This window comes from Mammaliicoccus sp. N-M50 (assembly GCF_022386995.1).
Taxonomy (GTDB): Bacteria; Bacillota; Bacilli; order Staphylococcales; family Staphylococcaceae; genus Mammaliicoccus; species Mammaliicoccus sciuri_A.
The window spans coordinates 173,014-224,103 of record NZ_JAJNJA010000006.1; the positions used below are offsets into that span (position 1 = coordinate 173,014).

Sequence of the window (51,090 nt, forward strand, 5' to 3'; positions counted from 1 at the left end):
TATATCTTATCCGTTTCAGAAGATAAAATAACAAAGAAATCTTTAGGTATAGAAGTACCTGTAACAACGTTATGCCCATGTTCTAAAGAAATTAGTGAATACTCAGCTCATAATCAGCGTGGTATTATCACAGTCCTAATTGATTTAGATCCAGAAGTAAGCCTACCAGATAACTACAAAGATATTGTATTAGACGGTATGGAGGCTAACGCAAGTTCAATGTTATACCCAATCTTGAAACGAACAGACGAAAAAGCCGTTACAGAAAGAGCATATGAGAATCCAAGATTTGTAGAAGATTTAATTAGATTAGTAGCAGCTGATTTAGTAGAATTAGATTGGATTCAAGGATTCGAAATCGAATGCCGAAACGAAGAATCTATACATCAACACGATGCATTCGCAAGATTAAAATATACTAAGTAATTTAAATAGAGAACGGACCGACGTAGAACAGTCGGTCCGTTTTTTTGAGTTGTGGATGTGGGAGGACTATTGGTTGATCTTCATGAAAGCAGTACAGTCATATTTATCTAATGACAGTAACTCATTCTTTTCATAAAAATTGATAGTCTTTTCTGATGTATCCGTCATTAATACAACTTGTCTGACATGATTAAATCGTTCTTTAATCATATTTAAAAGTTTGCTACCTATTCCGTTACCTTGATAATCAGGATCTATAAGAATATCTTGTACATATGCAATTGAATGGTCATCACTAATAACTCTAGTCAATCCCAGTAATTGATCATTATCCCATACAGTTACAAAGTAACATGCATTTTTTAATAGCACAGTCATATCTTCATTATTCTTTACATATACATCCCAGCCGACACTTAAATATAACTTTTGTAAATCCTCATTGCTAGGTATTCTCTTTATTGAATATTCCATAGTAATACCTCCTATTAATGCTTGATCATCAAGTTATCAAAATCACTTATTATTGCATTAAGGTAATTATACATTATTATGGTGGATTGTGATGTTATATGCGGTGGTACTCTCATTTTCGGGTCGATAAATTTTTTTATCGGCCTGTAAATCCTGTTTTCGGGTCGATAATTTTATTTATCGGCCTGCAAATCCTGTTTTCGGGTCGATAAATTTTTTTATCGGCCTGTAAATCCCGTTTTCGGGTCGATAATTATTTTTATCGGCCTGCAAATCTCGTTTTCGGGTCGATAATTTTATTTATCGGCCTGCAAATCCTGTTTTCGGGTCGATAAATTTATTTATCGGCCTGCAAATCCTGTTTTCGGGTCGATATTTTATTTTATCGGCCTGTAAATCCTGTTTTCGGGTCGATAATTTTTTTATCGGCCTGCAAATCCCATTTCTGGACCGTTAATTTTCCGTACCGGCCCGTATTTCTCGTTTCTGGACCGGTAAATTTTCGTATCGGTCCATATTTCTCTTTTCTGGACCGATAATTTTCCGTATCGGTCCATATTTTCCGTTTCTGGACCGATAATTTTCCGTATCGGTCCATATTTCTCACTCGCATCCCGACATTTCCATCTTTCTCTATAAAGAAAAGAGCAACAGCCTAAGCTGTTGCTCTCCTCTTATTATGAATTTACTTCTTCTGTTTCAATCCATGGGTTATTTTGTATTAATTTTGTGATTTGTTCTGTAAATAATTTAACGCGTAATTTAATATCATCTACATCTACATAATATGTGCCGTCTTCTGTTTTACCATAGTCTGCATCTTGTGTTGAGATTTGAACTGGCACTGCGATACCTAATAAGTTTCTCATAATAATACGTAAATGTGATAATGGTTCTGTACTGCGCATACCACCACTGTTACATATTAAGCCAACAGGTTTCATTTTAAATTGATCCATCGTTAAATGATCTAATGCATTTTTCAGTATACCTGAATATGAACCGTGATAATTTGGCGTACCGATAATAATTGCATCGGCTTCTTCAGCTTTCTCACGTAATTCATTTACATTATCTTTAACGCGTTCGTCATTTAAATGCTTGCCTGATACATCTAAAAACGGTATTGGTTTATCATATAAATCAAACAATGTTACTTCTGCACCTTGTTCTTCTAAATTACCTCGAACAAATTGTGCTAGTGCATGTGTATGTGAATATTGTTTTGCGCTACCTACAATAAGTAATACTTTCAATGTTGTCACCTCAAAATTTTAATGATTATCATTACCGACCATTATAACATACAAAAAAAGTATGAATTCAAATTTATAGAAAAATCATTCTTTTGGACGATGTTTTAGCGGTCATAATCTTTGAGTGCATGTATAATCGCTTTACCTACACCACTATGTTCATTAGTGTCTGTAACATAATCTGCTATCTCTTTAACTTCGGGTGCACCATTTTCCATGGCAACTGCATAGCCTGCTTTTTCTAACATAGAAACGTCATTTAAATTATCGCCAATTGCCATTACGTCTGACATTGGGATGTTTAATTGATTTGCGATTTCTTCTAAAGCGATACCTTTTTGAGCATCTGAATGCGTAATTTCGATATTCCCTCTTGATGATGAAGATACAGCTAAACTTTTTGATTCTGAAATTTCAGCTTTGGCTCTATCAATTTTAGATAAGTCACTCGCGAATGCTAATATTTTCAAAATGATTTCGCCTGGTCTATTTTCGATTTCATCGTAGCTATCAACAGTTTTTAAAGTACCGTTGTCAATTCTACTTTGAATGTTGGCACGAATTTTCTTAACATCTGCTTTTTGACCTGCTTTTTCAGCGATATCAACGTAGATTTCTAAATCTTTTTCTGGGTCTTCTGTATATATACCGAAGTTTGTATATACTTGATAATAAATATCTTCTTTATTTAAGACGCCTGTGATTTTGTTGATTAATGGACGTGTTAATTTAGATGTATGAACGATGTTGAATTCTTCATCTCTTACTTCTGCACCATTTAAACAAATATATGGTAATGTTAAATCTGTTTTTTCAATTGGACTGTTTGCTTCATAAAATGCTCTACCCGTAGCTATAACGACAGTTATCCCTTTAGATTGTGCATACTTTATTGCTTCATAATTTTCATTAGAAACTTCATGTGCAGCGTTTAATAAAGTACCATCCATATCTGTTGCGATTAACTTAATCATGAAAGTAACCTCTTTTCTTTATATTCAACATAAATTTTAACAAATAACCGTAATAATCTCTATGAATCTGTATTATTCTGCTTGATTTGTTTTTTTAAAATCCTTTTTTCCTTAAAAAATGTTCGTAACATATCTCCACATTCTTGTTCGAGTACTCCTCTTTCAACTGTTGCTCGATGATTGAATCGTGTATCTTCTATTAGATTCATTAAGCTACCACTACAACCACCTTTTAAATCTGTCGCGCCGTATACGACATGAGGAATTCTACTCATAACAATAGCGCCTGAACACATCACACAAGGCTCTAACGTAGCATATAAAGTTGTCTCTTCAAGACGCCATGAATTAAGGTGCTTGGCCGCTTCTTGTATCGCTATCATCTCAGCGTGCGCTACAGGACTTTGATCATGTTCTCTTAAATTATGCCCTCTGCCAATTACTTCATCTTTATAAACAATTATTGCGCCAATCGGTACTTCATCCATTGCCCAAGCTTTTTTTGCTTCTTCAATTGCAAGTTTCATATATTTTTCATGCACGTCACATTTCACTCCGTTTAATTTGTGATAGAATAGGTATGTCTATTTTAACATCTGGAGAGATATATATGAAAAAAACCTTTATCGCAATTGAAGGACCAATCGGCGTCGGGAAAAGCTCTTTAACGAAAAAGCTTGCTGAAGCGCTCCATTACACTGAAGAATTTGAAATTGTTGATGAGAATCCATATTTAAGTGATTTTTATGACGATATTTCTAAATGGAGCTTTCAAACCGAAATGTTCTTCTTGTGTCATCGTTACAAACAGTTAACCGATTTAGAAAATATTAATGGTATTGTGAGCGACTATCATATCTTTAAAAATAAGATTTTCGCTAAAAACACATTAAATGAAACTGAATTTGATAAATTTAGTAGAATTTATGATATCTTAACTGAAGATATTCGCATGCCTGACCAAATTATCTTTCTCGATGCATCCCTCGAAGTACTTCAACAACGAATTGCCCATCGAAATAGATCGTACGAAACTCAAATTGAAAATGATTATTTAGCTCAACTTAAACGTGACTATAATCAATTTTATGAAGAAGTAAAAAACGAAATTGATGCTATTCAAATCGATACTTCTCAATTAGATTTCGTGAATAACACCGCAGATTATCAACAAGTCTTAAACTTATTACAACCTTTGATTGGAGAGATTATACATGACAAATAAAGTCATACCAAATGATGCTATCATCACTATTGCTGGTACTGTTGGTGTTGGAAAATCATCTTTAACACAAGCACTTAGCGAACGACTAAATTTCAAGACTTCTTTTGAGAAAGTCGATAACAACCCTTATTTAGAAAAATTTTATCACGACTTTGAACGTTGGAGCTTCCATCTACAAATTTACTTTTTAGCAGAACGCTTTAAAGAACAAAAGAGAATGTTCGAATATGGTGGCGGATTTATCCAAGACCGTTCAATATATGAAGACGTTGATATATTTGCTAAAATGCACGAAGAACAAGGCACAATGACTGAAGAAGATTATGCGACGTATAGAGAATTATTTGAAGCAATCGTTATGACACCTTACTTCCCTAAACCAGACGCATTAATCTATTTAGAATGTGACTATAATGATGTCATCCAACGTATCCAAAGACGTGGACGTCAAATGGAAATCGAAACAGATGAAGCATATTGGAAAAAATTATTCTCACGTTATGATAATTGGATTAACAACTTTACAGAATGTCCAGTTGTACGTGTAAATATTAACGACTATGACTTATATGAAGATCCAGATTCCATTAACCATATTATAGATAAAATCGCGCATGTCATTGAGACACATCGTTCAATCGATACACGCGTGAAATAATAAAATGGCCATAAACATGCTGTTATAAGCATATTTATGGCCATTTATTTTATTTACTCCATTCCGCTTCTTGTGCGTAAAATTCATTAATATCTTGATAAATAAAGTCTGCATCTGATAAATCTTCTTTATTACCCGTACCGCTCAGAACGCCAATAACTTTCTTGAAGTGTGCATTCTTACCCATTTGTATGTCTGTTGGTGTATCGCCTATAATCACAATTTCGTCTGGTGATACGTTCCATTTTTCATAAAAGTCTTCTACCATTTTTGGATTTGGCTTTTGATAACCGTTAATAGATGCTGTTATTTTTTCATCTATTAAATGACCTACACCTGCATCTTGAATAAATCTATTTGTCCCGTCGATATCATCACTTGTAATAATTGCGATTTGGTATGATTTCTCTTTAAATGCGGTTAATGTTTCTACCATTCCTTCTATAACGATTGTTTCTGGCTCGTACTCTGCGATTAAATCTTTGCTCAGTTGTACTGTCCAGTCTTCAATTTCTTTTGGATCAGCATTTTCTGCAAATTGTGTAAACACACGTACGATATCAGCTAATGTTCCTGATGCTAATATACCACTTGATAGAAATTGTCCATCTACATATCCTAACGCTTCTTGTAATGCTTGTTTTTGCTCTATATGATATTTCTCAACAAAGCGATCGATCATCACAAGTGATATTTCAGACCATGTTTCATCAAACTTAAGCAATGTCCCGTCTTTATCAAATAATAACCATTTAATCATCACTTTACTCCTTTAAAAAAGAGCCTGCTACAGATACTGTCTCAGACTCTCTTCTTATTATTGAATTTATTTACACAATTTCAATGTGGCTTTCTTGTCCTACAACAACTCTCCAACCATGTTTATCTTCTTTCTTACCTGTTTGGATTGCTGTATATTCATCAAATAACGTTTGAGTAACCGGACCGATTTCATTATTATTAATTGTAATTTCAGCTTCTTCGTATTTTAGGAATCCTACTGGAGAAATAACTGCTGCAGTTCCTGTCCCGAAAATTTCTGTTAAACGACCATCATGATGAGCATTTATAATATCATCAATAGATAATCGTTTCTCTTCAGTTTCATAACCTAACTCTCGAGCAAGTTCGAGAACTGTTTTACGTGTAATACCTGGTAAAATACTACCATTCAACTCAGGTGTTACAACTTTGCCATCGATGACGAAGAATATATTCATACTTCCGACTTCTTCGATGTATTTTTGTTCAACGCCGTCTAACCATAATACTTGATCAAATCCGAGTTCATTAGCACGTGTTTGCGCGATTAAACTTGCTGCGTAGTTACCACCACATTTAGCAAATCCAACGCCACCTCTTACAGCACGTACATATTCATCTTCAACATATATACTTGTTGGTTTCATTTGATCATCACCGTAATAAGCGCCTACTGGAGAAAGTATTACTAAAAATTCGTAGTCCGTAGAAGAACGCACACCTAAGTATGGTTCAGTTGCATATACAAATGGTCTAACATATAAAGATTGACCTTCTCCACTTGGAATCCAATCGCGCTCTAAATCAATAAGTTGAATTAAACCGTTTAACACTTTTTCTTCATCGATTTGAGGCATTTCAAGTCTTTTTAAAGATAAATTAATTCGCTTGAAATTTTGGTCAGGTCTGAATAACGTAACTTCATCACCATCTTTATATGCTTTCATACCTTCGAACACTGTTTGTCCATAATGAAGCCCTTGCGCACTTGGTGACAACGTAATCGGCCCATATGGAATTATTTTAGGCTCTGACCAGCCTTCACCCTGTTTATATGACATAGATAGCATATAATCAGTAAAGATTTCGCCAAAGACCAAATTTGAAAAATCCGGTTTCTCTTTAAGCTGTTCACGCTTTTCTACGTAAAATGTTTCTGTCATAATGATTCCTCCTAGGCTAATTAATAATTAATGTTATCAAGTATATCAGTCATAGAGGCGTTATTCAATGAATTTTTGGAAAATTTAAAAAATATACACAATAAAATTACTGTTTAGCTAAATTATCTTTTTCTTCAATAGCTTTAAGCATTAATGAAGTCATTTTTTCTAAATCATAAGTTGGTGAGAAGTCCCACTCTTCTTTCGCGCAAGTTGAATCAATAGAATTTGGCCAGCTATCAGCAATTGCTTGTCTTTCTGGATCCACATCATAACCTAATTCGAAATCAGGCATATGTTTTTGGATAGCAGCTTTAATTGTCTCAGGATCAACGCTCATTGCGCTCACATTGTATGCATTACGGTTAATTAATCGTGAACTATCCGCTTCCATCAATTTAATGATTGCATCAATAGCATCATCCATGAACATCATATCCATAAATGTACCTTTATCTATATAGCTGTCATATCTTCCTTCTCTGATAGCTTTGAAATAAATTTCCACTGCATAGTCAGTTGTACCGCCACCTGGTTCTTTAACATAAGAGATTAACCCAGGAAATCTCATACTTCTAGTATCTACGCCAAATTTCGTGTAGTAATAGTCACATAATAATTCCCCAGCTACTTTGTTTACACCATACATTGAAGTTGGTCTTTGTATTGTAACTTGTGGAGTCATATCTTTAGGTGTATTTGGTCCAAACGCACCGATTGAACTTGGTGTGAAGAATTGCATATCGAATTCACGTGCTATTTCAAGTGCATTCACTAATCCACCCATATTTATATTCCAAGCGAATAGTGGATTCTTTTCAGCAGTTGCTGAAAGTAATGCCGCCATATGCATTAAAGTATCTGCATTGAAATTTTTAACTAATTCATGAAATCTTTCTTGATCTGTAACATCTAAAATTTCAAATGGTCCATTATTAATTTCGCTATCACTTTCTGGTTCTCTAATATCAGTCGCTAATACATTTTCATTACCATATTTATTTCTTAACTTTATAACTAATTCTGTCCCTATTTGTCCTAACGCCCCAGTGATTATTATCTTTTTCATTTTAAATCCTCCTGTATTGTTGAAATGTTCATTTGTACGCACAAGAAAGACAAAAGCGCTTTCTTCAATGATATTTTACTATATTTTTATCGTTTTGTATACTTCAGAAGTACATTAGAAAGATAAATAAAGTTACCTAATACAAAAAAACAATCGTATTGTAATACATAAGTCGAGAATAAAATGTTAGTTACGGTACGTTTCGTTACAAAAGTACTTAGTTTTATTACTAACGGCTCCCTTAATTACAAAAGTTCAGAGTTTTGTTACTAACGGCTCCCTTAATTACAAAAGTACAGAGTTTTGTTACTAACGCCTTCCTTAATTACAAAAGTACAGAGTTTTGTTACTAACGCCCTCCTTAATTACAAAAGTGCGAAGTTTTGTTACTAACGCCCTCCTTAATTACAAAAGTGCGAAGTTTTGTTACTAACAGCCTCCTTAATTACAAAAGTTCTGAGTTTTGTTACTAACGCCCTCCTTAATTACAAATGTACAGAGTTTTGTTACTAACGCCCTCCTTAATTACAAATGTACAGAGTTTTGTTACTAACTATCGCCTGAATCGCTATAAATTAAAAGCGCATGGGACGTATACATTTGTCCCATGCGCTTGATGAAATATTAATTATAGTAATCCTAATTCTTTACCGATTTTTTCATAAATATCAATTGCTTGATCTAATTGTTCTTTAGTGTGAGCAGCTGTTGGCATGTTTCTTACACGGCCTGTGCCTCTTGGAACTGTTGGGAATACGATTGCTTTCGCATACACACCTTCGTCCATTAATCTCTTACTAAATGTTTGAGCTTTTTTCTCTTCACCGATAATTACAGGTGTAATTGGTGTTTCTGAATGACCGATATCAAAGCCTTTTGCTTTTAAGCCTTCTTTTAAGTAATTAGCGTTATCCCATAATTTATCATGTAATTCTGTAGAGGCCATTAATTTTTTCACTGATTCTGTAATAGCTTTAGTATCCCCAGGTGCTAATGAAGTTGAGAATAAGAATGGTCTTGAAGCAACTTTTAACCAGTCGATTAAATCTTTAGTACCAGCTACATAACCACCTACAACACCAATTGCTTTTGATAGTGTTCCGATTTGGAAATCAATTTTGTCTTGAAGCCCGAAATGTTTAACTGTTCCTGCGCCTTTACCCATTACACCAGAACCATGCGCGTCATCAACATATGTGATTAAACCAAATTCTTCAGCAATTTCTACAATTTCAGGTAATTTTGCTACGTCTCCATCCATTGAGAATACGCCATCTGTAATGTACATAACTTTATTATATTGACCTGATTCAACCGCTTCTTTAGCTTTCGCTCTTAAATCATCCATATCTGAGTGATTAACACGAATAATTTTTGCTTTAGATAAACGACAACCATCAATAATTGAAGCATGGTTTAATTCATCAGATAAGATTGCATCATTTTTATTCATAACAGCTGAAATAGCAGCCATGTTACAGTTAAAGCCTGATTGGTATGCGATTGCACTTTCCGTACCTTTGAACTGAGCTAAAGTTTCTTCAAGTTCTCTGTGTAAGTCTAATGTACCGTTAATTGTACGTACTGCCCCCGCACCTACACCGTGAGAATCTATCGCATCTTTAGCAGCTTTCTTTAAATCTTCATCTGTTGCTAATCCAAGATAGTTATTTGAAGATAAGTTAATGTAATTTTTACCTCCAATTGTAATCTCAGCACCATTTGCACCTTCAACGACATCAATCTCGTTATATAGGCCATTGTCTTTTAATTCATTTAAATTTGTTTGTAAGAATGAATCTAATGTTTGTACCATTTAAACCTTCTCCTTTAGCACTTTTTCTCAATCATAACACATCAAAATCAAAGAATTAAGCGTTATCATCTCAAATTGAATTGTTTAAATTTTCTATAAATTTTGCTACAATTATCATATTATATTTTTAAAGAACTGAAAGAAGGTTTATGAATGGTTAATTGGAAAGAAGAAGTAGATAAAAAATTCGATCGACTTGTAGACATCAGAAGATATATGCATAAAAATCCTGAACTATCCTATCATGAGGAAAAAACTCATGATTTTATTTTATCTGAATTAAAAAAACTAGATAAATTAGAGATTAAAGCGCCAGTCGGGGAACGTGGTATTGTCGCTAAATTAACAGGGAATGAACCTGGACAAACAATCGCATTTCGCGCTGACTTTGATGCTTTACCTATTCAAGATGAAAAAGACGTACCTTATAAATCGACTGTTGATGGTGTAATGCATGCTTGTGGTCATGACGGTCATACCGCTACACTCTTAACATTCTGTGAAATACTGCATGAACATCAACATTTGCTTAAAGGGAATGTTGTTTTTATTTTTCAATATGCAGAAGAATTAAGTCCTGGTGGTGCTAGTCCAATGGTTGATGATGGCGCATTAGAAGGTGTGGATAAAGTTTATGGAAACCATTTTTGGAGTGGTCATGAAACATCTTCAATTAAGACACGTCCTAATGAAATGATGGCATCACCTGACTACTTTGAAGTGACCATTCAAGGTAAAGGTGGTCACGGTGCTAAACCTCATACATCAATCGATCCAATTGTAATCGTTGCTGAATACATTTCTAGCATCCAAAAAATCATTTCTCGAAACTTAGACCCAATAGATCGAGGTGTGATTACAGTTGGGAAAGTAGATGCGGGTACTGCATTTAATGTTATTAGTGATACAGCTACTTTAGCGGGTACTGTTAGAACATTTAAACCAGAAGTTAAAGACACAATAGAAGCTGAGCTTGAACGTGTCCTAAAAGGAATTTGTTTAGCCAATAACGCGACTTATGACTTTGAATACCGTAGAGGGTATCCTACAGTCGTCAATCACGAAGAACAATATGAAGTGGTTAAAGAAGCTGCTGAGCGCTTAGACTTAACTTATGAAGACATCCCTCCTATGATGATAGGTGAAGATTTCTCATACTACTTACTTAATCGTCCTGGTTGTTTCTTCCTAACAGGTAGTGGTAATGAAGATAAAGGCTCAACTGCCCCTCATCATCATCCTATGTTTGATTTAGACGAAGAAGCGATGAAGACGACAACGCAAATGTTTATTCAAGTACTTGAGATAGAAGGTGTTCTATAAGAATGAAAAATATTTTATTACAAAAAGTTGAAGACTATTATGATGAAATGATTGAAATCAGAAGATATTTACATATGAATCCAGAATTATCTTTTGAAGAAGTGAAGACACCTGCTTATATTGCACATTACTTAAGAGAATTAGGCATTGACGTTCGTGAAGGTGTCGGTGGACGCGGTGTTGTAGGTACATTAAATAAGGATAAAGAAGGTCCTACATTAGCGATTAGAGCTGATTTTGATGCATTACCTATCCAAGATGAAAAGGAAGTACCTTACAAATCAACTGTTGATGGTGTCATGCACGCTTGTGGTCACGATGCCCATACGGCTGTATTGTTAATGACTGCGAAAATTTTATCTGAACATAAAGATGAAATTAATGGTCGCGTTGTCTTTATTCACCAACATGCTGAAGAAGTCGATCCTGGTGGTGCTATTCAAATGATTGCTGATGGGTGTTTAACAGGCGTTGATGCGATTATCGGGCAACATGTATCTAGTCATTTAGATGTTGGTAAAATCGGCTATAAATACGGTACAACGACAGGTATTCCGGATGACTTCTGGATTACTTTGAAAGGTAGAGGTGGACATGCTGCTCATCCAGATCAATTAATTGATCCACTCGCTGCAGGTATACAATTATGTAACGATTTACAATACATTGTTTCACGTAAAACAAGTGCACTCTCTCCTGCCGTTTTATCCATTACAATGTTCAATGCTGGAGAAACGAATAATGTCATACCAGATACATGCAAAATTGGTGGAACGATTAGAACTTTCGACTCAGATACACAAAATAGTGTCATAGAAGGGTTTAAGAAAGTATTAGAAGGCATTGCGACTTCTACTGATGTTACTTACGACTTGAAATATAGTAAAGGGTATCCCCCTGTCATTAACACGGAACGTGAAACTGATCTTATATTAGAAGCGACTAAAGAAATTGATAGCGTTGAAGAACTCGTAGAATTAGAAGCAAGTTTAGGTGGAGAAGATTTTTCTTATTATCAACAGCGTGTTCCCGGTGCATTTTTCTATACAGGCACAAGAAACGAACATTTCAAAGCTGACTTCCCTCATCACCATCCAAAGTTTGATATTGATGAGCAAGGCTTAATAAACGCTGTACGCATCTTCTTACTCACAACATTTAAGTTTATGGAAAGGAATGATATTCATGACATTAACGACTGAAGTTAATCAATACATGGATGAATTAATAGAAATTAGAAGACATTTACACCAGCATCCCGAACTTTCTTTTCAAGAAGAAAATACAAAGAAATACATAGCTGATTATCTTGAAAACCTTGGAATTGAAGTTAAAAGAGATGTCGGTGGTAATGGCTTGTTAGGTTATATAAAAGGCGGACATGAAGGCCCAACGATTGCATTAAGAGCTGATTTTGATGCATTGCCAATTCAAGACGAGAAAGATGTACCTTATAAATCTAAAGTCGATGGTGTGATGCATGCTTGTGGTCATGATGCGCATACAGCAAGTTTACTCATCACTGCAAAAATACTTAAAAAGCATGAGCAAGATATTCATGGGAATGTCGTGTTAATCCATCAACACGCTGAAGAGTCACTTCCAGGTGGCGCTAAAGCGATGGTAGAAGCCGGTGCACTCGATGGTGTGGATTATGTCTTCGGAACACATACAGCAAGTCATATTGAAGCGAATAAAGTTGGATTTTGTTCTGGACCAGCATATGCTGCAGCTGATTCATTTGAAATTGATATACAAGGACTAGGCGGACATGGTGCTATGCCTCAACTAGCTAAAGATCCTATCGTTGCTGCATCTTCATTGATTGTCCAAGCACAAAGTATCGTTTCAAGAACAGTAGATCCTTTAGAATCGGCTGTCGTAACGTTCGGAACATTTAAAGGTGGTAATGCATTCAATGTAATCGCAGATAAAGTTCAATTATCAGGCACTATTAGAACATATTTACCATACGTTAAAGATCAAATTAAAGAACGTTTGAACGGTATATTAAACGGTATCGAATCAAGTTATGGTGTTAAATGTCATTTGAAATATCACGATGGCTATCCACCAGTAGTAAATCATGAGAAAGAAACAGAATGGGCTAAAAAACTTGCATCAGAAATTGATTCAGTTGAAGAAGCTTTCGATTTCCCTCCTTCTTTAGGTGGCGAAGATGTTGGTTATTTCTTACAACATGTTCCAGGAACATATTTCTTTACTGGTGTAGGTAACGAAGCACTTAAAGCGACTTATCCGCATCACCATCCAAAATTCGATTTAGATGAACAAGCACTACAAAATAGCGTCAAATTATTCTTATCTATTATTGAACATAGTGATGAATTAGAAAAATAAGCAATAAAAAAACCGAGACAACTTAATGTCTCGGCTTTTATTTTGTTTAATCAAGTTTGTTCAATATCGAATTAAGCTTCGATGATTGTAACAACGCCTGATCCAACTGTACGTCCACCTTCACGGATTGAGAAACGAGTACCGTCTTCAATAGCGATTGGTGAAATTAATTCAACGTCCATTTCAACGTTGTCGCCAGGCATAACCATTTCAGTACCTTCTGGTAAGTTAACTACACCAGTTACGTCAGTAGTACGGAAATAGAATTGTGGGCGGTAGTTTGTGAAGAATGGAGTATGACGTCCACCTTCGTCTTTAGATAATACATAAACTTCAGCTTTGAATTTAGTGTGAGGTGTGATTGAACCTGGTTTAGCTAATACTTGACCACGGTTAACGTCTTCACGAGCAACACCACGTAATAATGCACCGATGTTATCTCCAGCTTCAGCGAAGTCTAATAATTTACGGAACATTTCAACACCAGTTACAGTTGTTTTAGAAGATTCTTCAGTTAAACCGATGATTTCAACTTCTTCACCAACAGTGATTTGACCACGTTCAACACGGCCTGTAGCAACAGTACCACGACCAGTGATTGAGAATACGTCCTCAACTGGCATCATGAATGGTTTGTCAGAGTCACGTTCTGGAGTTGGAATGAATGTATCAACAGCTTCCATTAATTCCATGATTTTATCTTCGTAAGCTTCGTCGCCTTCTAATGCTTTTAATGCTGAACCAGCAATTACAGGAACGTCGTCGCCTGGGAAGTCATATTCAGATAATAAGTCACGAACTTCCATTTCAACTAATTCTAATAATTCTTCATCGTCAACCATGTCAACTTTGTTTAAGAATACTACTAATGCAGGAACACCTACGTTACGTGATAAAAGAATGTGCTCACGAGTTTGAGGCATTGGACCGTCAGCAGCAGATACTACTAAGATACCGCCGTCCATTTGAGCAGCACCAGTGATCATGTTTTTAACATAGTCAGCGTGTCCTGGGCAGTCAACGTGCGCATAGTGACGTTTTTCAGTTTCATATTCGATGTGTGAAGTATTGATTGTAATACCACGTTCTTTTTCTTCTGGAGCGTTATCGATTTGGTCGTAAGAACGAGCTTCTCCGTCACCAGAACGTTTTGCTAATACAGTTGCGATAGCAGCTGTTAAAGTAGTTTTACCATGGTCAACGTGACCGATAGTACCAATATTGGCATGTGTTTTTGAGCGATCAAATTTTTCTTTAGCCATTATGAAATCTCTCCTATTCATATTAAAAATTATTTTTTATTTAAGCCTCATGATGGTTACTCACCATCATGAGGATAACCTATAGTTAATTTATAAATCATTTTGATGAAAAAATCAATTTATTAAAGCGAATGTATTATTCACCTTTGTTTTTCTTGATAATTTCTTCAGAAATTGATTTAGGAACTTCTTCGTAGTGATCAAATACCATAGTATAAGTACCACGACCTTGAGTGTTAGAACGTAAGTTTGTAGCGTAACCGAACATTTCTGAAAGTGGAACAAATGCACGAACAACTTGAGCGTTACCGCGTGCTTCCATACCTTCAACACGTCCACGACGACTTGTTACGTCACCCATGATGTCTCCCATGTATTCTTCAGGCATAACGATTTCAACTTTCATCATTGGCTCTAAGATTACAGGGTTACATTTTTTAGCTGCTTCTTTAAGTGCTAATGACGCAGCAACTTTGAAGGCCATTTCAGATGAATCGACATCATGATATGAACCATCATATAGTTTAGCTTTAACGTCAACTAATGGATATCCAGCTAATACACCGTTTTCCATAGCATCTTTAAGACCAGCTTCAACTGATGGAATGTATTCACGAGGAACTACACCACCGACGATAGCATTTTCGAATTCGAAGCCGCCACCTTGTTCGTTAGGTGTGAATTCAATATGAACATCACCATATTGTCCACGTCCACCTGATTGACGAGAGAATTTACCTTGAACTTGTGCAGATTCTTTGAACGTTTCACGGTAAGATACCATTGGAGCACCAACAGTACATTCTACTTTGAATTCACGTTTCATACGGTCTACTAAGATATCAAGATGTAATTCACCCATACCACCGATGATAACTTGTCCAGTTTCATGGTCAGTGTGTGCATGGAATGTTGGATCTTCTTCTTGTAATTTAACTAATGCGTTAGTCATTTTATCTTGGTCAGCTTTAGATTTAGGCTCAACAGATAAGTGAATAACAGGTTCTGGGAATTCCATTGATTCTAAGATAATGTTATCTTTTTCATCACATAAAGTATCACCAGTACCAGTATCTTTAAGACCAACAGCACCTGCAATGTCACCAGAATATACAGTAGAAATCTCTTCACGAGAGTTAGCGTGCATTTGTAGGATACGACCTACACGTTCACGTTTACCTTTAGTAGAGTTTCTTACGTATGAACCAGATTCCATTGTACCTGAATAAACACGGAAGAATGTTAATTTACCTACGAATGGGTCAGTCATTACTTTAAACGCTAATGCAGCGAAAGGTGCTGAGTCATCAGGTCTAGCAATTACTTCTTCATCTTCGTTATCAGCTCTATGTCCGATAATAGGTTTAACATCTAATGGTGATGGTAAGTAGTCAATAACAGCGTCCAACATTAATTGAACACCTTTGTTTTTGAATGCTGTACCACATAATACTGGGTAGAATTCAACGTCACAAGTAGCTTGACGGATAGCCGCTTTAAGCTCATCAACTGTGATTTCTTCTCCACCTAAGTATTTTTCCATTAATTCGTCATTTGATTCAGAAACAGCTTCAATTAAAGCTTCACGAGCTTCTTCAGCTTGTTGTTTGTGAGATTCTGGGATCTCAACTTCGTCAATTTCAGTACCTAAGTCATTAGTGTATTGGAAACATTTCATTTCTACTAAGTCAATAATAGCGTTGAAATCGTCTTCCGCACCAATTGGTAACTGAATTGGATGAGCATTTGCTTGTAAGCGCTCATGTAGTGTACCAACTGAATATTCAAAGTTAGCACCCATTTTGTCCATTTTATTAATGAATACAATACGAGGTACTCCGTAAGTTGTAGCTTGACGCCAAACTGTTTCAGTTTGAGGTTCAACACCTGATTGCGCATCAAGAACAGTTACAGCACCATCAAGTACACGTAATGAACGTTCAACTTCAACTGTGAAGTCTACGTGTCCTGGTGTATCGATGATGTTTACACGGTGACCATCCCATTGTGCAGTAGTCGCAGCAGAAGTGATTGTAATACCACGCTCTTGCTCTTGTTCCATCCAGTCCATTTGTGAAGCACCTTCATGTGTTTCACCAATTTTATGGATACGGCCTGTGTAATAAAGAATACGTTCAGTAGTAGTAGTTTTACCAGCATCGATGTGAGCCATGATACCGATATTACGAGTGTTTTTCAAAGAAAAATCTCTTGCCATAGTATTCTTACTCCTTCCAAAACATTGGATATTTGGTTGTTGTTTATATAGATACTTTGATACCCTAAGTGTTTAAAAAACTATAGATGACCTATAAATAAGCCTCTTTATAATTTTAACGCTTAGGGTTCTAAGTTCTATCTTACCAACGGTAATGAGCAAACGCTTTGTTAGCTTCTGCCATTTTGTGAGTGTCTTCACGTTTCTTAACAGCACCACCAGTGTTATTGGCAGCATCTAAGATTTCATTAGCTAAACGCTCTTCCATAGTTTTTTCACCACGAAGACGCGCGTAGTTAACTAACCAACGTAAACCTAAAGTAGTACGACGTTCTGGACGTACTTCTACAGGTACTTGATAGTTTGAACCACCTACACGGCGAGCTTTAACTTCAAGTACAGGCATGATGTTGTTGATAGCTTCATCGAATACTTCCATAGCATCTTTACCTGAACGTTCTTGAACAAGTTCGAATGCAGAATAAAGAATTCTTTGAGCAGTACCACGTTTACCATCAAGCATGATTTTGTTGATTAATTTTGTTACTAATTTAGAGTTGTGAATTGGATCTGGTAAAACATCTCTTTTTGCAACTGGACCTTTACGAGGCATAATCGTAATCCTCCTTCCTCATTATAAAGTTTAATTGATTTATCGTCATTTAAAAAACTGTTATTTACAGAAATTTAATGTCAAATTATTTTTTAGCAGCTTTAGGTTTTTTAGCACCATAAAGTGAACGGCTTTGCATACGACCGTCAACACCAGAAGTGTCTAAAGCACCACGTACGATATGGTAACGCACACCAGGTAAGTCTTTTACACGTCCACCACGAATAAGTACAACACTGTGTTCTTGTAAGTTGTGACCAATACCAGGGATATACGCGTTTACTTCGATGTTGTTTGATAAACGAACACGAGCATATTTACGTAAAGCTGAGTTAGGTTTTTTAGGTGTCATTGTTCCTACACGAGTACATACACCACGTTTTTGAGGAGAGTATACAGTAGTCATTTTTTTCTTCATGCTATTGTAACCTCTGTTTAATGCTGGTGCAGTTGATTTTTGTGTTTTGCTAGTACGAGGTTTACGTACTAATTGGTTAATAGTAGGCATCTTTAATGTCCTCCTCTCTTCATTTCTTAATTCCACACATCCAGGTGGTTCATTTTAAGTCAAATAAAAATAGTAAGCACAGCTTACACATTTATTTAAGCAATGCAACAACTGTCGCATTAACTTCTATTCCATAGCGTGATCCAAGTTCTTGTCGACTAGGACTATAACTTATCGGAACGCCTGTCTCAAATGCTATCGATAACACTTTCGACAAAATATGAATATTGACATCTTGAGCAATGATTACTTGACGTACATCATGCTTCAATAATGCTTTAGTGGTCTGTTTTAAACCAATGACATAACTGTCTTGATTTAAGCTTAAGGCTTTTTCATTAGACATTTCATATCCTCCAAAGCGTCTGCTTTCATCAACCTTAACAATAATAACATTGCACAGTTATAAAGTCAATCATTTTTAAGGTGTTTTTATAATAAAATACAAGCTGTTCTAGGAACCTAGAACAGCCCATATATATTAGTCAGTTACAACTTGTTCTTCAGGTACTACTTCTTTTTCAACTTTTTCAAAGTCAACACCAGTATATCTTCTCATACCTGTTCCGGCAGGGATCAATTTACCGATGATAACATTTTCTTTAAGTCCAAGTAAGTCATCACGCTTACCTTTAATAGCAGCATCTGTAAGTACTCTTGTTGTTTCTTGGAATGAAGCAGCTGATAAGAAACTTTCAGTCTCAAGAGATGCTTTCGTAATACCAAGTAATACAGGTTTAGCAGTTGCTGGACGTTTACGCGTCGCAAATACTTCTCTGTTTGCATCAGTGAATGTATGAATATCAACTAATGCACCTGGTAATAGTTTAGTATCTCCTGCTTCAATAATTCTTACTTTACGAAGCATTTGTCTAACCATAACTTCAACGTGTTTATCTGAAATTTCAACACCTTGCATACGGTAAACTTTTTGTACTTCTTTAAGTAAGTAACTTTGAGTTGCATTTAAGCCTGCAACAGCTAGTAATCCTTTAGGTTCGATTGAACCTTCAGTCATAACTTCACCACGTTCTACGTATTGACCTTCTTCAACTTTAAGTCGAGCAGTACCTGGTGCGTTATAAGTACGGATTTCATTTTCGCCTTTAACTTTAATTTCTTGTTGACGATCTTTAACAATCGTAATTTCAGTTACTTCACCATTAATTTCAGAAATAACAGCTTGTCCTTTAGGGTTACGTGCTTCAAATAGCTCTTGAATACGAGGTAAACCTTGAGTGATATCGGCACCTGCTACACCACCTGTATGGAATGTACGCATTGTAAGCTGAGTACCTGGTTCACCGATTGATTGTGCAGCAATTGTACCAACTGCTTCACCAACTTCAACTTGTTCACCAGTTGCTAAGTTCTTACCATAACATTTTTCACATACACCGTGACGAGTGTTACATGTAAATGCAGAGCGAATATGCATTTCAGTAATACCTGCATCAACTATTTGTTTAGCAATATCAGCAGTTATTAATTCATTAACTTTAATAATTACTTCATCTGTTTCAGGATGACGTAATGTTTCTTTAGAGTAACGACCTTCAATACGTTCAATGAATGGCTCGATTAACTCTGATCCTTCTCTAATATCTGAAACAAGTAATCCACGGTCAGTTCCACAGTCTTCTTCTCTAACGATAACATCTTGTGCTACGTCAACTAGACGACGTGTTAAGTAACCTGAATCGGCAGTTTTCAGCGCTGTATCGGCAAGACCTTTACGCGCACCGTGAGTAGAGATGAAGTATTCAAGTACTGTTAAACCTTCACGGAATGAAGATTTAATAGGTAACTCGATAATTCGACCAGATGGGTTAGCCATCAAACCACGCATACCAGCTAATTGAGTGAAGTTAGATGCGTTACCACGGGCACCAGAGTCACTCATCATGAAGATTGGGTTTAAGCTGTCTAATGACATCATTAATTTAGCTTGAATATCATCTTTAGCTTTTGTCCAAATTTCAATTACAGCAGCATAACGTTCGCTTTCAGTAATTAAACCACGGCTAAACTGTTTCTGTACTTTATCTACTTTGACTTCTGCTTCTCCAATAATTTCTTGTTTATCAGGAAGTACCACAATGTCAGAAACCCCAACTGTAATACCAGCTTTAGATGAGTATTTAAATCCTAAATCTTTCATCTTATCAAGCATTACTGATGTATCTGTAATGTGGAATTTATTAAAGATTTCCGCAATGATTTGACCTAAGAATTTCTTGTTAAATGGTTTAACAAGTTCAACATCTTGTAAGTACTCGATTAATCCACCTTCTGGAATATCAGTAGGTGATACAAAGTATTTGTCAGGTGTTGATTTTTCTAAATTGAAATTCGTTGGTTCATTAATATACGGGAATGAATCCGGCATAATTTCATTGAATATCACTTTACCAACAGATGTGATAAGTAGTTTATTGTTTTGTTCTTCTGTAAATGTTGGGTTCTTTAATGATCTTGCATGAACAGCTATACGTGAGTGTAAATGAACATAACCATTTACATACGCTTTAATAACTTCATCTGTTTCACTAAAGATTTCACCAGCTCCTGTAGCGCCTTTACGTTCAAGTGTTAAGTAATAGTTACCTAATACCATATCTTGAGAAGGTGTTACGACTGGTTTACCATCTTTAGGGTTCAAGATGTTTTGAGCTGCAAGCATTAACATACGTGCTTCTGCTTGTGCTTCTTTTGATAATGGAACATGGACAGCCATTTGGTCACCATCAAAGTCAGCGTTATAAGCAGTTGTTACAAGTGGATGAAGTCTGATTGCACGACCTTCAACTAGTGTAGGTTCAAATGCTTGAATACCTAAACGGTGAAGTGTTGGTGCACGGTTTAATAGTACTGGATGTTCTTTAATAACATCTTCTAGTACATCCCAAACTTCTTCTTCCATTCTTTCTATTTTACCTTTTGCATTCTTGATGTTTGTAGCAATTTCACGTTCAACAAGTTCTTTCATAATGAAAGGTTTGAACAATTCTAACGCCATTTCTTTCGGTAAACCACATTGATACATTTTAAGGTTTGGTCCAACTACGATAACTGAACGACCTGAATAGTCAACACGTTTACCAAGTAAGTTTTGACGGAAACGACCTTGTTTACCTTTTAACATATGTGACAATGATTTTAATGGACGGTTACCTGGTCCAGTTACTGGACGACCACGACGACCATTATCAATTAAAGCATCTACAGCTTCTTGTAACATACGTTTTTCATTTTGAACGATAATACCAGGTGCACCTAAGTCTAATAAACGTTTCAAACGATTATTACGGTTGATAACACGACGGTATAAATCATTTAAATCACTTGTTGCGAAACGTCCACCATCTAATTGAACCATTGGACGAATTTCAGGTGGAATAATTGGTAATACATCTAAGATCATCCAAGATGGATCATTACCTGAGTGACGGAATGATTCAACAACTTCTAGACGTTTAATTGCTCTTGTCAATCTTTGTCCTGTTGCTGATTCTAATTCTTCACGTAATTCTTTTAATTCTTTATCTAAGTCGATATCGCTTAATAAGTCACGGATTGCTTCTGCACCCATTTTTGCTGTGAATTTACCTGGATATTTATCATAATACTCACGGAATTCACCTTCAGTTAATAATTGTTTCTTCTCTAATCCAGTTGGACCTGGATCAATTACAGTGTAAGAAGCAAAGTATATAACCTCTTCAAGTGAACGTGGTGACATATCAAGTAAAAGTCCCATACGACTTGGGATACCTTTGAAGTACCAAATGTGTGAAACTGGAGCTGCTAATTCAATGTGCCCCATTCTTTCACGACGCACTTTTGATTTAGTAACCTCTACACCACAACGGTCACAGACCATGCCTTTGTAGCGTACTCTTTTATATTTACCACAACTACATTCCCAGTCCTTAGTTGGACCAAAAATTTTCTCACAGAATAAACCATCTCTTTCAGGTTTTAACGTACGGTAGTTAATTGTTTCTGGTTTTTTCACTTCACCAAATGACCAAGAACGGATCTTTTCAGGTGAAGCAAGTCCTATTTTCATGTAATGGAAATTATTTACATCAATCAAGGAGCCTACCTCCTTCAATTTAAATTAGTTGTGCCGGTTGATTGATAATGTATAACAAATGAAAAGCGCAAATGGTTAATCAAATGCGCTTTATTAACTTTTAGTCAGTTACTTGTTGTCCTTCTATTGATGCATCTTGTGAAACACCTAAATCAACTTTCTTGTCCATCATATCTTCATCTTCTAAATCACGCATTTCGATTTCGTTATCGTGTTCGTCCATAACTTTAACGTCTAGACCTAAACTTTGTAACTCTTTCATTAATACGCGGAATGATTCAGGAACACCTGGTTTAGGGATGTTTTCTCCTTTTACGATAGATTCGTAAGTTTTAACACGACCTACTGTGTCATCAGATTTATAAGTTAAAATCTCTTGTAAAGTATATGCTGCACCGTAAGCTTCAAGTGCCCATACTTCCATCTCACCGAAACGTTGTCCACCAAATTGAGCTTTACCGCCAAGTGGTTGTTGTGTAACAAGTGAGTATGGTCCAGTAGAACGCGCATGTAATTTATCGTCTACCATGTGTGCAAGTTTAAGCATGTACATTACACCTACAGATACACGGTTATCAAACGGTTCACCAGTACGACCATCGTATAGTACAGTTTTACCATCACGAGCCATACCTGCTTCTTCAATAGTTGACCAAACATCATCATCGTTTGCACCATCAAATACTGGTGAAGCAACATGAATACCTAAATTCTTAGCTGCCATTCCAAGATGAAGTTCTAATACTTGTCCGATATTCATACGAGAAGGTACACCTAATGGGTTTAACATGATGTCAATTGGTGTTCCATCTGGTAAGTAAGGCATATCTTCTTCAGGTAAGATACGTGAGATAACACCTTTGTTACCGTGACGACCACACATTTTATCTCCGACATGTATTTTACGTTTTTGAACGATGTATACACGTACTAATTGGTTTACACCTGGAGATAATGAATCATCGCCTTCTTCTCTGTTAAATACTTTAACATCTAATACAATACCACCTGCACCATGAGGTACACGTAATGAAGTATCACGAACTTCACGAGCTTTTTCACCAAAGATTGCATGTAATAATCTTTCTTCAGCTGTTAATTCAGTTACACCTTTAGGCGTTACTTTACCAACTAGGATATCTCCGTCTTTAACTTCAGCACCAACATAAACGATACCACGATCATCTAAGTTCTTAAGCGCGTTGTCAGAAACGTTAGGAATATCACGTGTGATTTCTTCAGGTCCTAATTTAGTGTCACGAGCTTCTGATTCATATTCTTCAACGTGAATTGAAGTATAAACATCATCTTTAACAAGACGTTCACTCATGATTACAGCATCCTCATAGTTATAACCGTCCCAAGTCATGAATCCAACGACTACGTTACGTCCAAGTGCCATTTCACCAAGTTCCATTGAAGGACCATCAGCTAAAATTTCACCTTTAGAAACAATGTCTCCGCTCGCAATGATTGGACGTTGGTTGTAACAAGTACCTGAGTTACTACGTTTGAATTTAGATAATGGGTAACGATCTAATTCTGTTTCGATCTCTTTACCGTTCTCTTCAACAATACGTCTAACAAGGATTTCTTTTGCTTCTACGTGCTCAACTCTACCTTTATACTTAGCAACTACTGCTGCACCTGAATCACGTGCAGTTACGTGTTCCATACCAGTACCAACGAATGGTGCTTCTGGGTTCATTAAAGGTACCGCTTGACGTTGCATGTTCGCACCCATAAGCGCACGGTTAGAGTCATCGTTTTCTAAGAACGGAATACATGCTGTCGCTGCAGAAACAACTTGTTTAGGAGATACATCCATGTAGTCCATACGTTCTTTAGGTTTCGTAGTGTTGTCCCCACGGAAACGACAAAGTACTTCGTCATCTACGAATTTACCTGTTTCATCAAGTACAGAGTTTGCTTGCGCAACTACATAGCTGTCTTCTTCGTCAGCTGTTAAGTAGTCAATTCTGTCAGTAACTTGGTTTGTTTCGATGTTTACCTTACGATAAGGTGTTTCAATGAAACCAAATTCATTAACTCTTGCATAACTTGATAATGAGTTGATTAAACCAATGTTTGGTCCCTCAGGCGTTTCAATTGGACACATACGACCATAGTGAGAGTAGTGAACGTCACGTACTTCCATACCAGCACGCTCACGAGTTAAACCACCCGGTCCTAATGCTGATAGACGACGTTTATGCGTCAACTCTGCTAATGGGTTTGCTTGGTCCATGAATTGAGATAATTGAGAGCTACCAAAGAATTCTTTAATAGATGCAATTACTGGACGAATATTAATTAATTGTTGAGGTGTGATTGAATCAGTGTCTTGAATTGACATACGTTCACGTACAACACGTTCCATACGTGATAAACCAATTCTGAATTGGTTCTGTAGTAATTCTCCTACTGAACGTAGACGACGATTACCTAAATGGTCGATGTCATCTGTGTAACCTACACCATGTAACAAGTTGAAGAAATATGATAGTGAAGAAATAATATCTGCTGGCGTAATACATTTCACTGCTTCATCAGGGAATGCATTACCAATCACTGTTGTCGTACGTTTTTCTTCATCACCAGGAATATAAATTTTAACTGTTTGAACTTCTACTGGCTCATCTAAGACACCACTATTAAGTTCATAAACATGAATATTAGCGTTTGATTCTAAAACATCGATGATTTTATCTAAATTACGACGGTCTAAAACAGTACCTTCTTCTGCCGCAATTTCACCTGTTTCAACATCAACGATAGGTTCAGCTAAAGTTTGGTTGAATAAACGATGTTTAAGATGTAATTTTTTATTCATTTTGTAACGACCTACTGCCGCTAAATCATAACGTTTTGGGTCAAAGAAACGTGAATATAATAGACTTTTAGCGTTCTCTACTGTTGGTGGTTCTCCCGGACGTAAACGCTCATAAATTTCAAGCAATGCTTGGTCTGTTGTTTCAGTATTATCTTTGTCTAATGCATTTCTTAAATACTCATTATCACCAAGTAAATCAATGATTTCTTGATCTGATGAGAATCCTAAAGCACGGATTAATACTGTAATTGGTAATTTACGTGTTCTGTCTATTCTTACGTAAGGAACATCTTTAGCATCTGTTTCATACTCTAACCATGCACCACGGTTAGGAATTACAGTAGTTCCAAAACTCACTTTACCGTTTTTATCAACTTTTTCGTTGAAGTAAACGGATGGTGAACGTACAAGTTGAGATACAATAACACGTTCTGCACCGTTAATTACAAAAGTACCAGTGTCAGTCATTAATGGGAAATCACCCATGAATACTTCTTGATCTTTCACTTCGCCTGTTTCTTTGTTAATTAAACGGACTTTAACGCGTAATGGTGCTGCATATGTTGCATCACGGTTTTTAGATTCTTCTAAATCATACTTTGGTTCACCTAGACGGTAATCTACGAACTCTAAAGAAAGGTTACCTGTAAAATCATCAATTGGAGAAATGTCGCGGAACATTTCTAATAAACCTTCTTTTAGAAACCATTCATATGATTTCGTTTGAATCTCTATTAAGTTAGGTAGTTCTAAAATCTCGGAAATTCTCGCATAACTTCTACGAACACGATGTCTTCCATACTGGATAAGTTGACCTGTCAACAGATTCACCCCTCAAATATTGTGAATATAACTTTGCGCCTTACAAAATAAATATAATAAGACAAAAAGAAAACGGAAAGTCAATGATTCCATTTTCTATTTCGTACGACTTATTCCTAACATTCAATTAAGGGCGACGCAAAAGTACACACTTATTGAATATAATTTTTAACATTCTATTACTATATCAGAACAAAACACCAAAATCAAGCTTTTACACTTTTTAAAATGTAATAACCCTTGCTTTTTTCGATTATTTCTGCATTACCAAAAACATCTTGCATTTTTTTCTTTGCAGAAGGCATACCTTGCTTCTTCTGAATTACAACTAATAGCTGTCCACCACTCGATAATACTTCGATGCTTTGCTCAAGAATTTTATGAACAATTTCCTTCCCTGCTCTAATTGGAGGGTTTGTTAATACAAAATCAAATTCTAAATCTAATACACCATCTAAACAGTTACTTACTTTCAACTGAGCATTTTGAATGTTGTTAGATCGTTGATTATCTTTTGCCAAATCCAATGCACGTTCATTAACATCTACCATTGTCACTTCACTATGCGGAAGTACTTTCGCACACATTAAACCTATTGGACCATAACCACAACCCACATCCAATATTTTCTTTTTAGGACCAGGGGGATTTGCATTTAAGAAAGTTGTTACGAGTAAATCAGACCCAAAGTCTATTTTCCCTTTTGAGAAAACACCATGGTCTGTCTGAAGAGAGAGTTTGTTATCGCGATAAAAATAATCGAAACTTTCTCGTTCCGACTTCACGTTTGGATCGTTATCAAAATAATGACTCATTACGCCACCTCTTTATTGATTAAATGAGTAAATAAAAACCCGTTATCATGATAATAACGGGTTTTTTGATTTAATACAGAGATTATTTTAATTCTACAGATGCGCCAACTTCTTCTAATTTTTCTTTTAAAGCTTCAGCGTCTTCTTTAGATAAACCTTCTTTAACAACTTTAGGAGCGTTGTCTACGATTTCTTTAGCTTCTTTTAAGCCTAAGCCAGTTGCTTCTTTAACCGCTTTAACAACTTTAATTTTTGAATCTCCAGCTGAAGTTAATTCAACGTCGAATTCAGTTTTTTCAGCTGCTGCATCTCCACCAGCTGCGCCAGCTGCTGCTACAGGAGCTGCTGCTGTTACACCAAATTCTTCTTCGATAGCTTTTACTAAGTCATTTAATTCTAATACTGACATTTCTTTAATTGCTTCAATAATTTTTTCATTAGACATGATATATATCCTCCATTAAATAGTTTTATTTGTTGCTGAATTATTCAGCACTTTCTTCTTTTTGTTCTCCAACAGCTTTAACTGCATAAGCAAAGTTACGAACTGGAGCTTGTAATACAGATAGTAACATTGATACAAGACCGTCTTTTGATGGTAATGAACCGATAGTGTTAACTTCTTCTGCAGATACAACTTGTCCTTCGATAACACCTGCTTTGATTTCTAACGCTTCGTTTTCTTTAGCGAAGTCAGCAAGAATTTTAGCTGGTTCAACAACTTCTTCGTTTGAAAAAGCAATTGCGTTAGGACCAGTTAATGTTTCTTCTAAACCTTCGATACCAGCAGCTTCAGCAGCACGACGAACTAAAGTGTTTTTGTAAACTTTATATTCGATACCTGCTTCACGTAATTGTTTACGTAATTCAGTAACTTGCGCAACTGTTAAACCACGGTAGTCAACAATAATTGTTGAAACAGAATTTTTAAGTTGTTCAGTAATTAAATCAACTTTTTGTTGTTTAGCTTCAACGATTTTTGAATTAGACATCTCTACACCTCCATATTAATTGTCCGTGCTTTTATGATGAGGTTTCTCAACAAAAAAGCACTTTTTACCCACGGCAAAAAGTGCTTGAATTTTATACGTTCAAGTCAATTTAAGCCTCGGTAGGATCGCTTTTTAAGTTCAAAATTGAACTCCTACTGTCTTAGGTTAAATATTACACATCCAAAACTATAACGCGTTTTGGAGTTGAAGTCAATATTTTTATATTATAATTTAAAGCTTGAAGTATCAACTTTGATACCAGGACCCATTGTTGTTGTAACAGCAACAGATTTGAAATAAGTACCTTTAGATGATGCTGGTTTAGCTTTAGTTAATGTATCTTGAATTGTTTTGAAGTTATCAACTAATTGTTGCTCGTCAAATGATACTTTACCAATAGATGCATGAACAATACCAGATTTTTCAGCACGGTATTCTACTTTACCTGCTTTAATTTCTTCTACTGCTTTTTTGATATCCATTGTTACTGTACCAGTTTTAGGGTTTGGCATTAAACCTTTAGGTCCTAATACACGACCAAGTTTACCAACTTCACCCATCATGTCAGGTGTTGCAACGATTACATCAAAGTCGAACCAACCTTGGTTGATTTTGTTAATGTATTCTTCACCTACATAATCTGCTCCAGCTTCTTCTGCTTCTTTGATTTTATCGCCTTTAGCGAATACTAATACACGTTGTGTTTTACCAGTACCGTGTGGTAATACTACAGCACCACGGATTTGTTGGTCATTCTTACGTGTATCAATGCCTAAACGAAATGCAACTTCTACAGATGCATCAAAGTTAACAGTACTTGTTTCTTTTGCTAATTTAATCGCTTCTTCAACAGCGTATGTTGCAGTACGATCGATTTTAGCAACTGCTTCTTGATACTTTTTACCTTTTTTAGCCATTTTGTTTTCCTCCTTTAGTGGTTTTAGCGGAATGTTACCTCCCACGTGCATTATCATAAAGACAATGCAATAGCAGACAGCGAAATAGCCGCCTGCTTAAACTTTAAAACTCAATTATTCTACGACAATACCCATGCTGCGTGCAGTACCTTCAACGATACGCATAGCTGCTTCTTCAGATGCCGCGTTTAAGTCAGGCATTTTAGTGTTAGCAATTTCACGTACTTGGTCTTGAGTTACTGTAGCAACTTTAGTTTTGTTAGGTTCACCAGAACCTTTTTCTACTTTAGCTGCTTTTTTAAGTAATACTGCTGCAGGTGGTGTCTTAGTGATGAAAGTAAATGAACGATCTTCAAATACTGTAATTTCAACTGGAATGATTAAACCTGCTTGCTCTTGTGTACGAGCGTTGAATTCTTTACAGAATCCCATAATATTCACACCGGCTTGACCTAATGCAGGACCAACTGGTGGTGCTGGGTTTGCTTTACCTGCAGGAATTTGCAATTTAACAACTTTAACTACTTTTTTAGCCACGATGTGCACCTCCTTGATATCGTGATGTGGTCATGGGGTAATGATATTTTACCCTCCCACTCTTCATTTCGTGACGAAATGGTTGCGCATAGTCCGAGCGCGACCTTTAAATAATAACATTGAAATTATGAAATTTCAAGTGTTTTTTTACAACTTTTCAATTTGATCGAATTCAACTTCGACTGGTGTTTCTCTGCCGAACATATCAACAAGTACTGTTAATTTGTACTTCTCAACATCGATTTCTTTGATTTCACCAACTTGGTTACTAAATGGTCCACTTGTTACGCGAACTTGTTCACCTAATTCAACTTCTACGTCGACAGTTTTTTCTACCATACCCATTTGTTTAAGGATGAATTTCGCTTCCTCAGGTAATAATGGATTTGGTTTAGATCCTGCACCTGCAGAACCAACGAAGCCTGTAACACCAGGTGTATTTCTTACGACATACCATGATTCATCAGTCATAATTAACTCAACTAATACATATCCAGGGAAAGTCTTCTTGATTTGTGTCTTCGCTTTACCATCTTTAATAGATGTTTCTTCCTCTTCAGGAATCACAACTCTAAAAATTTGTTCTTGCATGTTCATTGTATCAACACGCTTTTCTAGGTTTGTTTTGACTTTATTTTCATAACCTGAATAAGTGTGCACTGCATACCATCGTTTAGCGCCTATCTCTTCTGACATTTTGCCACTCCTTACTATCTAATCAAATTAATTAATTCTGTAATTCCTAAATCTAATGCATAGAAAAAGATTAAGAAAAAGATTACTGTACACACTACTATTGTTGTATATTTAACAAGTTCTTTGCCAGTTGGCCAACTTGTTTTCTGCATTTCTGATTTTACGCCTTGAAAGAAGTTTTCTTTTTTAGCCATTGATTTTCCTCCTTTTAGATGGATTCTTTATGCAATGTATGCGTATTACAAGTTTTACAAAACTTTTTTAGCTCTAATCGTTGATCTGTATCTTTTTTAGGGACTGTATAATTTCTAGCTCCGCATTTCTCGCAATTTAAAGGGACTTTTCTCATATTATCACCTAATTCATTCTAATCCTAGATTAATATACAAAACAAATCACCTAATTGTCAAACAAAGCTGAAGTAATTTCAGCCTTGTTCAGTTTCTTTTTTAATCTGTATTGTGCGTTGTATATATGTTTCACTGGTAAATCTAGTTCATTTGATATTTCTTTTTTTGTTTTTCCTTGTGCCGTTAATTTTAGAATGTCCGTTTCTATAGGTGATAGTTTATTTGAATCCATCAAATAGGATAGTGAACACTCCGTTAACATTTCATTTTCAAAATCCTGACCATGACCATCTCTAAGACACTCTATTAAATTAATCGAATCACTTTTTGTTTCGTCAATACTTAATGAATCTTTTAATATTTGATACTTTGTACTTTTAACTTTTCTTATATAATCAATTTTAGCATTTTTAATAATGACATTCACACAATGTATAAAGGACTCCTGCTTGTCACAATCAAATGTGAGTGCTTGCTTATACAATTTATATCTTATAATTTGTGCGATGTCCTCTTTATCATTATAAGGTAGTCTCAATGTGCCTACCCGCTTCTGAATGTCACTTTCGAAAACATTTAATAATTGATTAAACGCTTCTTTGTCACCGTTTTGAATATCAGCAATCCATTTTAACAACTGATTATCAGTATTCATGTCATTCATCATGCTCATCCCTTGTTGTTGTTTTGAGCATATTTTACAGAGCGACTTCCTTATAAATCAAACTTCAAAAAATCATTTTTATCGATTATTTCTTCTCCATTTTTCAAATTGCTGTAATACTTCATCTGGCAAGTTCAATCTATTCCTAGGCGTCTTAGTTTTAATTTCTGATAGATGCTTTGTAACTACAGATTCTTGATTTGCAATTGTTGACCACATTTCTCTTGATGAGATTCTATACGCACCTGAACCAAAAATAGCATGTTGTTCACTCATATCACTTGTGACTACTGTAATATGCGTAATATGTTTTCTATATAATTCATACGTTAGTCTTTCGATATAACTATCTGCTGTTTCTTTTCCTTTCGTATAAACAACTTTCACACCGTGCTTAAATCCTACTGATTCAGTACCTTCTACACCATATGCATCAAAAACAACAATCATTTCACCATCATGCTGGGTATTATAATTGATAAGTGTGATTAACAATTTATCTCTCGCTTCTTCTAAAGAAACTTGAGCAATGGAAGACAATTCGCTTGATTGTCCTATTAAGTTATAGCCATCAATAATTAAATAGATATCTTTCATTATGATTGTCCTATTGGATGCCTTTTTCTATAAACTTCATACATAAGCAGACTTGCTGCAACAGAAGCATTTAAGCTATTAACGTGTCCAACCATTGGTAATTTAATATAAAAATCACACTTATTTTTCACTAATCGACTCATACCTTCGCCTTCACTGCCTATAACGATAACAAGTGGCATTCCAGCATCCATTTGTCTATAATCAGTCGCATTCTTTGCATCTGTACCTGCGACCCAATATCCTACTTCTTGAAGTCTTTCAATTGTTTGCGGTAAATTCGTCACGCGAATAACTGGAACATGTTGAATGGCACCTGTTGAAGCTTTTGCTACTGTTGCATTTAACTGCACAGATCTTCTCTTCGGAATAATAATGCCATCAATACCTATTGCATCAGCTGTTCTCATAATAGAACCTAAATTATGCGGATCTTCTAAACCATCTAACATCAATAAGCAAGGTACATGGTCAATATCTTTAGTTTCTGAAATGAAATCTTCTAATTCTTTATATGGATATGGTGCAATTTGAGCAGCGATACCTTGATGTGGAACATCAGTTAAATAATCAATTTTTGATTTAGGTACAGTTTGGACGACTATTTTTTCAGATTTTGCAATTTTTAAAATTTCACCAATTTGTTTCTTATTGATACCTTCTTGAATCAATATTTTATTAATCGTATGTCCTGAAGTTATCGCTTCTTTGACTGCATGCCTACCAACTATAATCGATTCATCCATTGGCTCCCACCCTTTCTTCTGTTATTTCAATCATTTTATTAACGAGTTCTTCCAAGCGTTCTGTTTCATCTATTAAGAATAAATAACCGATGACCGCTTCGATTGCTGAACTTTTTCTATACGTTTGTATATCCGTATTCTTCGCTTTCGTATAACTTTTTGCGTTACGACCTCGTTGTATAATTTCTAATTCTTCTTCTGTAAAAAATTCATTTTCCATCAAAATATTAAGTGCATAAGCTTGTCCCTTTGCAGAAACATATTGTTTAGACAATTGATGTAATCGATTAGGTTTCCCTTTTATTTTAAGGATAATATGCTTTCTGACATACGTATCTAATATCGAATCACCCATGTAAGCTAAGGATAACGGATTTAACATTTTAATTGTTAATTTATCCACGTCTAAACCTCACACCTTGAGCTGTGTCTTCAAGAATAATATTTTGTTCTTTTAGTGCGTCTCTAATTTCGTCCGCTCTTTGGAAGTTCTTAGCTTTTCTTGCTTCATTACGTTCTTCAATTAATGCTTCAATTTCTTCATCAAGCAATTCATTTTGTTTTTTACCTACTAATGGTACACCAAGAACTTCACTAAAGATTTCATACACTTCTTTGAAACGATTAATTGTTTTTGTAGAAGTTGTATTTTCAAGTAAATATTTATTAGCTAATTTATTCAAGTCATACCATGCAGTCATTGCATTAGCTGTATTGAAATCATCATCCATAGATGTTTCAAAGTCTTTTAATATTTCATTAATACGTTCGATATGTTGTTCTGTTTCATCTTCTTCTAATACAGCATGTTGTGCTCTATCAACTAATGATTGATAACTGTTTCTTATTCTTTCTAAACCTCTACTAGCTGCTTGTACAAGTTCTAAATCATAGTTAATTGGATTTCTATAATGCGCACCTACCATAAAGAATCTTAATACATCAGGGTCAATTTCTTTTATAATGTCATGAACTAAAATAAAGTTACCTAATGATTTACTCATTTTTTCATTGTTAATATTTACAAAGCCGTTGTGCATCCAATAATTCGCGAATGTCTTATCATTGTGTGCTTCTGATTGGGCAATTTCATTTTCGTGGTGAGGGAATTGTAAGTCTGTTCCTCCAGCATGGATATCAATCGTATCGCCTAAATGTACTTGTGCCATTACAGAACATTCGATGTGCCAACCCGGTCTACCTTCACCCCATGGGCTATCCCATTTAATTTCGCCTGGTTTAGCTTTTTTCCATAAAGTGAAGTCTAGCGCATCTTCTTTTTGTTCACCAGATTCTATTCTAGCGCCAACTTTTAAGTCATCTAATGATTGATGGCTCAACTTACCATAATCATCAAAACGTCTTGTACGATAATATACGTCACCACCACTTTCATATGCATAGCCTTTTTCGACTAATACAGCTATAAACGCAATAATATCGTCCATGTGATCCATTACTCTTGGGTTCGCTGTTCCACGTTTACAATTTAAAGCACCTGTATCTTCGTAGAATGCTTCAATAAAACGATCCGCAATTTCCGGAACCGTTTCACCTAATTCATTAGCAGCTTTGATTAATTTGTCATCAACATCTGTAAAATTAGATACATATTGTACATCGTAGCCACGGTATTCTAAATATCTTCTTACGACATCAAATGCTACTGTTGCTCTTGCATTACCAATATGAATGTAGTTGTAAACTGTCGGTCCACATACATACATTTTTACTTTTCCTTCTTCGATAGGAATAAATTCTTCTTTTTGTCTTGTTAACGTATTATATAACGTAATCATCAACAATCTCTCCATTCTTCGTCTTTTCAAGTTGACGTTCTAATTCTTTTAATTGTTCATATATTGGGTCTGGTAAATTTGTATGATTAAAGTTCTTACCAATTTTCAATCCATCTTGTTTCACAATTCTACCTGGAATACCAACTACTGTAGAATAATCTGGTACATCTTTGAGAACGACTGAGTTCGCGCCAATATTCACATTGTTGCCGACTTCAATATTACCTAATACTTTTGCACCAGCAGCTATCAGTACATTATCACCTATATCTGGATGTCTTTTTCCACGTTCTTTACCTGTCCCACCAAGTGTTACACCTTGGTAGATTGTTACATTATTGCCGATACGACATGTTTCACCTATTACAATACCCATGCCATGGTCGATGAATAACCTCTTGCCGATTGTAGCACCTGGATGAATTTCAACTCCTGTGAAAAATCGAGCAATTTGAGATATAGACCTTGCTATAAAGTACATTTTTTTCTTAAAGAACCAATTAGCGATCAAATAACTCCATATAGCATGTAGTCCTGAGTAAGTCATAACGACTTCAAATGAAGATCTTGCTGCAGGGTCTTGATCGAAAACCATTTGAATATCATCTTTGACTCGTTTAAACATTTAAATCCCCCCTCAGATAACAAAAAGGCGCCCCTAACAATAATTGCTAGAGGTGCCTTTTTGCACGGTTCCACTCTTTTTAGCATTAAAAAATGCTCACTCTTTTAAATATTAACATCATCATATTTGTAATAAAGGTGCATTCGCTTAAGTAATGTGGCACATTTTCAGCAACCATGTACTCTCTAATTTCACATTAACTAATCTACTTGTCCTTTAAGTCATTTATATAATAATTTCTCGTTCTAAAAAAATCAAACAAAACGTTTTAATCTGTTAAGTACTTTATCTCGACCTAATAACGCAATTGTATTCGGTAATTCAGGGCCATGAGTTTGACCTGAAACAGCAACACGTATAGGCATAAATAATTGTTTACCTTTGATGCCTGTTTCTTTTTGAACAGCTTTAATTGATTTTTTAATTTCTGCTGGTTCAAACGGCTCTAAAGTTTCAAGTTGTTTCACAAGTTCAGCCATAACAGTTGGAACTTGTTCACCATCTAAGACTTCTTGTGCTTCGTCACTGAAATCAAGATGTTCTCTGAAGAATAACTCAGATAAAGGAACAATTTCTCCTGCATAACTCATTTGTTGTTGATATAAACCTACTAAGTCTCTTGCCCAAGATAATTCAGCTTCAGATGGACTTTCAGGTAATAAACCTGCTTTAACCATATGAGGAATTGTCATTTCAAAGACTGTTTCAGAATCTTTTTCTTTCATGTATTGGTTATTAATCCATTCTAATTTTTTCTTATCAAAGAATGCTGGTGATTTAGAAAGACGTTTTTCATCGAAGATTTTAATAAATTCTTCTTTAGAGAAGATTTCTTCTTCGCCTTCAGGAGACCATCCTAATAAACCAATAAAGTTAAAGATTGCTTCAGGTAAATAACCTAAATCTTTATATTGTTCGATGAACTGTAGAATTTGACCATCACGTTTACTTAATTTTTTACGCTCTTCATTGACGATTAATGTCATATGCGCAAATTGTGGAGGCTCGAATCCAAACGCTTCATAAATCATAAGTTGCTTAGGTGTGTTTGAAATATGATCATCACCACGAATAACGTGTGAAATTTCCATGTAGTAATCATCAATCGCAACTGCAAAGTTATAAGTTGGGATACCATCTTTTTTAACGATTACCCAGTCACCGATACCATTTGAATCAAATGATACTTCACCTTTAACGATATCATCGAATTTATATTCTTTATTTTGTGGCACTCTAAAGCGAATACTTGGTTGTCTACCTTCTGCTTCAAATGCTTCTTGTTCTTCTTTTGTTAAGTGTGCGTGTTTACCACCATAACGAGGCATTTCACCTCTTGCAATTTGCTCTTCGCGTTCTGCTTCTAATTCTTCTGAAGTCATATAACATTTATATGCTTTATCTTCAGCTAATAATTTTTCAATTAATGGCTTATAAATGTCGCCACGTTCAGATTGACGATATGGACCGTATCCTCCGTCTTTATTAACAGACTCATCCCAATCTAAACCTAACCATTCAAGGTTAGAAAATTGTGATGCTTCTCCGTCTTCTAAATTTCTGGCTATATCTGTATCTTCAATACGTATAACAAAGTCCCCATTATAATGTTTCGCAAATAAATAGTTAAATAATGCGGTTCTTGCGTTACCGATGTGTAAGTAACCAGTCGGACTTGGCGCGTATCTTACTCTTACTTTGTTACTCATCGTCTCACTCCTGTTTTATTCTTTACTTGTTAATAATACCACAGCTTGTGCTTGTATGCCTTCTTCTCTTCCTAGAAATCCTAATTTTTCATTCGTTGTTGCTTTTACATTTATATCTTCAATAGACACGTCTAATACTGAAGCAATTGCACTTCGCATTTGATCTATATAAGGCCTGAATTTAGGTTGTTCCGCTACAATTGTAGCATCTACATTCCCAAGTTTATATCCTTTTTTCAAAACTTGTTCATAAGATTCTTTAAGCAATAACTTTGAATCTGCATCTTTAAAAGCTGGATCTGTATCTGGGAATAGCTTTCCTATATCTCCTAGACTTGCAGCACCTAGAATAGCATCCGTAATTGCATGGAGCAACACATCTGCATCACTGTGACCTTTCAAACCATGTGTATGTTCAATCTCAAGACCACCAATGATCAATGGTCTTGTTGGATCAAATTCATGCACATCATAACCGTAACCTATTCTAAACATCGCAAATACCTCGCTTCTCTAGTATAGAATGTGCAATGATTAAATCTTCGTGTGTTGTAATTTTGATGTTGTCGTAATCACCATTTGATATATGTACTTGATACCCTGCTCTCTCTACTAACGAAGCATCATCCGTACCTAAGTAATTTTGTGTTTCTGCTTGTTCATAAGCTTCTAAAATTATGTTTCTTTTGAACGCTTGAGGTGTTTGAACTTGCCACATTGTTGAGCGATCGTAAGTTTGTTCAACAACACCATCGATCACTTGCTTGATTGTATCCTTAGCTTGAACTGCTAAAATCACTGCATCTTTTGTTAAGGCATCTTGATATAATTGATTGATTTTTTCTTGTGTAATAAATGGTCTTGCACCATCATGAACCATCACAACTTCAGTATCAATCAATACTTTCAAGACTTCATTAATGCTATGTTGTCTTTCTTGACCACCTGGAATAACACCAGCAACTTTACTAAAGTCCTTTAAATGGTCTTCCATTAATTCAACTTCGTCTGGATGTGCAGCAATAAAAATCTGTTCACATGAATCTATTTCTTGAAACACGGCAACAGTTTGACGAATAATTGTTTCACCGTTAATTTCTAGAAATAATTTGTTGATTTCAGTTCCCATCCTTTTACCTTGTCCAGCTGCAGGAATAATTGTCGTAAACCCCAATTTATGACACCTTCTTCGCAAATATAATTCTACCAGAGGAAGTTTGTAGTAAGCTCATCACTTCAACAGGAATTGTCTTTCCTATATATTCTCGTCCTTTTTCAATGACGACCATTGTACCATCATCAAGATAACCAACTCCTTGATCATCTTCTTTACCTATTTTCGTAATTAATAAATCGAAAATATCCCCTTGGTGTAGTACTGGTTTAATCGCTTCTGATAAATCATTTACATTTAGAACTTTTATACCTTGAACTGCACATACTTTATTCAAATTATAATCTGTTGTAATGATACTTGCTTGATATCGCTTAGCTAAATTGATTAAGAGGGCATCTACATCTTTATGTGTAGACGTTGGTTCAATAATTGAAATCGAGAAATCCGTTTTCTTCAATTCATTTAATATATCTAACCCACGTTGTCCTTTATCGCGTTTAACACTGTCTTTAGCATCCGCAATGACTTGTAACTCTTCAATAACGCCTTGAGGTACGAGGATTTCTCCATCTATAAAATGACACTTCACGACATCTAATATTCTCCCGTCAATAATAGCACTTGTATCTAAAATTTTGGCGTATTTTGAAGTTGTTTGTCTTGTTAAAGAATTTGATATACTTTCTGGAAATAATCGTAAAATTTCTTCTCGTTTTTGCAAACCAATCTGAAAGCCTAGATAACATAAAAAAGCAGCAATAATAATAGGTAAAATATGTTTCAGAACTGGTGCACCGATCATTTCTAATATAAACGAAACCATAACCGCGATCATTAAGCCTATCATGACACCAACTGTGGCGAAGAATATTTCAAGAATACTCCTTTTTAATAAATATTTTTCTCCTTGATCAGCCATGTCTACAATCTTATCAATCAAAAAACCAAACAATAGGAAAATAACAACCGCACCTATAAGACCATCGATATATGGATTTGTCAGTACTTGTTCGGGTTGGATACTAAACGCATTAATCAGTTCTGGAATCACCATAATGCCTAGTGAGGAACCTATGACTAAATAACACAGTATGATTAGTCCTTTTAAAATTTTCATACGTTAACCTCCTAATGGTTAATTATGCATTAAAAGCAATTTTCAATGCTTCTCTTGTTGTTGATACGCCAATAACTTCTGTACCTTCAGGGAATTCTAAACCTTTAATATTATTTTTAGGTATGATAATACGTTTAAATCCTAGTTTAGCCGCTTCTTGTACACGTTGATCAATTCTAGCAACCCTTCTTACTTCACCTGTTAAACCGACCTCACCTACGAAACAATCATCACCTTTAGTAGGTTTATCTTGGAAACTTGAAGCTATCGCGATAACAATACTTAAATCTACAGCGGGTTCACTTAATTTTACACCACCGGCAATTTTGATATATGCGTCTTGTTGTTGTAATAAGAAATTCTCTTTCTTCTCTAATACAGCCATCAATAAGCTTAATCTATTGTGATCAATACCTGTTGCCATTCTTCGTGGATTATGAAAAGTCGTTGGCGTCACTAAAGCTTGTACCTCAACTAAAATAGGTCTCGTACCTTCCATAGTTGCAACAATAGTCGAACCCGATACATGTTTCGTTCTTTCTTCTAAGAACATTTCAGACGGATTTTTAACTTCGTTAAGACCCGTTTGCTTCATTTCAAAAATACCCATTTCATTTGTCGAACCAAAACGGTTTTTGACTGCTCTTAATATTCTGTATGCATGATGTGTATCACCTTCAAAATACAAGACTGTATCAACCATATGTTCTAACAAACGTGGACCAGCAATTTGTCCATCTTTCGTTACGTGTCCAACAATAAATGTAGCAATGTTCATTTGTTTTGCGATATGCATTAAATTTTGTGTACATTCTCTAACTTGAGAAACAGAACCTGGCGCAGAAGTGACTTCTGGGTGGAAGACAGTTTGAATGGAATCTATTACTAATACATCTGGTTTTTCTTTTTGAACCATACTATGTATAATCTCTAAATTCGTTTCAGCATAAACATTTAATTCTCCTGAATCTTCAACTAATCTTTCAGCTCTTAATTTTGTTTGTCTTACAGATTCTTCACCTGAAACATATAAGACATTTTTTTGTTGAGATAAAGCCGCACAAATTTGTAATAACAATGTGGATTTACCAATACCAGGGTCGCCACCAATGAGTACAAGCGAACCTTCTACAACACCGCCACCTAATACGCGGTTAAATTCATTGATTTTAGTCTTAATTCTAGGTGTATCTTCTTCTTTGACGTCTTTTAATTTTTCTATTTTTTGTGCGGGTACATCTGACTTGAATGTATTTTTAGGACCTTTAGTTTCTTTATGTTCTATTGATTCTTCCATTTGGTTCCATGCACCACAATTAGGGCATTTCCCCATCCATTTTGGAGATTGATATCCGCAGGCTAAACACTCAAATATTACTTTCTTTTTGGCCATTCATGTTACCTCCGTATTAATTGAATAGTTATATTTTAAACTTGACTGACATTAAAAACAAATTAATATACTTTAAAATCAATATAAAAGCCCGCAAACTATTATGATAAATAGCTTGCGGACTCATTATAATATTAAATTAACATTGTTGATTTTTAAGCTTTTGAAGTTTCTTCTGCTTCTTTATGATCTGATAAATCAAATTTAAATTCATCATCTCTGTAATCTACAATGACATCTTTACCTACTAAATCTTGTCCAGATAAGATTAATTCACTTAAATTATCTTCGACGTGTTTTTGAATAGCACGTGTTAATGGTCTTGCACCATATTCTGGATCGAATCCTTCATCAGCAATTTTTTCTTGTGCTGAATCTGAAAGCGTAATGTGAATGCCTTGTTCTGATAATCGTTTCGTTAAGTTACCAGCCATTTTATTCACAATTTCTTTAAGATGTGTTTTTTCAAGTTTGTGGAAGACGATAATATCATCTACACGGTTTAAGAATTCTGGTCTAAATTGTTGTTTTAATTCATCCATCATTGTTTTTCTGATAGTTTCGTAATCCGGTCCACTTTCTTTAGCACCGAATCCAACAAATTTAGCATTTTGTAATTCTTGTGCACCAACGTTTGATGTCATGATAATAACAGTGTTTCTAAAGTCTACTTTACGACCTTTAGAATCTGTTAAGTGTCCATCATCTAACACTTGTAACAAGATATTAAATACATCTGGATGTGCTTTTTCAATTTCGTCAAATAGGATAACTGAATATGGTTTACGTCTTACATTTTCAGTTAATTGTCCACCATCATCATGACCTACATAACCTGGAGGAGAACCTACTAAACGGCTGACAGAGTGTTTCTCCATAAACTCACTCATGTCGACTCTGATCATAGCATCTTCTTCACCGAACATTGCATCAGCTAATGTACGTGCAAGTTCAGTTTTACCAACACCTGTTGGTCCTAAGAATATAAAGCTACCAATTGGTCTCTTAGGATCTTTAAGACCAGCACGGGCACGTCTTACTGCTTTAGAAATAGATTTAACTGCATCGTTTTGACCGATTACACGTTCATGTAAGATAGTTTCTAAGTTTAGTAATCGTTCTGACTCAGTTTCGTTTAATTTCGTAATTGGAATACCTGTCCAATTTGCGACAACGACTGCGATATCTTCAGCAGTTACACAAGTGTTTTTCTCACCTTGTGCTTTTTTCCATTCGTTTTTAGTATCTTCTAATTGTTTTTCAAGTTTTGTTTGTTTATCTCTTAAATTAGCTGCATTTTCAAACTCTTGAGAATGTACGGCAGCATCTTTTTCTTTCTTAACTGTTTCTAATTCTGATTCAAGTTCTTTAAGACTTGGAGGTGTTGTATAGTTTCTAAGTCTTACTTTAGAACTTGCTTCATCGATTAAGTCGATTGCTTTATCAGGTAGGAATCTATCTGAAATGTAACGGTCACTCATATTAACGGCCGCTTCAATCGCTTCATCTGAAATATTAATACGGTGATGCGCTTCGTAACGATCTCTCAAACCTTTTAAAATTGCAATTGAATCTTCAGTATTTGGTTCATCAACTGTTACTGGTTGGAAACGACGTTCTAATGCAGCATCTTTTTCAATATATTTACGGTATTCATCTAATGTAGTTGCACCGATACATTGTAGTTCACCACGAGCTAATGCTGGTTTCAAGATGTTTGATGCATCGATAGCACCTTCTGCTCCACCTGCACCAATCAGTGTGTGTAACTCATCGATGAATAACACGATATTACCTGCTTGATGAATTTCTTCCATTACTTTTTTAAGTCTTTCTTCAAATTCACCACGATATTTAGTACCTGCTACAACAGTACCCATGTCTAATGACATAACGCGTTTACCTTTTAATGTTTCTGGCACTTCGTTTTGTACGATTGCTTGTGCCAAGCCTTCAACGATAGCCGTTTTACCGACACCTGGTTCACCGATTAATACCGGATTGTTTTTAGTTCTTCTACTTAACACTTCAATGACACGTGTAATTTCATCTGAACGACCAACTACTGGATCTAACGTACCATCTTGCGCAATGACTGTTAAGTCTCTTGCTAATCCATCTAAAGTTGGTGTTGCTTGATTTTTAGTCGTTTGTGCATTTTTTGAACCTTGCTCTGGACTGCCTAATGATTTAACGACTTGTGCTCTTGCTTTAGTGATATTTAAATCTAAATTAGCAAACACACGTGCTGCTACACCTTCGTTCTCACGAATTAATCCAAGTAATAGATGTTCTGTTCCAACAAATGTATGGTTTAACTTTCTCGCTTCATCCATTGAAAGTTCAATTACTTTCTTAGCTCTTGGTGTGTAATGAATCGCACCAACTTGTTCTTGACCTTGGCCAATTAAGTTTTCAACTTCTTTTGTTACTTTTTCTTCAGTAATACCGAAAGCATCTAGTACTTTAGCTGCTATGCCTTCAGGTTCTTTCATTAAACCTAATAATAAATGTTCCGTACCTATATTTGAATGATTCAATCTCATTGCTTCTTCTTGTGCATGCGCTAATACACGTTGCGCACGTTCTGTTAATCTACCAAATAGCATAAACTAACCTCCTATTTTATATATGTTCTCTTAAAAAGGTTGCTCTTTGTTCATCTACAGATTGTTCCGAGTCATTACCTTCAAAGAATGGTGTTTGTATTGTAACCATTAAATTATCAAAATTAAAGTTATTACTCTCGATATGTCCTAAATCTATACCCAGTTTCATTTCACTTAATCTTAATGAAGCTTCTTCAACAGATATTAATTGTGCAGATTTCAATATACCTTTCGCACGATGAACTCTGTCTTTTGTTTCCATATGATTAAAGCGATCAAGTCTTTGTCTAATTTGTTCTTCTTCACTAATGATTTGTTCAACAATTTGTGTTAAATCTTCAATGATTTCTTCTTCAGTCTTACCAAGTGTTAATTGATTAGATATTTGATACACATGACCAAGTGCACCTGTACCTTCACCATAAATACCTCGAATCGTATATCCGAATCTATTGATAGCTTGTCCAATTCGTTTCATACGTTTCATGATGCTTAAGCCAGGTAAGTGCAACATAACACTCGCTCTTAACCCTGTTCCAATGTTCGTTGGACAAGTCGTTAAAAATCCATGTTGTTCATCATAAGAAATCGTTAGATGTTTATCAAGCTCATCATCTAATTTAGATGCTGTTTCATACAACTCGTTTAGCACGAGATTATGGCCCATAACTTGTATTCTAACGTGATCTTCTTCGTTGATCATAACACTTGTTGATTCATCTTCATTTAATAATACTGCACCAAATTTCTGTTTTGTCAGTGCTGGGCTAATAAGATGTTTGAACACGAGTTTATTCTGATCTAGTTCACTTAAATCTGATAACTTAGTCAATTTCAATTCTGATAATGCTTTACTCACTTTTTCTATTACTTTGTTGCCTGTTTCGTCATCTTCTTCATATTTGAGCGGATGAACTTCGTCTTGAAGGTTACGTGCAAGTCTTATTCTAGAACTCATGACAATTGGCGTGTCTTCTGTTTCTTTCATCCAATCGCTAATATGTTCATTCATATGCTCTTCCATTTACTCGACCTCACCTTCTGCTTTCAATGCTTTTATTTCATCTCTTACAACTGCTGCATCTTCAAAGGCTTGCTCTTCAATTAAGCCTTGGAGTATTTTTTCTTTCTCTGCAATTTGTTGTTTGAGTTGTATTTTACTTCTTGAAGATACAGGTATTTTACCTGTATGCTCCCCACTGCCCGCTTGAACTCTTCTAATAATTTGCGGTACATCATCTTTAAAAGTTTCATAGCAGTCATGACAACCAAACTTACCAACTTTAGCAATATCTGTTAAAGTCATGCCACAAGTAGGACAGTGCTTTTCTTCTTGTGGTTGAACTTGTTTAAAGTTAATACCATGTTTACCTACTAAATATTGTAGAAATTGGTTCACAACAAATTCTTGGTCCAAATTTTGATCACTCATATGATCATCTTGAAAATAAAAATGTTCTGAAGCACAGTTTTTACATATCCATTGTTCTGTTTTATGTTTCTTACCTGTTGATGTTAATTGAATTGTTGCTTCTTCTTTACCACAAATTTCACAAAGCATACTGTCACTCCTTTTTAACTATAATGTATGACGGCAAGTATACGTTTCAATATATTTGCTCGAATAATATCTCTATATGGTATTTCTATTTGCAATGTATCTCTATGAAGCGTTTGAACAATCATTTTTTTCTCTCTATCTGTAATTAAGTCATTTTCATACAAACCATCCACAATTCTAAATGCATTTGCTTGTGAGATTTGATCACCTGTCAATTCAATTAGATGTCTAATGAATGCTGATTGACTATTCGTTTCAACTTTTGAAATACGAATGTAACCACCGCCGCCTCTTTTACTTTCTATAGCGTATCCGTGCTCATTTGTAAATCTTGTTTTTATAACATAGTTTAATTGGGAAGGTACACAATCAAACTTTTCAGCAATATGTGCACGTTTAATTTCAACGACATCTCCTTGAGCCTCCTCTAGCAATTGCTTTAAGTATTGCTCAATGATATCCGACATGTTGTGCATTAATTCATCACCTCTTTTGACCTTCTTTGACTATATTATATGTTCTGTTGTTTATTATTTCAATTAATTTGTTTCTTTAAAAATTTTTAAAATTTTATACCGCTTTCAAAAGAAATAAGTTATCATATAAGGTAGGTTATGATTGAGTATAAACGAAGGGAAAGGTGTGTCAATTATGCATTATATTATCGGGATTATCGGTATCTTATTATTCCTATTTCTAGCATGGTTAGTAAGCTCTGATAAAATGCGTGTTAGATGGCAGTATATAGGATTAATGATCGTAATCCAGTTTATATTTGCTTTCTTATTATTAAAAACAACAGGTGGATTAACTATCATAGGTGGTATTTCAAGTGGTTTTGGCTACATCATAGCAAAAGCTATGGAAGGGATAAACTTCGTATTTGCGGGTATTGCAAATATCGATCCTAAGACAGATAAGCCTGTTTCAGTTTATTTCCTTAACGTATTAATGCCAATTGTGTTTGTATCAGCACTTATCGGTATTTTACAATATCTTAAAATCTTACCTCTTATCATTAAATATTTAGGTTTAATTATTTCTAAAGTTAATGGTATGGGTAAATTAGAATCATATAATGCGGTCGCATCTGCAATTTTAGGTCAATCAGAAGTGTTTATTTCTATCAAAAAACAACTTCCATTAATTCCTAAACATCGTATGTATACATTAACAGCTTCAGCTATGTCTACAATATCTGCATCAATCGTTGGTGCATATTTTACGATGGTTGAACCGAGATACGTTGTAACAGCTATCGTATTAAACTTATTTGGTGGATTTATTATGGCATCCATTATTAATCCATATACAGTAGATCCAAAAGAAGACGACATCATGATTCAAGAATCAGAAGAAAAACAATCATTCTTCGAAATGTTAGGTGAATATATTTTAGATGGTTTCAAAGTTGCCGTTATCGTAGCAGCAATGTTAATCGGTTATGTTGCATTAATCGGACTATTAAATGGTGTTACATCTAACATTTTAAGTTTCGTTTCTGGCGGTTCAGTATCATGGGACTTCCAAACATTAATCGGATTTGTATTTGCACCATTTGCCTTCTTAACAGGGGTTCCTTGGGCAGATGCAGTACAATCAGGTAGTATTATGGCTACTAAAGTTCTTTCAAATGAATTTGTTGCGATGGGTATTCTACCTGATGCAGATATTTCAGAAAGAGCAAATGGTATCATTTCAGTATTCTTAGTTTCATTCGCAAACTTCGGTTCTATTGGTATCATCGCGGGTGCTGTTAAATCATTAAATGACAAACAAGGGGATAATGTCGCGCGCTTCGGTATTAAATTATTATACGGTGCAACATTAGTATCATTCTTATCAGCTACAATCGCAGGATTTTTCTTATAATAAAAAGAAGCAGTCTACAGAACAATAATCGTTCTGTAGACTGCTTTTTTGTTTGTTATACTTGCTCTGTTTGGTATTGTTTTACGATTTCTTCAATGAAATACGCCATTATTTTGTAGTCTTCAGTAAGTTCCGGATGGAATGAAATACCTAAGTATTGATTTTGTCTTACAGCTACAATTCTATCTTCGACCTTAGATAATACCTCAACACCTTCATGAGCTGATTGTATGTGAGGTGCACGTATAAATACGGCATTAACCGCTTCTTCAATACCTTTAACATCTAAATCTTGTTCAAAGCTATCTACTTGTCTACCAAATGAATTTCTCTCAACTACAACGTCCAATTTATTTAAATGACTTTCTTGGCCAACTACTTCTTTCGCTAAAAGTATTAACCCAGCACAAGTTCCATACATAGGTAATGAACTATTTCTTAGTGCTTCTGTAAAGCCGTATAAATCCATTAAACGACGCATAGTCGTTGATTCTCCACCAGGTAAGACTAAACCATCAATTTCATCTAATTGCTCTACATGCTTAATTGTAATACCTTCATGGCCAGCTTTTTCAATATGCTTTATATGTTCTCTTACAGCACCTTGTAAACCTAAGACACCTATCTTCATATTACCATCCACGCTCTTGCATACGTTCTTCTAATGATAATTGATTGATGTCTAAACCTTTCATAGCTGGTCCTAATTCTTTAGACAATTCAGCAATTAATTTATAATCTTGATAATGTGTAGTTGCTTGAACAATTGCTTTAGCAAATTTTTCTGGAGCTTCAGATTTGAAAATACCAGATCCAACGAATACACCATCAGCACCTAATTCCATCATTAACGCAGCATCAGCTGGCGTTGCAACCCCACCTGCTGCAAAGTTTACAACTGGTAAACGACCTAAATCTTTAATTTCTTTTAATACTTCATATGGTGCACCAATATTTTTAGCTTCAGTCATAATTTCGTCGTCACTCATCACAACTAATTTACGCACTTCTGCGTTCACTTGTCTCATATGACGAACTGCTTCAACTATATTACCAGTTCCTGGTTCACCTTTCGTACGTAACATTGCAGCACCTTCACCAATTCTACGTGCAGCTTCACCTAAATTACGGCAACCACAAACAAATGGCACTGTAAATTCATCTTTTTTCAAATGATATTCTTCATCAGCTGGTGTTAACACTTCTGACTCATCAATATAATCAACGCCCATTGATTCCAATACGCGTGCTTCTGTAATATGACCAATTCTACCTTTAGCCATAACAGGAATAGATACAGCATTCATAACTTCTTCTACAATACGTGGGTCAGCCATTCTTGCTACCCCACCTGCTGCTCTAATATCAGATGGTACGCGTTCTAATGCCATTACAGCAACAGCACCTGCTTCTTCAGCTAATTTAGCTTGTTCGGCATTAACCACATCCATGATTACGCCACCTTTTTGCATTTCTGCCATACCTCTTTTAACTTTATCTGAACCAGTAATTTTTGACATCGAAAAACTTCCTCCTTTTAAATCGCTTACTAGTAGGTTATACTAAATTCTGAACTGGTAAAAGAGTCAGATTTATCAAATAATTAGTGGTCAGTTTTCGAGGTGAATAAAATGGAAATGCTCATGTTCGACATCAATAGGAAGATTAATACGCCTATATACATACAACTATATGAAAATATTAAAAAAAACATTATTAACGACGTTATGAGGTATAACGAAAAATTACCTTCAAAAAGGCAATTAAGTCATTATTTATCAGTAAGTCAAACAACGATAGAACACGCTTATCAACTACTTTGCGATGAAGGTTATATCTATAGTAAAAATCGTTCTGGCTTTTATATTAATGATATCGTTAATCTACCGGTAACCTATAAATCCAAGATTCCTGAAGCTCACTATATAGAAGAACAAAAGTATCAATATAGCTTTAAACTAGGTGCAATAGACAAAACGCATTTCCCGAATGACCTTTTTAGAAAATACGCTAAAGAAGCATTTGATGAACAGCAAATAGATTTATTAGATAGTGGCCATAAACAAGGTGATTTTAATTTAAGAAAAGAAATCAGTTATTATGTCTTTCATAGTCGTGGCGTAAATTGTTCTCCAGATCAAATTGTCGTTGGGTCGTCAACAGAGCAGTTACTATCCATTATTACGGATATCATTTCAGAGTCTAAATATATGATAGAAGATCCATTATACAAACAAGTGAGAGATTTATTAAAAAGAAAACATATCCCATTTGACTTTATCCCCGTTACGCAAAATGGGATTGATATAGAGCAAATTATCAAGACGGATAGTGATGTTGTGTATATAACGCCAAGTCATCAATTTCCAACTGGTGTCATTATGGACTTAAAACGACGAACACAACTCATCAAATGGGCTTCAGAACAAGACAATCGTTTTATTATTGAAGATGACTATGATTCAGAGTTTAGATATAGTGGAAGGCCGATACCAGCTCTACAAAGTTTAGATCATTCAGATAGCGTCATATATGTTAGTACGTTCTCTAAATCTATTTCGCCCTCGTTACGTGTGGCCTATGCTGTACTTCCGAAAAATTTAATTGCTTTATATCACAAAAAGACAAACATAGAAGGTGGCACCGTACCAAGACATACACAATATATGTTAGCAAGGTTTATGAATGAAGGACATTTCGAAAGACATTTAAATCGCATGAGAAAAATATATCGAACTAAAAGAGATATCATACTCGAACAACTCAAAAAATACCCTGAAACCTTTTCGATTTCAGGGGAATTAACGGGAATGCATTTTATATTAAATGTTCATAATGGTTTATCTTTAGAGGAATGTATAAGAAAAATTGAAGCATGCAATATCGATATTAAACCCCTCTCTCATTATCGCTTTAAACAAACTGATGAGAAACCTCACTTTGTTCTCGGATTCGGTGGTATTAATATTGAAGATGCCAAAACACATATCAATAGTTTAATAGAATGTTTAACCAAATAAAAAAAGACTTCATCGCGAAGTCTTTTTTTATTTGCTATGACTTAAACTTTGTAATTTCATTAGTTCATTTCTAATACTTGTATATTCTTTTAATTCTGGTAAATCAATTTTTTCATAGTCTGCATTAAAGACCACTTTCTTACAAATATTCTCATAAGTCGCTAAATAAAGTCCTAAGTCATGGTCTGATAGCGTCGTAATCTTACCTTGTGCATAAGCTCTTTCTAACGTAAATGCTAATTGTTCAACTGTAAATATAATCGGATAAACATATTCAATCTTTTTAACTTTGTTATCCATTTCATTCAACGCAGCTTGATACATTGCCTTCGTATTCATGATCTCAGTGTGCAAATCTGTGATGACTTTTGATTTTGCAATATTATGATGATACTTATTAGAAGAAAATATTGCATGAAACAAACTTGCTTGTAGTTTTAACGTATTATTAATCGTCTTAGGTAATTTTTTAGATGCTTGATTTCTTCCTACTATCAGTACACCAATTAAACCTATTACTGAACCAATTACAACATCAACAATTCTTGGCATCACTAAATATGTATCGAAATGTTGAGTGATTGCTGCTGACATTAAAAGAACATTCGGCGTGATGAATGTGACTGCAATTGTATAATTAAATGCGACTAATAACTCAGCTGTCCCCATCAAGATGGCCATTAGTATGACAATCGTCCATGTATTAGGCTCAAATGATAAAATTAAAATTGCGACTAACATACCTGTAATTGTACCTACTGTTCTTTGCAATGCTCTTTGGATTGTAGAGAGTGATGATGAACCTAATAATACAGAACAACAAGATATTGGTATCCAATATGCTCTTTCAAACCCCATACCAAATGCAATAATAACTGAAGTAAATAATATAATTCCATATTGCATCGAAGACATTAAAACTAATGAATCTCTTGATAAATTTTCTTTAATAATTCTTGAGTACATCGGTTTTCTATAAATAATTTGTTTATCAAATTGTAAATTCTTATCGTTAAGAATAATGACTGTATCATTAATTAATTCAGCTAATGACTTTATGTAAGAGCTCTCTCCATCATATTTAATCGGTACATATTGAGCAGATTCATTTCCTGCAATTCTAAGCTGAATATAAGTAAGTGCTTCACTTATTTCTATTGGTAACTCTTTATAACCTTGAGAAGATAATTCTAAACAAGCAGACCATATAGCTTCACCGCGCCCTTTTAACTGCAACATTCTATTATAACCATGCGTTTTATTCCAAAAAGCATTAGCTGTCGTCAAAGTATTTGTTGCATGATGTATCGCATTTAAAGTATTACTACGTGCATCATCAAATTTTTTCCCACTAAAATTTTCAGTTAAATATGCTAAATTTTTATAAATATTTGATACACTTTCAGCTTCCGGTTTTTTATGATTAAACATTGCATCAACAATTACAACAATTGTACTGACAATACCACCACATAAAACAAGTAATCCTCTGTTTAGGAAATCTTCAGGCATAATTGGCATAATAGAAGCTACACTATATGTAAGTACAAAGAATAAAGAAGAAGGACCAGGTATTTGAAAAGCTTTTAAAACGAAATGACCTATCATCCCTATAAGTCCTAATACTAATGCATATAAAAATGGAATCGTTATTGTAATCGTTCCTAACATGATACAAACACTTAATACTATAGAAACTGCTATAACTTTTCTAATTCGTGAAGGATATGACCCATTAATAATGTATATATTACTAAATGATCCTAATAACGCAGTTAGTCCTAGATCGAATCTTCCAAGTAATACACTTCCAGCTAAAATGATAAAAACAATAATAGCTTGCATAAATGCTTTTTTAGTTGCAAGATTGTTCTTATTCACTTTAAACATCACATCAAAATACTTTTTCATGTTATATCTCCTCTCACAATTTTCAAGCAAAAAAAAGAGACCTAACAGGTCTCGAGTGCGGCTCATCGCATCCATTTATAAATATTTGCCCGGCAACGTCCTACTCTCGCGGAACGTAAGCCCAACTACCATCGGCGCTAAAGAGCTTAACTTCTGTGTTCGGCATGGGAACAGGTGTGAC

At 35.1% G+C, this 51,090-nt stretch carries 49 protein-coding genes, 1 rRNA gene and 1 other annotated feature (1 of these 51 only partly in view); of the genes, 8 read left to right on the forward strand and 42 right to left on the reverse strand.

Annotation, left to right across the window (positions count from 1 at the left end; translation table 11 throughout):
* On the forward strand, positions 1 to 426 hold the 3' end of the coding sequence (folE2, locus tag LQ622_RS10730; RefSeq protein WP_037589935.1) for a GTP cyclohydrolase FolE2. It extends 453 nt beyond the left edge of the window; 426 of the gene's 879 nt are visible here — the last part of the coding sequence; its start codon lies off the left edge, out of view; its stop codon occupies positions 424 to 426.
* A 66-nt stretch (positions 427 to 492) separates the two neighbouring features.
* Here folE2 and LQ622_RS10735 read toward each other — a convergent pair whose 3' ends face one another.
* The 4 genes from LQ622_RS10735 to tadA form a co-directional block, all read right to left on the reverse strand.
* On the reverse strand, positions 493 to 900 hold the full coding sequence (locus tag LQ622_RS10735; RefSeq protein WP_206166508.1) for a GNAT family N-acetyltransferase: 408 nt from the start codon (positions 898 to 900) through the stop codon (positions 493 to 495).
* Between the two features lie 677 nt (positions 901 to 1,577).
* Positions 1,578 to 2,156: an NADPH-dependent FMN reductase gene (locus tag LQ622_RS10740; protein ID WP_037589932.1), complete on the reverse strand. Its 579-nt coding sequence runs from the start codon at positions 2,154 to 2,156 to the stop codon at positions 1,578 to 1,580.
* Between the two features lie 104 nt (positions 2,157 to 2,260).
* Positions 2,261 to 3,130 carry a Cof-type HAD-IIB family hydrolase gene (locus LQ622_RS10745; protein ID WP_107576865.1) on the reverse strand — a complete coding sequence of 290 codons (870 nt, stop codon included), beginning with the start codon at positions 3,128 to 3,130 and terminating at the stop codon, positions 2,261 to 2,263.
* 59 nt (positions 3,131 to 3,189) lie between these two features.
* The gene (tadA, locus tag LQ622_RS10750; RefSeq protein ID WP_037589959.1) at positions 3,190 to 3,657 is read right to left on the reverse strand and encodes a tRNA adenosine(34) deaminase TadA; all 468 of its coding nucleotides are present in this window, start codon (positions 3,655 to 3,657) and stop codon (positions 3,190 to 3,192) included.
* A gap of 83 nt (positions 3,658 to 3,740) precedes the next feature.
* Between tadA and LQ622_RS10755 the strand changes: the two genes are divergently transcribed.
* A complete protein-coding gene (locus LQ622_RS10755; RefSeq protein WP_204255789.1) occupies positions 3,741 to 4,355 on the forward strand; it encodes a deoxynucleoside kinase in 615 nt (204 codons plus the stop codon).
* Positions 4,345 to 5,013, forward strand: coding sequence for a deoxynucleoside kinase (locus LQ622_RS10760; protein WP_239775116.1), 669 nt, complete (start codon positions 4,345 to 4,347; stop codon positions 5,011 to 5,013). The genes LQ622_RS10755 and LQ622_RS10760 overlap by 11 nt, the downstream gene beginning before the upstream one ends.
* Positions 5,014 to 5,062: 49 nt before the next feature.
* On the opposite strand, the gene LQ622_RS10765 is transcribed toward LQ622_RS10760, so the two are convergent.
* From LQ622_RS10765 to LQ622_RS10780, 4 genes are all read right to left on the reverse strand, one after another.
* Positions 5,063 to 5,773 (reverse strand): HAD family hydrolase, encoded by a 711-nt coding sequence (locus LQ622_RS10765; RefSeq protein ID WP_239763340.1) that lies wholly within the window; start codon positions 5,771 to 5,773, stop codon positions 5,063 to 5,065.
* Positions 5,774 to 5,843: 70 nt separating this feature from the next.
* On the reverse strand, positions 5,844 to 6,938 hold the full coding sequence (locus tag LQ622_RS10770; protein ID WP_025904875.1) for a branched-chain amino acid aminotransferase: 1,095 nt from the start codon (positions 6,936 to 6,938) through the stop codon (positions 5,844 to 5,846).
* A 106-nt stretch (positions 6,939 to 7,044) separates the two neighbouring features.
* Positions 7,045 to 8,007 carry an L-threonine 3-dehydrogenase gene (locus LQ622_RS10775; protein WP_239775118.1) on the reverse strand — a complete coding sequence of 321 codons (963 nt, stop codon included), beginning with the start codon at positions 8,005 to 8,007 and terminating at the stop codon, positions 7,045 to 7,047.
* Positions 8,008 to 8,635: 628 nt separating this feature from the next.
* The gene (locus LQ622_RS10780) at positions 8,636 to 9,823 is read right to left on the reverse strand and encodes a glycine C-acetyltransferase (RefSeq protein ID WP_025904873.1); all 1,188 of its coding nucleotides are present in this window, start codon (positions 9,821 to 9,823) and stop codon (positions 8,636 to 8,638) included.
* 153 nt (positions 9,824 to 9,976) lie between these two features.
* On the opposite strand from LQ622_RS10780, the gene LQ622_RS10785 reads away from it, so the two are divergent.
* From LQ622_RS10785 to LQ622_RS10795, 3 genes are read left to right on the forward strand one after another with little or no spacing between them, the layout of a single operon-like run.
* On the forward strand, positions 9,977 to 11,146 hold the full coding sequence (locus LQ622_RS10785; protein WP_239740189.1) for an amidohydrolase: 1,170 nt from the start codon (positions 9,977 to 9,979) through the stop codon (positions 11,144 to 11,146).
* A 2-nt stretch (positions 11,147 to 11,148) separates the two neighbouring features.
* Positions 11,149 to 12,348, forward strand: a complete 1,200-nt coding sequence (locus LQ622_RS10790) for an amidohydrolase (RefSeq protein ID WP_025904871.1) — start codon at positions 11,149 to 11,151, stop codon at positions 12,346 to 12,348.
* A complete protein-coding gene (locus LQ622_RS10795) occupies positions 12,332 to 13,507 on the forward strand; it encodes a M20 metallopeptidase family protein (protein ID WP_239763342.1) in 1,176 nt (391 codons plus the stop codon). Before LQ622_RS10790 ends, LQ622_RS10795 begins: the two co-directional genes overlap by 17 nt.
* Positions 13,508 to 13,578: 71 nt before the next feature.
* Here LQ622_RS10795 and tuf read toward each other — a convergent pair whose 3' ends face one another.
* The 30 genes from tuf to LQ622_RS10945 all read right to left on the reverse strand — a co-directional run bounded on the left by tuf (position 13,579) and on the right by LQ622_RS10945 (position 44,582).
* Positions 13,579 to 14,769 carry an elongation factor Tu gene (gene tuf, locus LQ622_RS10800; protein WP_037589925.1) on the reverse strand — a complete coding sequence of 397 codons (1,191 nt, stop codon included), beginning with the start codon at positions 14,767 to 14,769 and terminating at the stop codon, positions 13,579 to 13,581.
* Positions 14,770 to 14,905: 136 nt separating this feature from the next.
* Positions 14,906 to 16,987 (reverse strand): elongation factor G, encoded by a 2,082-nt coding sequence (gene fusA, locus LQ622_RS10805; RefSeq protein WP_037589924.1) that lies wholly within the window; start codon positions 16,985 to 16,987, stop codon positions 14,906 to 14,908.
* Between the two features lie 142 nt (positions 16,988 to 17,129).
* On the reverse strand, positions 17,130 to 17,600 hold the full coding sequence (rpsG, locus tag LQ622_RS10810) for a 30S ribosomal protein S7 (RefSeq protein ID WP_025904867.1): 471 nt from the start codon (positions 17,598 to 17,600) through the stop codon (positions 17,130 to 17,132).
* An 85-nt stretch (positions 17,601 to 17,685) separates the two neighbouring features.
* Positions 17,686 to 18,108 carry a 30S ribosomal protein S12 gene (gene rpsL, locus LQ622_RS10815; protein ID WP_037589923.1) on the reverse strand — a complete coding sequence of 141 codons (423 nt, stop codon included), beginning with the start codon at positions 18,106 to 18,108 and terminating at the stop codon, positions 17,686 to 17,688.
* Between the two features lie 91 nt (positions 18,109 to 18,199).
* The gene (locus LQ622_RS10820) at positions 18,200 to 18,454 is read right to left on the reverse strand and encodes a ribosomal L7Ae/L30e/S12e/Gadd45 family protein (protein ID WP_025904865.1); all 255 of its coding nucleotides are present in this window, start codon (positions 18,452 to 18,454) and stop codon (positions 18,200 to 18,202) included.
* A 135-nt stretch (positions 18,455 to 18,589) separates the two neighbouring features.
* The gene (gene rpoC, locus LQ622_RS10825) at positions 18,590 to 22,207 is read right to left on the reverse strand and encodes a DNA-directed RNA polymerase subunit beta' (protein ID WP_037589922.1); all 3,618 of its coding nucleotides are present in this window, start codon (positions 22,205 to 22,207) and stop codon (positions 18,590 to 18,592) included.
* 100 nt (positions 22,208 to 22,307) lie between these two features.
* Positions 22,308 to 25,862: a DNA-directed RNA polymerase subunit beta gene (gene rpoB, locus LQ622_RS10830; RefSeq protein WP_037589920.1), complete on the reverse strand. Its 3,555-nt coding sequence runs from the start codon at positions 25,860 to 25,862 to the stop codon at positions 22,308 to 22,310.
* Between the two features lie 206 nt (positions 25,863 to 26,068).
* Positions 26,069 to 26,677, reverse strand: coding sequence for a class I SAM-dependent methyltransferase (locus tag LQ622_RS10835; RefSeq protein WP_239749029.1), 609 nt, complete (start codon positions 26,675 to 26,677; stop codon positions 26,069 to 26,071).
* 82 nt (positions 26,678 to 26,759) lie between these two features.
* Entirely contained in the window at positions 26,760 to 27,122 is a 363-nt protein-coding gene (gene rplL / locus LQ622_RS10840; protein ID WP_153653597.1) for a 50S ribosomal protein L7/L12, read from the reverse strand.
* A gap of 40 nt (positions 27,123 to 27,162) precedes the next feature.
* Entirely contained in the window at positions 27,163 to 27,669 is a 507-nt protein-coding gene (gene rplJ, locus LQ622_RS10845; RefSeq protein ID WP_025904860.1) for a 50S ribosomal protein L10, read from the reverse strand.
* Between the two features lie 42 nt (positions 27,670 to 27,711).
* Positions 27,712 to 27,852, reverse strand: a sequence feature (ribosomal protein L10 leader region).
* 41 nt (positions 27,853 to 27,893) lie between these two features.
* On the reverse strand, positions 27,894 to 28,586 hold the full coding sequence (gene rplA / locus LQ622_RS10850; protein ID WP_037589918.1) for a 50S ribosomal protein L1: 693 nt from the start codon (positions 28,584 to 28,586) through the stop codon (positions 27,894 to 27,896).
* A gap of 114 nt (positions 28,587 to 28,700) precedes the next feature.
* Positions 28,701 to 29,123, reverse strand: coding sequence for a 50S ribosomal protein L11 (gene rplK / locus LQ622_RS10855; protein WP_025904858.1), 423 nt, complete (start codon positions 29,121 to 29,123; stop codon positions 28,701 to 28,703).
* A 147-nt stretch (positions 29,124 to 29,270) separates the two neighbouring features.
* Positions 29,271 to 29,819 carry a transcription termination/antitermination protein NusG gene (gene nusG, locus LQ622_RS10860; protein ID WP_025904857.1) on the reverse strand — a complete coding sequence of 183 codons (549 nt, stop codon included), beginning with the start codon at positions 29,817 to 29,819 and terminating at the stop codon, positions 29,271 to 29,273.
* Positions 29,820 to 29,833: 14 nt separating this feature from the next.
* Positions 29,834 to 30,013, reverse strand: a complete 180-nt coding sequence (gene secE, locus LQ622_RS10865; RefSeq protein ID WP_025904856.1) for a preprotein translocase subunit SecE — start codon at positions 30,011 to 30,013, stop codon at positions 29,834 to 29,836.
* A gap of 14 nt (positions 30,014 to 30,027) precedes the next feature.
* Positions 30,028 to 30,168 (reverse strand): 50S ribosomal protein L33, encoded by a 141-nt coding sequence (gene rpmG, locus LQ622_RS10870; protein ID WP_075577615.1) that lies wholly within the window; start codon positions 30,166 to 30,168, stop codon positions 30,028 to 30,030.
* Positions 30,169 to 30,218: 50 nt separating this feature from the next.
* A complete protein-coding gene (locus LQ622_RS10875; RefSeq protein WP_239763343.1) occupies positions 30,219 to 30,833 on the reverse strand; it encodes a LuxR C-terminal-related transcriptional regulator in 615 nt (204 codons plus the stop codon).
* A gap of 78 nt (positions 30,834 to 30,911) precedes the next feature.
* Positions 30,912 to 31,430, reverse strand: coding sequence for an NYN domain-containing protein (locus tag LQ622_RS10880; RefSeq protein WP_239775121.1), 519 nt, complete (start codon positions 31,428 to 31,430; stop codon positions 30,912 to 30,914).
* The gene (gene rlmB, locus LQ622_RS10885) at positions 31,430 to 32,176 is read right to left on the reverse strand and encodes a 23S rRNA (guanosine(2251)-2'-O)-methyltransferase RlmB (protein WP_239763350.1); all 747 of its coding nucleotides are present in this window, start codon (positions 32,174 to 32,176) and stop codon (positions 31,430 to 31,432) included. Before rlmB ends, LQ622_RS10880 begins: the two co-directional genes overlap by 1 nt.
* Positions 32,169 to 32,558: a Mini-ribonuclease 3 gene (locus LQ622_RS10890; RefSeq protein ID WP_037589958.1), complete on the reverse strand. Its 390-nt coding sequence runs from the start codon at positions 32,556 to 32,558 to the stop codon at positions 32,169 to 32,171. The genes rlmB and LQ622_RS10890 overlap by 8 nt, the downstream gene beginning before the upstream one ends.
* 13 nt (positions 32,559 to 32,571) lie before the next feature.
* Positions 32,572 to 33,975, reverse strand: a complete 1,404-nt coding sequence (cysS, locus tag LQ622_RS10895) for a cysteine--tRNA ligase (protein ID WP_037589914.1) — start codon at positions 33,973 to 33,975, stop codon at positions 32,572 to 32,574.
* Positions 33,959 to 34,600, reverse strand: a complete 642-nt coding sequence (gene cysE, locus LQ622_RS10900; protein ID WP_025904850.1) for a serine O-acetyltransferase — start codon at positions 34,598 to 34,600, stop codon at positions 33,959 to 33,961. Before cysE ends, cysS begins: the two co-directional genes overlap by 17 nt.
* Positions 34,601 to 34,854: 254 nt before the next feature.
* Positions 34,855 to 36,309, reverse strand: coding sequence for a glutamate--tRNA ligase (gltX, locus tag LQ622_RS10905; RefSeq protein ID WP_048541341.1), 1,455 nt, complete (start codon positions 36,307 to 36,309; stop codon positions 34,855 to 34,857).
* Between the two features lie 15 nt (positions 36,310 to 36,324).
* Positions 36,325 to 36,804 carry a 2-C-methyl-D-erythritol 2,4-cyclodiphosphate synthase gene (ispF, locus tag LQ622_RS10910; protein WP_103360793.1) on the reverse strand — a complete coding sequence of 160 codons (480 nt, stop codon included), beginning with the start codon at positions 36,802 to 36,804 and terminating at the stop codon, positions 36,325 to 36,327.
* Positions 36,797 to 37,483 carry a 2-C-methyl-D-erythritol 4-phosphate cytidylyltransferase gene (gene ispD, locus LQ622_RS10915; protein ID WP_239763355.1) on the reverse strand — a complete coding sequence of 229 codons (687 nt, stop codon included), beginning with the start codon at positions 37,481 to 37,483 and terminating at the stop codon, positions 36,797 to 36,799. The genes ispF and ispD overlap by 8 nt, the downstream gene beginning before the upstream one ends.
* A 1-nt stretch (position 37,484) precedes the next feature.
* Positions 37,485 to 38,543: a PIN/TRAM domain-containing protein gene (locus LQ622_RS10920; RefSeq protein ID WP_037589912.1), complete on the reverse strand. Its 1,059-nt coding sequence runs from the start codon at positions 38,541 to 38,543 to the stop codon at positions 37,485 to 37,487.
* A 22-nt stretch (positions 38,544 to 38,565) separates the two neighbouring features.
* Positions 38,566 to 39,936, reverse strand: coding sequence for a DNA repair protein RadA (gene radA, locus LQ622_RS10925; protein WP_025904845.1), 1,371 nt, complete (start codon positions 39,934 to 39,936; stop codon positions 38,566 to 38,568).
* Positions 39,937 to 40,091: 155 nt separating this feature from the next.
* Positions 40,092 to 42,545 carry an ATP-dependent Clp protease ATP-binding subunit gene (locus LQ622_RS10930; RefSeq protein ID WP_037589909.1) on the reverse strand — a complete coding sequence of 818 codons (2,454 nt, stop codon included), beginning with the start codon at positions 42,543 to 42,545 and terminating at the stop codon, positions 40,092 to 40,094.
* Between the two features lie 16 nt (positions 42,546 to 42,561).
* Entirely contained in the window at positions 42,562 to 43,569 is a 1,008-nt protein-coding gene (locus tag LQ622_RS10935) for a protein arginine kinase (protein WP_025904843.1), read from the reverse strand.
* Entirely contained in the window at positions 43,570 to 44,106 is a 537-nt protein-coding gene (locus LQ622_RS10940) for a UvrB/UvrC motif-containing protein (protein ID WP_025904842.1), read from the reverse strand. It abuts the gene before it with no gap.
* Between the two features lie 14 nt (positions 44,107 to 44,120).
* Positions 44,121 to 44,582: a CtsR family transcriptional regulator gene (locus tag LQ622_RS10945; RefSeq protein WP_025904841.1), complete on the reverse strand. Its 462-nt coding sequence runs from the start codon at positions 44,580 to 44,582 to the stop codon at positions 44,121 to 44,123.
* A gap of 175 nt (positions 44,583 to 44,757) precedes the next feature.
* Between LQ622_RS10945 and LQ622_RS10950 the strand changes: the two genes are divergently transcribed.
* On the forward strand, positions 44,758 to 45,978 hold the full coding sequence (locus LQ622_RS10950) for a NupC/NupG family nucleoside CNT transporter (RefSeq protein ID WP_037589906.1): 1,221 nt from the start codon (positions 44,758 to 44,760) through the stop codon (positions 45,976 to 45,978).
* A gap of 55 nt (positions 45,979 to 46,033) precedes the next feature.
* On the opposite strand, the gene pdxT is transcribed toward LQ622_RS10950, so the two are convergent.
* Entirely contained in the window at positions 46,034 to 46,609 is a 576-nt protein-coding gene (gene pdxT / locus LQ622_RS10955; RefSeq protein WP_037589905.1) for a pyridoxal 5'-phosphate synthase glutaminase subunit PdxT, read from the reverse strand.
* Position 46,610: 1 nt separating this feature from the next.
* The gene (gene pdxS, locus LQ622_RS10960) at positions 46,611 to 47,498 is read right to left on the reverse strand and encodes a pyridoxal 5'-phosphate synthase lyase subunit PdxS (protein ID WP_025904838.1); all 888 of its coding nucleotides are present in this window, start codon (positions 47,496 to 47,498) and stop codon (positions 46,611 to 46,613) included.
* Positions 47,499 to 47,609: 111 nt separating this feature from the next.
* Here pdxS and pdxR point away from each other — a divergent pair, with 111 nt between their 5' ends.
* Positions 47,610 to 48,998, forward strand: coding sequence for a MocR-like pyridoxine biosynthesis transcription factor PdxR (gene pdxR / locus LQ622_RS10965; RefSeq protein ID WP_204188306.1), 1,389 nt, complete (start codon positions 47,610 to 47,612; stop codon positions 48,996 to 48,998).
* Positions 48,999 to 49,025: 27 nt separating this feature from the next.
* On the opposite strand, the gene LQ622_RS10970 is transcribed toward pdxR, so the two are convergent.
* A complete protein-coding gene (locus LQ622_RS10970; protein ID WP_239740184.1) occupies positions 49,026 to 50,909 on the reverse strand; it encodes an FUSC family protein in 1,884 nt (627 codons plus the stop codon).
* An 87-nt stretch (positions 50,910 to 50,996) separates the two neighbouring features.
* Positions 50,997 to 51,090: ribosomal RNA gene (gene rrf / locus LQ622_RS10975) — 5S ribosomal RNA — on the reverse strand; the annotation flags it as partial.

What these genes read in the sequence shown, in the direction of transcription:
- LQ622_RS10735 (WP_206166508.1), bottom strand. Translation starts at nt 900, where the DNA reads ATGGAATATTCAATAAAGAGAATACCTAGCAATGAGGATTTACAAAAG.
- LQ622_RS10745 (WP_107576865.1), bottom strand. Translation starts at nt 3,130, where the DNA reads ATGATTAAGTTAATCGCAACAGATATGGATGGTACTTTATTAAACGCT.
- tadA (WP_037589959.1), bottom strand. Translation starts at nt 3,657, where the DNA reads ATGAAACTTGCAATTGAAGAAGCAAAAAAAGCTTGGGCAATGGATGAA.
- LQ622_RS10755 (WP_204255789.1), top strand. Translation starts at nt 3,741, where the DNA reads ATGAAAAAAACCTTTATCGCAATTGAAGGACCAATCGGCGTCGGGAAA.
- LQ622_RS10760 (WP_239775116.1), top strand. Translation starts at nt 4,345, where the DNA reads ATGACAAATAAAGTCATACCAAATGATGCTATCATCACTATTGCTGGT.
- LQ622_RS10765 (WP_239763340.1), bottom strand. Translation starts at nt 5,773, where the DNA reads ATGATTAAATGGTTATTATTTGATAAAGACGGGACATTGCTTAAGTTT.
- LQ622_RS10770 (WP_025904875.1), bottom strand. Translation starts at nt 6,938, where the DNA reads ATGACAGAAACATTTTACGTAGAAAAGCGTGAACAGCTTAAAGAGAAA.
- LQ622_RS10775 (WP_239775118.1), bottom strand. Translation starts at nt 8,007, where the DNA reads ATGAAAAAGATAATAATCACTGGGGCGTTAGGACAAATAGGGACAGAA.
- LQ622_RS10780 (WP_025904873.1), bottom strand. Translation starts at nt 9,823, where the DNA reads ATGGTACAAACATTAGATTCATTCTTACAAACAAATTTAAATGAATTA.
- LQ622_RS10785 (WP_239740189.1), top strand. Translation starts at nt 9,977, where the DNA reads ATGGTTAATTGGAAAGAAGAAGTAGATAAAAAATTCGATCGACTTGTA.
- LQ622_RS10790 (WP_025904871.1), top strand. Translation starts at nt 11,149, where the DNA reads ATGAAAAATATTTTATTACAAAAAGTTGAAGACTATTATGATGAAATG.
- LQ622_RS10795 (WP_239763342.1), top strand. Translation starts at nt 12,332, where the DNA reads ATGACATTAACGACTGAAGTTAATCAATACATGGATGAATTAATAGAA.
- tuf (WP_037589925.1), bottom strand. Translation starts at nt 14,769, where the DNA reads ATGGCTAAAGAAAAATTTGATCGCTCAAAAACACATGCCAATATTGGT.
- fusA (WP_037589924.1), bottom strand. Translation starts at nt 16,987, where the DNA reads ATGGCAAGAGATTTTTCTTTGAAAAACACTCGTAATATCGGTATCATG.
- rpsG (WP_025904867.1), bottom strand. Translation starts at nt 17,600, where the DNA reads ATGCCTCGTAAAGGTCCAGTTGCAAAAAGAGATGTTTTACCAGATCCA.
- rpsL (WP_037589923.1), bottom strand. Translation starts at nt 18,108, where the DNA reads ATGCCTACTATTAACCAATTAGTACGTAAACCTCGTACTAGCAAAACA.
- LQ622_RS10820 (WP_025904865.1), bottom strand. Translation starts at nt 18,454, where the DNA reads ATGTCTAATGAAAAAGCCTTAAGCTTAAATCAAGACAGTTATGTCATT.
- LQ622_RS10835 (WP_239749029.1), bottom strand. Translation starts at nt 26,677, where the DNA reads ATGAGTCATTATTTTGATAACGATCCAAACGTGAAGTCGGAACGAGAA.
- rplL (WP_153653597.1), bottom strand. Translation starts at nt 27,122, where the DNA reads ATGTCTAATGAAAAAATTATTGAAGCAATTAAAGAAATGTCAGTATTA.
- rplJ (WP_025904860.1), bottom strand. Translation starts at nt 27,669, where the DNA reads ATGTCTAATTCAAAAATCGTTGAAGCTAAACAACAAAAAGTTGATTTA.
- rplA (WP_037589918.1), bottom strand. Translation starts at nt 28,586, where the DNA reads ATGGCTAAAAAAGGTAAAAAGTATCAAGAAGCAGTTGCTAAAATCGAT.
- nusG (WP_025904857.1), bottom strand. Translation starts at nt 29,819, where the DNA reads ATGTCAGAAGAGATAGGCGCTAAACGATGGTATGCAGTGCACACTTAT.
- secE (WP_025904856.1), bottom strand. Translation starts at nt 30,013, where the DNA reads ATGGCTAAAAAAGAAAACTTCTTTCAAGGCGTAAAATCAGAAATGCAG.
- rpmG (WP_075577615.1), bottom strand. Translation starts at nt 30,168, where the DNA reads ATGAGAAAAGTCCCTTTAAATTGCGAGAAATGCGGAGCTAGAAATTAT.
- LQ622_RS10875 (WP_239763343.1), bottom strand. Translation starts at nt 30,833, where the DNA reads ATGAATGACATGAATACTGATAATCAGTTGTTAAAATGGATTGCTGAT.
- LQ622_RS10880 (WP_239775121.1), bottom strand. Translation starts at nt 31,430, where the DNA reads ATGAAAGATATCTATTTAATTATTGATGGCTATAACTTAATAGGACAA.
- rlmB (WP_239763350.1), bottom strand. Translation starts at nt 32,176, where the DNA reads ATGGATGAATCGATTATAGTTGGTAGGCATGCAGTCAAAGAAGCGATA.
- LQ622_RS10890 (WP_037589958.1), bottom strand. Translation starts at nt 32,558, where the DNA reads ATGTTAAATCCGTTATCCTTAGCTTACATGGGTGATTCGATATTAGAT.
- cysS (WP_037589914.1), bottom strand. Translation starts at nt 33,975, where the DNA reads ATGATTACGTTATATAATACGTTAACAAGACAAAAAGAAGAATTTATT.
- cysE (WP_025904850.1), bottom strand. Translation starts at nt 34,600, where the DNA reads ATGTTTAAACGAGTCAAAGATGATATTCAAATGGTTTTCGATCAAGAC.
- gltX (WP_048541341.1), bottom strand. Translation starts at nt 36,309, where the DNA reads ATGAGTAACAAAGTAAGAGTAAGATACGCGCCAAGTCCGACTGGTTAC.
- ispF (WP_103360793.1), bottom strand. Translation starts at nt 36,804, where the DNA reads ATGTTTAGAATAGGTTACGGTTATGATGTGCATGAATTTGATCCAACA.
- LQ622_RS10920 (WP_037589912.1), bottom strand. Translation starts at nt 38,543, where the DNA reads ATGAAAATTTTAAAAGGACTAATCATACTGTGTTATTTAGTCATAGGT.
- radA (WP_025904845.1), bottom strand. Translation starts at nt 39,936, where the DNA reads ATGGCCAAAAAGAAAGTAATATTTGAGTGTTTAGCCTGCGGATATCAA.
- LQ622_RS10930 (WP_037589909.1), bottom strand. Translation starts at nt 42,545, where the DNA reads ATGCTATTTGGTAGATTAACAGAACGTGCGCAACGTGTATTAGCGCAT.
- LQ622_RS10935 (WP_025904843.1), bottom strand. Translation starts at nt 43,569, where the DNA reads ATGGAAGAGCATATGAATGAACATATTAGCGATTGGATGAAAGAAACA.
- LQ622_RS10940 (WP_025904842.1), bottom strand. Translation starts at nt 44,106, where the DNA reads ATGCTTTGTGAAATTTGTGGTAAAGAAGAAGCAACAATTCAATTAACA.
- LQ622_RS10945 (WP_025904841.1), bottom strand. Translation starts at nt 44,582, where the DNA reads ATGCACAACATGTCGGATATCATTGAGCAATACTTAAAGCAATTGCTA.
- LQ622_RS10950 (WP_037589906.1), top strand. Translation starts at nt 44,758, where the DNA reads ATGCATTATATTATCGGGATTATCGGTATCTTATTATTCCTATTTCTA.
- pdxT (WP_037589905.1), bottom strand. Translation starts at nt 46,609, where the DNA reads ATGAAGATAGGTGTCTTAGGTTTACAAGGTGCTGTAAGAGAACATATA.
- pdxS (WP_025904838.1), bottom strand. Translation starts at nt 47,498, where the DNA reads ATGTCAAAAATTACTGGTTCAGATAAAGTTAAAAGAGGTATGGCAGAA.
- pdxR (WP_204188306.1), top strand. Translation starts at nt 47,610, where the DNA reads ATGGAAATGCTCATGTTCGACATCAATAGGAAGATTAATACGCCTATA.
- LQ622_RS10970 (WP_239740184.1), bottom strand. Translation starts at nt 50,909, where the DNA reads ATGAAAAAGTATTTTGATGTGATGTTTAAAGTGAATAAGAACAATCTT.